General features: G+C 71.2%; 40 protein-coding genes and 1 riboswitch (1 of these 41 running past the window's edge). Of the genes, 25 read left to right on the top strand and 15 right to left on the bottom strand.

What is annotated here, in order from left to right:
* Positions 1-176: 176 nt before the first annotated feature.
* On the top strand, positions 177-422 hold the full coding sequence (locus tag AC067M_RS01255) for a (2Fe-2S)-binding protein (protein ID WP_478694880.1): 246 nt from the start codon (positions 177-179) through the stop codon (positions 420-422).
* 28 nt (positions 423-450) lie between these two features.
* Here the strand turns inward: AC067M_RS01255 and bfr are convergent, their stop codons facing one another.
* Complete coding sequence (bfr, locus tag AC067M_RS01250) at positions 451-930, bottom strand: bacterioferritin (RefSeq protein WP_133926893.1); 480 nt, start codon at positions 928-930, stop codon at positions 451-453.
* A gap of 180 nt (positions 931-1,110) precedes the next feature.
* On the opposite strand from bfr, the gene AC067M_RS01245 reads away from it, so the two are divergent.
* Positions 1,111-1,743: a sulfite oxidase-like oxidoreductase gene (locus tag AC067M_RS01245; RefSeq protein ID WP_478694879.1), complete on the top strand. Its 633-nt coding sequence runs from the start codon at positions 1,111-1,113 to the stop codon at positions 1,741-1,743.
* Between the two features lie 19 nt (positions 1,744-1,762).
* Here the strand turns inward: AC067M_RS01245 and AC067M_RS01240 are convergent, their stop codons facing one another.
* From AC067M_RS01240 to thiO, 6 genes are all read right to left on the bottom strand, one after another.
* Positions 1,763-2,272 (bottom strand): DUF4396 domain-containing protein, encoded by a 510-nt coding sequence (locus AC067M_RS01240; RefSeq protein ID WP_478694878.1) that lies wholly within the window; start codon positions 2,270-2,272, stop codon positions 1,763-1,765.
* Between the two features lie 76 nt (positions 2,273-2,348).
* Positions 2,349-3,227: a deoxyribonuclease IV gene (locus AC067M_RS01235; RefSeq protein WP_478694877.1), complete on the bottom strand. Its 879-nt coding sequence runs from the start codon at positions 3,225-3,227 to the stop codon at positions 2,349-2,351.
* 56 nt (positions 3,228-3,283) lie between these two features.
* Positions 3,284-5,224, bottom strand: a complete 1,941-nt coding sequence (pknB, locus tag AC067M_RS01230) for a Stk1 family PASTA domain-containing Ser/Thr kinase (RefSeq protein ID WP_478694876.1) — start codon at positions 5,222-5,224, stop codon at positions 3,284-3,286.
* A gap of 190 nt (positions 5,225-5,414) precedes the next feature.
* Positions 5,415-6,209 (bottom strand): thiazole synthase, encoded by a 795-nt coding sequence (locus tag AC067M_RS01225; RefSeq protein WP_478694875.1) that lies wholly within the window; start codon positions 6,207-6,209, stop codon positions 5,415-5,417.
* A 3-nt stretch (positions 6,210-6,212) separates the two neighbouring features.
* Positions 6,213-6,437 carry a sulfur carrier protein ThiS gene (gene thiS, locus AC067M_RS01220; RefSeq protein ID WP_478694874.1) on the bottom strand — a complete coding sequence of 75 codons (225 nt, stop codon included), beginning with the start codon at positions 6,435-6,437 and terminating at the stop codon, positions 6,213-6,215.
* Complete coding sequence (gene thiO / locus AC067M_RS01215) at positions 6,434-7,603, bottom strand: glycine oxidase ThiO (RefSeq protein ID WP_478694873.1); 1,170 nt, start codon at positions 7,601-7,603, stop codon at positions 6,434-6,436. Before thiO ends, thiS begins: the two co-directional genes overlap by 4 nt.
* A riboswitch (TPP riboswitch) is annotated at positions 7,601-7,711 on the bottom strand. Its footprint overlaps the gene before it by 3 nt.
* A 51-nt stretch (positions 7,712-7,762) precedes the next feature.
* Between thiO and AC067M_RS01210 the strand changes: the two genes are divergently transcribed.
* From AC067M_RS01210 to AC067M_RS01185, 6 genes are all read left to right on the top strand, one after another.
* On the top strand, positions 7,763-8,113 hold the full coding sequence (locus tag AC067M_RS01210; protein WP_478694872.1) for an avidin-fold protein: 351 nt from the start codon (positions 7,763-7,765) through the stop codon (positions 8,111-8,113).
* Between the two features lie 44 nt (positions 8,114-8,157).
* Positions 8,158-9,399 (top strand): NAD(P)/FAD-dependent oxidoreductase, encoded by a 1,242-nt coding sequence (locus AC067M_RS01205; protein WP_478694871.1) that lies wholly within the window; start codon positions 8,158-8,160, stop codon positions 9,397-9,399.
* A gap of 74 nt (positions 9,400-9,473) precedes the next feature.
* Positions 9,474-9,839 (top strand): Rv2175c family DNA-binding protein, encoded by a 366-nt coding sequence (locus tag AC067M_RS01200; protein ID WP_478694870.1) that lies wholly within the window; start codon positions 9,474-9,476, stop codon positions 9,837-9,839.
* Between the two features lie 71 nt (positions 9,840-9,910).
* Positions 9,911-10,558, top strand: coding sequence for a thiamine phosphate synthase (gene thiE / locus AC067M_RS01195; protein WP_478694869.1), 648 nt, complete (start codon positions 9,911-9,913; stop codon positions 10,556-10,558).
* A gap of 141 nt (positions 10,559-10,699) precedes the next feature.
* Positions 10,700-11,623: a methylenetetrahydrofolate reductase [NAD(P)H] gene (metF, locus tag AC067M_RS01190; protein WP_478694868.1), complete on the top strand. Its 924-nt coding sequence runs from the start codon at positions 10,700-10,702 to the stop codon at positions 11,621-11,623.
* Between the two features lie 55 nt (positions 11,624-11,678).
* The gene (locus tag AC067M_RS01185; RefSeq protein ID WP_478694867.1) at positions 11,679-12,641 is read left to right on the top strand and encodes an SCO2102 family sporulation regulator; all 963 of its coding nucleotides are present in this window, start codon (positions 11,679-11,681) and stop codon (positions 12,639-12,641) included.
* A gap of 66 nt (positions 12,642-12,707) precedes the next feature.
* On the opposite strand, the gene AC067M_RS01180 is transcribed toward AC067M_RS01185, so the two are convergent.
* From AC067M_RS01180 to AC067M_RS01165, 4 genes are all read right to left on the bottom strand, one after another.
* Positions 12,708-14,198 carry a phytoene desaturase family protein gene (locus AC067M_RS01180; RefSeq protein ID WP_478694866.1) on the bottom strand — a complete coding sequence of 497 codons (1,491 nt, stop codon included), beginning with the start codon at positions 14,196-14,198 and terminating at the stop codon, positions 12,708-12,710.
* A 460-nt stretch (positions 14,199-14,658) separates the two neighbouring features.
* Positions 14,659-15,288 carry a TetR/AcrR family transcriptional regulator gene (locus tag AC067M_RS01175; protein ID WP_478694865.1) on the bottom strand — a complete coding sequence of 210 codons (630 nt, stop codon included), beginning with the start codon at positions 15,286-15,288 and terminating at the stop codon, positions 14,659-14,661.
* A gap of 44 nt (positions 15,289-15,332) precedes the next feature.
* Positions 15,333-17,417, bottom strand: coding sequence for a YhgE/Pip family protein (locus AC067M_RS01170; protein ID WP_478694864.1), 2,085 nt, complete (start codon positions 17,415-17,417; stop codon positions 15,333-15,335).
* Positions 17,389-18,198, bottom strand: a complete 810-nt coding sequence (locus AC067M_RS01165; RefSeq protein WP_478694863.1) for an ATP-binding cassette domain-containing protein — start codon at positions 18,196-18,198, stop codon at positions 17,389-17,391. Before AC067M_RS01165 ends, AC067M_RS01170 begins: the two co-directional genes overlap by 29 nt.
* A 172-nt stretch (positions 18,199-18,370) precedes the next feature.
* Here AC067M_RS01165 and AC067M_RS01160 point away from each other — a divergent pair, with 172 nt between their 5' ends.
* From AC067M_RS01160 to AC067M_RS01150, 3 genes are all read left to right on the top strand, one after another.
* Positions 18,371-18,934 (top strand): SAV_6107 family HEPN domain-containing protein, encoded by a 564-nt coding sequence (locus AC067M_RS01160; protein ID WP_478694862.1) that lies wholly within the window; start codon positions 18,371-18,373, stop codon positions 18,932-18,934.
* Between the two features lie 280 nt (positions 18,935-19,214).
* Positions 19,215-19,985, top strand: coding sequence for a methyltransferase (locus tag AC067M_RS01155; protein WP_478694861.1), 771 nt, complete (start codon positions 19,215-19,217; stop codon positions 19,983-19,985).
* A 277-nt stretch (positions 19,986-20,262) separates the two neighbouring features.
* Entirely contained in the window at positions 20,263-20,652 is a 390-nt protein-coding gene (locus tag AC067M_RS01150; protein WP_478694860.1) for a DUF3040 domain-containing protein, read from the top strand.
* A 209-nt stretch (positions 20,653-20,861) separates the two neighbouring features.
* On the opposite strand, the gene AC067M_RS01145 is transcribed toward AC067M_RS01150, so the two are convergent.
* The 4 genes from AC067M_RS01145 to AC067M_RS01130 all read right to left on the bottom strand — a co-directional run bounded on the left by AC067M_RS01145 (position 20,862) and on the right by AC067M_RS01130 (position 26,616).
* Positions 20,862-23,363, bottom strand: coding sequence for a transglutaminase TgpA family protein (locus AC067M_RS01145; protein WP_478694859.1), 2,502 nt, complete (start codon positions 23,361-23,363; stop codon positions 20,862-20,864).
* Positions 23,360-24,733, bottom strand: a complete 1,374-nt coding sequence (locus AC067M_RS01140) for a DUF58 domain-containing protein (RefSeq protein WP_478694858.1) — start codon at positions 24,731-24,733, stop codon at positions 23,360-23,362. The genes AC067M_RS01145 and AC067M_RS01140 overlap by 4 nt, the downstream gene beginning before the upstream one ends.
* Positions 24,733-25,770 (bottom strand): AAA family ATPase, encoded by a 1,038-nt coding sequence (locus AC067M_RS01135; RefSeq protein WP_478694857.1) that lies wholly within the window; start codon positions 25,768-25,770, stop codon positions 24,733-24,735. The genes AC067M_RS01140 and AC067M_RS01135 overlap by 1 nt, the downstream gene beginning before the upstream one ends.
* A gap of 237 nt (positions 25,771-26,007) precedes the next feature.
* Positions 26,008-26,616 carry a beta-class carbonic anhydrase gene (locus AC067M_RS01130; protein WP_478694856.1) on the bottom strand — a complete coding sequence of 203 codons (609 nt, stop codon included), beginning with the start codon at positions 26,614-26,616 and terminating at the stop codon, positions 26,008-26,010.
* 284 nt (positions 26,617-26,900) lie between these two features.
* On the opposite strand from AC067M_RS01130, the gene rsmH reads away from it, so the two are divergent.
* The 14 genes from rsmH to AC067M_RS01060 all read left to right on the top strand — a co-directional run.
* The gene (gene rsmH, locus AC067M_RS01125; protein ID WP_478694855.1) at positions 26,901-27,857 is read left to right on the top strand and encodes a 16S rRNA (cytosine(1402)-N(4))-methyltransferase RsmH; all 957 of its coding nucleotides are present in this window, start codon (positions 26,901-26,903) and stop codon (positions 27,855-27,857) included.
* Between the two features lie 54 nt (positions 27,858-27,911).
* Complete coding sequence (gene ftsL, locus AC067M_RS01120) at positions 27,912-28,385, top strand: cell division protein FtsL (RefSeq protein WP_478694854.1); 474 nt, start codon at positions 27,912-27,914, stop codon at positions 28,383-28,385.
* 193 nt (positions 28,386-28,578) lie between these two features.
* On the top strand, positions 28,579-30,546 hold the full coding sequence (locus tag AC067M_RS01115; RefSeq protein ID WP_478694853.1) for a peptidoglycan D,D-transpeptidase FtsI family protein: 1,968 nt from the start codon (positions 28,579-28,581) through the stop codon (positions 30,544-30,546).
* Positions 30,547-30,572: 26 nt separating this feature from the next.
* Positions 30,573-32,264: a UDP-N-acetylmuramoyl-L-alanyl-D-glutamate--2,6-diaminopimelate ligase gene (locus AC067M_RS01110; RefSeq protein ID WP_478694852.1), complete on the top strand. Its 1,692-nt coding sequence runs from the start codon at positions 30,573-30,575 to the stop codon at positions 32,262-32,264.
* Between the two features lie 4 nt (positions 32,265-32,268).
* Positions 32,269-33,684, top strand: coding sequence for a UDP-N-acetylmuramoyl-tripeptide--D-alanyl-D-alanine ligase (locus AC067M_RS01105; protein ID WP_478694851.1), 1,416 nt, complete (start codon positions 32,269-32,271; stop codon positions 33,682-33,684).
* Positions 33,681-34,754: a phospho-N-acetylmuramoyl-pentapeptide-transferase gene (gene mraY, locus AC067M_RS01100; RefSeq protein WP_478694850.1), complete on the top strand. Its 1,074-nt coding sequence runs from the start codon at positions 33,681-33,683 to the stop codon at positions 34,752-34,754. The genes AC067M_RS01105 and mraY overlap by 4 nt, the downstream gene beginning before the upstream one ends.
* Complete coding sequence (gene murD, locus AC067M_RS01095) at positions 34,736-36,160, top strand: UDP-N-acetylmuramoyl-L-alanine--D-glutamate ligase (RefSeq protein ID WP_478694849.1); 1,425 nt, start codon at positions 34,736-34,738, stop codon at positions 36,158-36,160. Before mraY ends, murD begins: the two co-directional genes overlap by 19 nt.
* Positions 36,161-36,311: 151 nt before the next feature.
* Positions 36,312-37,685, top strand: coding sequence for a putative lipid II flippase FtsW (gene ftsW / locus AC067M_RS01090; protein WP_478694848.1), 1,374 nt, complete (start codon positions 36,312-36,314; stop codon positions 37,683-37,685).
* Between the two features lie 6 nt (positions 37,686-37,691).
* Positions 37,692-38,780 carry an undecaprenyldiphospho-muramoylpentapeptide beta-N-acetylglucosaminyltransferase gene (murG, locus tag AC067M_RS01085; RefSeq protein ID WP_478694847.1) on the top strand — a complete coding sequence of 363 codons (1,089 nt, stop codon included), beginning with the start codon at positions 37,692-37,694 and terminating at the stop codon, positions 38,778-38,780.
* Positions 38,781-38,806: 26 nt separating this feature from the next.
* Positions 38,807-39,601, top strand: coding sequence for a cell division protein FtsQ/DivIB (locus AC067M_RS01080; protein WP_478694846.1), 795 nt, complete (start codon positions 38,807-38,809; stop codon positions 39,599-39,601).
* Positions 39,602-39,889: 288 nt separating this feature from the next.
* A complete protein-coding gene (gene ftsZ / locus AC067M_RS01075; RefSeq protein ID WP_478694845.1) occupies positions 39,890-41,083 on the top strand; it encodes a cell division protein FtsZ in 1,194 nt (397 codons plus the stop codon).
* Entirely contained in the window at positions 41,080-41,811 is a 732-nt protein-coding gene (pgeF, locus tag AC067M_RS01070) for a peptidoglycan editing factor PgeF (protein WP_478694844.1), read from the top strand. Before ftsZ ends, pgeF begins: the two co-directional genes overlap by 4 nt.
* Before the next feature lie 6 nt (positions 41,812-41,817).
* Positions 41,818-42,537: a YggS family pyridoxal phosphate-dependent enzyme gene (locus AC067M_RS01065; protein ID WP_478694843.1), complete on the top strand. Its 720-nt coding sequence runs from the start codon at positions 41,818-41,820 to the stop codon at positions 42,535-42,537.
* A 128-nt stretch (positions 42,538-42,665) separates the two neighbouring features.
* Positions 42,666-42,828, top strand: the 5' portion of a protein-coding gene (locus AC067M_RS01060; protein ID WP_133926930.1) for a cell division protein SepF. 479 nt of this gene lie beyond the right edge of the window; only the first 163 of its 642 coding nucleotides appear in the window; the start codon lies at positions 42,666-42,668; the stop codon falls past the right edge of the window.

The raw sequence follows: 42,828 nt of genomic DNA, 5'->3' as shown, positions 1-42,828 counted from the left end.
TCTCTCCTCACGAGGGGAGAAGACAACCACAACCCCCCCCCCCACCCCCCCCCCCCCCCCCCCCCCCCCCCCCCCCCCCCCCCCCCCCCCCCCCCCCCCCCACTCCACTTTTGCGGTCTCTGAGCGCCGGGTAAGGTTAGGTTAGCCTTATCGATCTCGGTGGGAGGTGAGTCCGCGTGTACGTCTGCAGCTGCTTCGGAGTGACTGAAGCGCAGGTCCTCAAGCACGTGGACGACGGCGCCTGCACGCCCCGCCAGATCGCGTCCGCCTGCAAGGCCGGGACGGACTGCGGCTCCTGCGTCCGCCGCATCCAGGCGATCCTCGGCCGAGGCACGTGCCCGCGCCGTGAGCCGGCCGACGAGGGCAAGCGGGTGTTCGCGGAGATCTCCGGTCGGGAATCCGGCCTGGAAGAGGCCGCCTAGCTCTCCGGCCGGCCCCTCTCAGCCGTACCTAGCTCTCCGGCTGCTCGATCAGCTGTGCGATGTACAGGGCCTCGCCAAGCTTCTCCAGCAGTTCCAGCTGGGTGTCGAGGTAGTCGATGTGGTGCTCCTCGTCCGCGAGGATCGACTCGAAGATGTTCGCAGAGGTGACGTCGCCCTTCTCGCGCATCACCCTGATCCCCCGCCTGAGCCGGTCGATCGCCTCCACCTCGATCTGCCGGTCGGCCTCGAACATCTCCCGGACCGTCTGCCCGACGCGCACGTGGAACAGCCGCTGGTAGTTCGGCAGCCCCTCGAGGAACAGGATCCGGTCGGTGAGCACCTCGGCGTGCTTCATCTCGTCGAACGACTCGTGCCGCGTGTACTTCGCGAGCTTCGTCCAGCCGAAGTTCTCCTGCATCTTCGCGTGCAGGAAGTACTGGTTGATCGCGGTGAGCTCGGCGGTGAGCTGCTCGTTGAGAAACTCGATGACCTCGGGGTCGCCCTGCATCGCATGGGCTCCTTCCACGTGGGAAACAGCTGGGGGAGGCTTCGGGGCGCATGATTCCACCGGCGTGGAAGATCGTCCAGTAAGTGGATACTTAGTAAGTAAGTCCTGGCTTAGTAGCTGTTGCCCGTTTCCGGACATGGCCGGTCATGTGCACCGTCCGGGGTCTGTCAGGATGGAGACATGGGTCATCCGGTGGAGCGCGAATCTGGAGAAGCGGCACGGTCCGAGCTTCCGCCGGGGCAGCGACTGCAGCGGGGCTGGCCGGTCACGCACTACGGGCCGGTGCCCAAGTTCCGGCCCGAGCGCTGGGAGTTCAGGGTCTTCGGTGCCACCGCCGACGGTGAGAAGCGCTGCTGGAACCACGAGGAGTTCACGGCCCTGCCGTACACCACCGTCGTGGCCGATCTGCACTGCGTCACGAAGTTCAGCATGCTCGGCGCCGAGTGGGGCGGAATCCCCGCCCACACGATCCTGGAGATCGCCCCACCCGCCCCCGATGTCACCCATGTGATGGTGTGGGCGGAGTACGGATTCAGCTCCAACCTCCGCCTGTCGGACTTCGCCTCCGAGCGCACCATCTTCGCCACTCACAAGGACGGCGAACTGCTCACCGCCGAGCACGGCTTCCCGCTCCGCCTGGTCGTTCCCCATCTCTACGCCTGGAAGGGCCCCAAGTGGGTCCGCGGCGTCGAGTACATGACCGCCGACCGCCGGGGCTTCTGGGAGGAGCGCGGCTACCACAACGTCGGCGACCCCTGGAAGGAGCAGCGCTACTCCTACCAGGAGGAGCCCGGGGACGGCCCCGAGCTCTGAGCCCCGACGTCCTCGCTGCTCAGTGATGGTATTGATGCACCACCGCGTGGCCCTTGCCACGGCCGATCATCCACTTGTTGACCGGGGTGGTGGCCACGAAGGCGATGGCCAGGGAGATCGCGAGTGCACCCCAGAACAGGGCGTCGCCCAGTCCCGCGTCCATGGCGCCCGGCCACAGCACGATCACGCCGTTGTCGACCAGTTCCATCACGGCGATGGACAGCGTGTCCGCGGCCAGCGCCACCCGGACGGCCGCCCGCAGATCGACACCCGCCTTCAGGACGCCGCGCAGGGTGAGCGCGTAACCGAAGAAGAACGCCAGGACGATCGCCAGGATCAGGGTGGGCACGTTGCCCCAGCCGAACGCGGTGCCGATGACCATGCCGAGCACCTCGCCGATGGCGCAGCCGGTGAGGCAGTGCAGGGTCGCCTGGACGGCCGTGGTCCAGGTGCCGGCCGTGGCCTGGGCCCCGTGGTGGTGACCGTGTGCCGCGTGCGCTTCGTGTGCCGCGTGCGCTTCGTGTTCCATGGTGCCCCCTGGGTCAGGTGTCGGTTCCTGCGTCAGGCAACAACCGGATACCCCCATGGGGTATTCCTGTACCGCGCTATCCGTCCCTGAGTTTCTTCAGCCGCTCCACATCCGCCGCGTGCCCTTCCTTGCCGCCGGGCGTCTCGATGATCAGCGGCACGCCCTCGGTGGCCGGGTGAGTCATCAGCGCGCGGAACGGATCCTCGCCTATGTGCCCCGAGCCGATGTTCTCGTGGCGGTCCTTGTGGGCGCCCACCACGTCCTTGGAGTCGTTGGCGTGGATCAGTTTCAGCCGTCCCTCGCCGACGGTTTCCACCAGCAGATCGAGCGTCCGGTGCATGCCGTCCGGCCCGGTCAGGTCGTGGCCGGCCGCGAAGATGTGGCAGGTGTCCAGGCAGACGCCCAGCTTCGGGTGCGCGTCCAGCGCCTCGAAGTACGGCCCGAAGTCCCAGGTCCGCGAACAGAGCGAGGAGCCCTGCCCGGCGGTGGACTCCAGCAGCAGGAACGGGTCGTCGTCGTGGGTGAGTTCGTCGAGCAGCGGCAGCAGGTACTCCCTGACCTGCTTCAGTGCCACCGAGCGCTCCCGGCCCCCGGTGGCGCTCCCGGTGTGCACGACCACGCCGAGCGCGCCGATCTCCCGCCCGCGGCGCAGGGAGTGCCGCAGCGACTCCACGGACTTCTCCACGGTCGCCTCGGTGTGCGAGCCGAAGTTGATCAGGTACGGGGCGTGCACGTACGCCGGGACCGACTCGGCCGCGCAGGTCTCCCGGAACGCCTCGTCCTGTCGGGGATCACCGGTGGGCGTGGCCCAGCCGCGCGGGTTGGCGACGAAGACCTGCACGGTCTCCGCCTTGAGGTCGTGGGCGTACGTCAGCCCCACCGAGTGCAGTCCGCCGGCCACGGGGACATGGCCGCCGACGGGGTTGCGGGAGGGGCTGTGCTGCTGGTCTGTCACCCGTTCAGGGTGTCATGCCGTGCAGCCCGCCCCGTCGCCGCTGAACGTGATCGCCCTCACCTGATGGTGATCGTGATCGTCGATCCCTTGGGCGCGGTGTCGCCGCCGTCCACGGACTGCTTCTTGACGGTGTCGCCGAACAGGCCGAGCAGCCCGCGGTCCTCCTTGACCTGGAAGCCGGCGGACTCCAGTTGCTGCTTGGCGTCGTCGACGCTGTCGCCGACCACGTCCGGTACCTCGATCATCTGCGGGCCCTTGGAGACCGTCAGCGTCACCGTGTCGCCCTCGGCCACCCGGCTGTCGACGTCCGGGGACTGCGCGGCGACCTGGCCCTTGTCGAACTCGTCCGACGTGACCGTCTCGGACGAGACCTTCACCTTCAGGCCGGCCTCCTCCAGCTCCGCCCTGGCGTCCGCCACGTCCTGGCCGGTGACGTCCGGGACGTCGACGGGAGCGCCCTTGCTGACGACGATCGCGATCGCGGAGCCCGCTCGCCGCTCGGTGCCGGAGGCGGGGTTCGTGCGGATCACGAGGCCCTTGTCGATGTCCTCGCTGAACGCCTCCGTGACCATGCCGGGCTCCAGCCCGTCCGACCTCAGCAGGGCCTTGGCCTTGGCCAGACGGGCGCCCTTCACATCGGGCACGTTCACCGTCTCCGGGCCGTCGGAGACGGTGAGCGCCACGGAGTCGTTGTCGCGGATGCGGGTGCCGGGCGCCGGGTCGGTGCTGATGATCGTGCCGCGCTTGACGGTGTCGCTGTAGGAGTGGCTGACCTTGCCGACGTTCAGCCCGGCCCCCTCCAGCCGGTCCCGCGCCTGTGCCTCGGTCTTCGTCAGCAGCGGCGGGACCTTGGTGAACTGCCCGGAGTTGATGTACCAGACGCCCGCGCCGACGCCGAGGGCCAGCAGGAGGGCGGCGACGAGCGAAACGACACCGCGCCGGGGCAGCCGTCGCCGAGGCGCCGGCGGAGGAGGCGGCGGGGACTCCAGCCGGCTGGTGCGGTGCACCTCGGGCTCGGCGTCCTCGTTGACGGGGTTGACGGGCAGCAGCCGCGGCACCGTCAGCGAGCGCGGGATCACGCTCGTACGGTCGTCCGCGTTGTCATGGTCCGCGGCGAGGGCCTGCGGCGGCAGCGCGTCCAGCTGGTCCGCGCTCAGCGCCTCGCGCGCCTGACGGGTCTGCGCGAGGAGCGCCACGGCGTCGTACGGGCGCACGTCCGGATTGCGGGCGGTCGCCGAGGCGACCAGCTCGTCCAGCTCGTACGGCAGGCCCGGCACCGTCGTCGACGGCGGCGGGACGTCCTCGTGGAGGTGCTTGTAGAGCACCACGGCGGCGGAGTCCGCCTCGTGTGGCTTCTCGCCGGTCAGCATCTCGTAGAAGACGACACCGCACGCGTACACGTCGACGCGGGGGTCGGCGGTGCCCTGGTTCTCGATCTGCTCGGGCGCGAGGTACGAGACGGTGCCGAGTACGGCGCCGGTGGTGCTGGTGACCGTGTCCACGGACCGTACGAGACCGAAGTCGGCGACCTTGACCCGGCCGTCGTCCCCGATCAGCACGTTCTCCGGCTTCATGTCCCGGTGCACGAACCCGGCGCGGTGCGCGGCGCCGAGCGCGGCCAGCACCGGCTCCAGGATGTCCAGCGCGGCACGCGGCTGCAGCGCCCCGCGCTCGCGCAGCACGTCGCGCAGGGTGCAGCCGGCGACGTACTCCATGGCGAGATAGACGTACGACCCGTCGGCGCCCTGGTCGAAGACCTGCACGACGTTGGGGTGGGCGAGCCGGGCCACCGACTTCGCCTCCCGGATGAACCGCTCGACGAACGTGCCGTCGGCCGCGAGGGTCGGGTGCATCACCTTCAACGCCAGGACGCGGTCGAGGCGGGTGTCCAGGGCCCGGTAGACCGTGGCCATCCCACCGACCGCGATCCGCGCGTCGACGCGATAACGGCCGTCGAGCACCTGCCCGACGAGAGGGTCCTGAAGGGTCGTATCCACGCAGGCGAGTGTACGAGCCACAACTGACACCCCTACGGCTCCACCCGTATCGCACCATGACTGCAGCCGACCTGTGACGCAACCCACGCGCTCTACGCACGAGAGACGAGGGGGTGGGAGCCCACCTCTTGGCCGACTGGAAACAGATGTGCGTGGGTGGGAGACGCAACGGGAGTGCGGCACCGGGCGACTAGAAGGCGGGCCGCTCGGGATCCAACGCCGCCAGCCCCTCCGTCGGAGACGACGCCTCCGCGAAGTGCCGGCGAGGAATCCGGCCCGCCAACCGGGCCAGCCTCCCCGCCTCCACGGCGTGCTTCATCGCCGATGCCATCAGCTCCGGCTCCTGTGCCCGTGTCACCGCCGACGCCAGCATCACGCCCGCGCAGCCCAGCTCCATCGCCAACGCCGCGTCCGAGGCGGTACCGGCGCCCGCGTCCAGAATCACCGGCACACGCGCGTGCTCCACGATCAACTGGAAGTTGTGCGGGTTGCGGATCCCGAGCCCGGAGCCGATCGGCGAGCCGAGCGGCATGATCGCCGCGCAGCCCACGTCCTCCAGCTTCCGCGCCAGCACCGGATCGTCGTTCGTGTACGGCAACACGGTGAACCCGTCGTCGACCAGCGTCTCCGCCGCGTCCAGCAGCTCGATCGGATCGGGCAGCAACGTCCGCTCGTCGGCGATGACCTCCAGCTTGACCAGATCGGTGCCCAGCGCCTCCCGCGCCAGCCGCGCGGTCAGTACGGCCTCTCCTGCGGTGAAGCACCCCGCGGTGTTCGGCAGCACCCGGATCCCGAGCTTCTCCAGCACCGACAGCACCGAACCGTGCACCGAGGGATTCACCCGCCGCATCGCGACGGTCGTCAGCTCGGTCCCGGACGCGACCAGCGCGCGCTCCAGCACCTCCAGGCTGGGCGCGCCGCCCGTGCCCATGATCAGGCGGGACGTGAAGGACGTACCACCGAGGACAAAGGGATCGTCGGCCATGGTTCAGCCTCCTTGGACGGCGGTGAGGACTTCGACGCGGTCTCCCTCGGAGAGGGGCGTGGCGGACCACTGCGCGCGCGGGACGACGGTTTCGTTGAGGGCCGCGGCCACCCCGGAGGGCGCGGCGGTGAGGGACTTCACGAGCGTGTCGAGGGCCGTGCCCGGCGCGACCTCGCGACGCTCGCCGTTGACCGAGATGGTGACCGGGACGGTGAGGGGGGTGTTCATGCGGGCTGCTCCGTGAGTGCGGCGGTGGCGAAGCGGCGGGCGGTGAAGGGGCGGGCCTCGTCGGGGAGGTCACCGGTGACCAGGGCATGCGCCAGGGCGTCACCGGTGACCGGTGTGAGCAGCACGCCGTTGCGGTAGTGCCCGGTGGCCAGCAGCAGTCCCGCCAGCCCCGTCGGACCGAGCAGCGGCGCGTTGTCGGGCGAGCCGGGACGCAGCCCCGCGCGGGTCTCCGTCAACGGCAGCTCCGTGATGCCCGGCACCAGCTCGTGGGCGTCGCGCAGCAGCTCGTACACCCCGCCGGCGGTCACCGTCGTGTCCCAGCCGAGCTCCTCACTGGTCGCGCCGACGACCAGCTCGCCGTTCTCGCGCGGCACCAGGTAGACCTGGCTGCCGCGGACCATCGCGCGCACGGTCCGGCTCAGGAACGGCGCGTACCGCTTCGGCACGGTCAGCCTCAGCACCTGCCCCTTCACGGGCCGTACCGGCGGCAGGACCTCGTCCGGGACGCCCGCGAGCCGCCCGCTGAGGCTGCCGCCCGCGAGCACCACCTGCTCCGCGCCCAGGGCGACACCCGCGCGCGTGACGACGCCGGCCGCCCGCTCCCGTACGACGGTGAGCCGGTCGGCCCAGCCGCGGTGGAAGACCACGCCGGCCCGCTCGCACGCGGCCACCAGCGCCCCGGCGAGCCGCCGCGGGTCGATCTGGTGGTCGCCGTCCACCCGCAGCCCGCCGCGCACCCCTGGCGCGAGCATCGGTTCCAGGCGCCGGCAGTCCCGCCCGGACAGCCACTCCGACTCCAGCCCCGACTGTCGTTGCAGGGCGTGCAGTTCGCGCAGGTGGGCGCGGTCGTCGGCGTCCAGCGCGACGGCGAGGGTGCCGTTGCGGCGATAGCCGAGGTCGTGCCCGGTGAGTGCGGTGAGCTCGGCCGCGAAGTCGGGGTAGCGGCGGGCCGACTCCAGGTTCAGGCCGAGCAGGGTCTGCTCGCCGTAGTGCAGTTCCGTGACCGCGGCCAGCATCCCGGCCGCCACCTGCGCGGCACCGCCGCCCGGCTCCGGGTCCACGACGGCCGTGGCGAAACCGCGTTGCGCCGCCCGCCACGCGGTGACGAGACCGATGATTCCGCCCCCGACGACCAGGACGTCTGAGGTGTCGGACGTACGCGACATGGGCGTCCAGCCCCTCCCTTCGCCGGCATGACCCGGATCAGGTTCGTACGGTCGGAGGCCGCCAGCCTCCCTCTCAGCCCGGTGCGCCGGGCTCCCGCGTGTGCTTTAACGTGGCCACCCTAGCCGTCGGAGCAACGCACTTGTAGGGAGCCTCACGTCATGCCTCGCTCGCTGGACGGCCTCGTCCTCGCCCCTGTCGCCGACCAGGCCCCAGGTCAGGTGGGTACGCGCACCAGGTTCACGTACCACGAGAAGGACGGCGAGATCTGGGCCGAGTACGCGGGCGGCGATGTCGTGCGCGGGCATCTGGTGGGTACGCGTGAGGGTGACGGGCTGGACTTCCGGTACGTGCAGTTGAAGCGCGACGGGACGACGTCGTCGGGGCACTGTGTGTCCACCGTCGTGGAGCTGCCCGACGGCCGGGTGCGCCTGGAGGAGACCTGGGCGTGGGAGTCGCAGACCGGTCGGGGCACGAGCGTGGTGGAGCAGGTCACGGAAGCCGACCGCTGACCCGACGGCTGACTGACGAATGGTCAGTTGTCTATGGTGATCAGGTGAGCGAGCAGACGCAGGAGCGGGGTACGGCGGGGCGACGGCGCGTGGTCGTCGTCGGCGCGGGCATGGCCGGGGTGCAGACCGCGGTCGCCCTGCGGGAGCAGGGCTTCACCGGCACGGTGACGCTGATCGGCGCGGAGCCCCACCAGCCCTACGACCGGCCGCCGCTGTCCAAGGCCGTCCTGCTCGGCAAGGCCGAGGGCTCCGCCTTCGACGTCGACTTCGAGGCGCTCGGCATCGAGCTGCACCTGGGGCGCGAGGTGCTCGGCGTGCGCCCAGACGACCACGAACTGGACACCACCACCGGGCCGGTGCCGTACGACGTCCTCGTCCTCGCGAGCGGAGCCGAGCCCATCCGGCTGCCGGGCACGGAGGGTGTGCCCGGTGTGCATCTGCTGCGCACCCTGGACGACGCCGAGCGACTGCGGCCCGTCCTCGCGCGCCGGCACGACGTCGTGGTGGTCGGCGCGGGCTGGATCGGCGCGGAGTTCGCCACGGCCGCGCTGGAGGCCGGCTGCGCGGTGACCGTCGTCGAGGCCGCGGACCGGCCGCTCACGGGCGCGCTGCCCGCCGAGGTCGCCGCGCCCATGGCCGCCTGGTACGCCGACAGCGGCGCGGTGCTGCGTACGCACGCACGCGTGGAGCGCGCCGAACCCGGCGCGGTGGTGCTCGACGACGGTACGCGGCTGCCCGCTGGTGCCGTCGTCGTCGGCATCGGCGCCCGGCCCGCCACGGCCTGGCTGGCCGGCTCCGGCATCGCGCTCGGCGCGCACGGCGAGGTCGTGGCCGACGAGGGGCTCCACGCCTCCGCGCCGGACGTGTACGCGGTCGGCGACTGCGCCTCGTTCCCCTCGAGGCGCTACGGCGAGCGGCTGCTGGTCCACCACTGGGACAACGCCCTCCAGGGCCCGCGCACGGTCGCCGCGAACATCGTCGGCGGCCCCTCCGGCGAGCCCCCGGCGGTCTACGACCCGGTGCCCTACTTCTGGTCCGAGCAGTTCGGCCGCTTCGTCCAGTACGCCGGTCACCACCCGTCCGCCGACACCACCCTGTGGCGCGGTGATTCCTCCGGCCCGGCCTGGACGGTCTGCTGGCTTCGCGAGACGCGCCTGGTCGCCCTGCTGGCGGTGGGCCGGCCGAGGGACCTGGCCCAGGGCAGGCGGCTGATCGAGTCGGGCACGCCGATGAACCCCGAGCTGCTGACGGACCCGGCGCGCCCGCTGAAGGCCGCGACGGCGTAGCGGTGAGGGGGCTCATGCCCCGGAGGGCGGTGCCCGGCTACCCACTGTCAGTCCGGGATGGCAGTCTTGATGACGTGACCGAGATTGACGCAAAGATCGATGCTCTCGTCCCCGCCTGGCTCACCCTCCCCGACATCGCCGAAAAGCTCGGCGTCGAGGTGACGCGTGTGCGGCAGCTGGTCAAGGAGGGCCAGCTGATCGCCGTGCGCCGTGGCGAGAACCGCGCACTGCAAGTCCCCGCCGCCTTCATCGACGAGGACAAGGTCGTCAAGGGCCTCTCCGGCACCCTGACGCTCCTGCGGGACGACGGCTTCACGGACGAAGAGATGCTGGAGTGGCTCTTCACCCCCGACCCGACCCTGCCAGGCACCCCGGCGCAGGCCCTGAGCGAGAATCGCGGCACGGAGGTGAAGCGCCGCGCCCAGGCGCTCGCCGTCTGACCTGCTGATCCGAACAACCACCCGGCGTACGGGCCCGCGGGCCCGTACGCCACACCACGGGGGACACACGCATGCCCGACACCACCCGCGCCCGGCTCGCCGACGCCCGTCTCTACCTGTGCACGGACGCCCGGAAGCGCCAGGGCGACCTGCCGGAGTTCCTGGACGCGGTCCTGGCCGGCGGTGTCGACATCGTGCAGCTGCGCGACAAGGGCATGGAGGCCGGCGAGGAGCTGGAGCACCTTGAGGTCTTCGCCGAGGCCTGCGCCCGGCACGGCAAGCTGCTCGCGGTCAACGACCGCGCGGACCTCGCCCACGCCGCCACCGCGGACGTACTGCACCTCGGCCAGGGCGACCTCCCGGTGCCCGCCGCCCGCGCCATCCTCGGCGCCGACGTGCTCATAGGCCGCTCCACGCACGCCGAGTCGGAGGCCGCCGAGGCCGCCGTGCAGGAGGGCGTGGACTACTTCTGCACCGGCCCGTGCTGGCCGACCCCCACCAAGCCCGGCCGTCCCGCCCCCGGCCTCGGCCTGGTCCGCCACACGGCCGCCCTGGGCACCGACCGCCCCTGGTTCGCCATCGGTGGCATCGACCTGGGCAACCTCGACGAGGTGCTGGAGGCGGGCGCCCGGCGCGTGGTCGTCGTCCGCGCGCTCACGGAGGCTGACGACCCGGGGGCCGCCGCGAGCGAGTTCGCCAAGCGGCTCCGGCAGCCGTGAGCCTTCGGCAGCCGTGAGCCTTCGGCAGTCCTGGCTGTTCGGACCCGGCTGTTTGTCCGAGGGGTGGACAACAAGCCGACAAAGCGGGCAAATTCCCAACATCCGGTTGGGGGACCGCCGCCCCCTGACTAACCTGCCGGTATGGCCCTCGGAACCGCATCCACCAGGACGGACCACGCGCGCACGGTTCGTGACATGCTCGCGACCGGAAAAACGACGTTGTCCTTCGAGTTCTACGCCCCGAAGACCGCGAAGGGCGAGCGGAACCTGTGGAACGCGCTGCGCCGCGTCGAGGCCGTGGCGCCCGACTTCGTCTCCGTGACCTACGGCGCGGGCGGCTCCACCCGTGCGGGCACCGTCAAGGCGACCGAGGCCATCGCCTCGGACACCACCCTCACGCCGATCGCCCACCTCACCGCGGTCGACCACTCCGTCGCCGACCTGCGCAACATCATCGGCCAGTACGCCGACGCGGGGATCCGCAACATGCTGGCCCTGCGCGGCGACCCGCCGGGCGACCCCATGGGCGAGTGGGTGCCCCACCCGCAGGGCCTGAAGTACGCCGCCGAGCTCGTCGAACTCATCAAGACCTCCGGTGACTTCTGCGTGGGGGTCGCGGCCTTCCCCGCGATGCACCCCCGCTCCACCGAGTGGGACACCGATGTCAGTCACTTCGTCGACAAGTGCCGCGCGGGCGCGGACTACGCCATCACGCAGATGTTCTTCCAGCCCGAGGACTACCTGCGACTGCGGGACCGGGTGGCGGCGGCCGGCTGCGACACCCCGATCATTCCCGAGGTCATGCCGATCGCCAGCGTGAAGACGCTGCAGCGTGTGCCGTCGCTCACCAACGCCGCCTTCCCGCCGGCGCTGAAAGAGCGGATCCTCACAGCAAAAGACGATCCGTCCGCTGTACGCTCCATTGGCATCGAATTCGCGACGGAGTTCTGCGCTCGGCTGTTGGCCGAGGGAGTGCCCGGACTGCACTTCATCACGCTCAACAACTCCACGGCGACGTTGGAAATTCACGAAAACCTGGGTCTGCACCACCCGCCGCAGGCCTAGACCGGTCGCACCGCATACGACACACTGCGTAGCGGCCACTCTGAGAGGGGCGTACATGGGCTGGACGGTCCTCTACATCGCGTTCGGCATCGTCGCACTGTGGCTGCTCGGTGAGGTCCTGCTGCAGTACAAGGCACGGCTTCGCTGGCGGCTGCTCGCCTTCGTCGGCTTCGTCGGCGTCGTGCTCGGCGTGCTGATCCCGTCGGTCATCGTCATCGGGCTGGGCGCGATCGCCTTCGCGGTCGGCCAGACCTACGTCACGCTGTCGTTCCGCCGCGGCTTCGCGGCCGGCTGGGCCGTCAGCCGTCCCGGCGCCGACGGCACCAAGCGCCGCCGAGGCAAGGCGGAGCGCCAGGAACCGACCCTCGAGGTCTCCGGCCTGGAGGCCGCAGGCACCGGCTACGGCTCCGAAGGCGACGGTGCCTACGGCGCCGACAGCGGGTCGTACGGCCGGGACAAGGCCTCCTACGACGACGACTACGACCGCGACGACGTGTTCACGCCCGCCCGCCCCGCCGCGGCCGCCGAGGCCACCACCGTCTACGAGCCGCAGCCGATGCCGGACGACACCAGTGCGTACGGCATATACAGCGACTCCGCCGGCTACGGCACGGACTCGTCGTCCGCGACCGCGAACCAGCCCCAGGACCAGTACGCGACGGCCGACCAGTCCTATTCGTACGACGGCTACTCTCCCTACGGCCAGCAGTACGGCTACGACACGAACGGCCAGCAGCAGTACGCCGCCTACTCCGACCCGTACATCGGCGGCCAGTCCTACGGCGGCTCGTACGACACCGGCTACGGCCAGCAGCAGTACGGCCAGCAGGGCTACGGGCAGGAGCAGGACCAGTACGCCACCGGCGGCTACGGCGAGACCGCGCCCGGCGGAGTCTGGGTCCCGCAGCAGCGCAACACCGACGACCCGCTCGGCGGTGAACTCCCGCCGGAGCAGCAGTACTACCAGGGCGACGGGCAGCAGCAGGGGAACGGGTTCGGCGAGCAGTATCGGTTCTGAAGCCGTCGGCGGTGAGAGCCGCCGGGCTTGCTCTGGCCGTGTTTCACGCCGGGCTCGGCCGGGGCCTCACTGAGAGCCCCGGAAGTCCGGCCCCTCCACGATCAGCCCGGACACCAGCGCGCCCGACATGCCCGCGTGGGGGAGACCCCCGCCGGGGTGCGACCAGCCGCCTACGGCGAACAGGCCCGACAGGCCAGTGCTGTTGGACGGGTGCAGCAGGCGGCCGTCAGCCGCGGCCAGCGCGGGCGCCGGGACCGCGCCGCCCTCCGCTCCGGTCGTCTCCGCGATGTCGGCCGGGGTGCGGACCTCGTGCCAGAGGAGGCGGGCGCGGAGGCCGGGTATCGCGCGCTCGGCGGTGGTGATCACACGCCCGACCTGATCGTCGTAGCTCTGGCCCGACTGCTCGGCGGGTACCGGCGCGGTGAGGGTGATCGCCTCGTGGTCGGGGTCCGGGGCCGCCCCCGCGTCGTCCGGCCGCAGGATCGTGACCGTCGGGTGCGCCGGCGGTCCCGGACGGGTGCCGAACAGGCTCTCCAGCTCGCCCTCCCGGTCCTCCGCGTGCACCACCGTCCGGTGGGCCACCCCCTCCGGGCGCCCGCCGCGCAGCGCCAGCAGCACCGTCAGACGACTCGGCAGCCCCCGCTGCGGCGGAACCTCGCCGTCGCGCGGGGCGGCCGGCTCTGTCCTCAGCGCGCCGGGGGCCACGCCGGCGACCACGAAGTCCGCCTCGGCCACGCTCCCGTCGGCGAGCTCCACGCCCGCCGCCCGGCCGTCCTTCTCCAGGACCCGCGTGACCTCAGCGCCGAACACGAACTCCACCCTGCGTGCCACGCACCGCTCGTACACCGCGCGCGCCAGCTCCCGAAGGCCTCCGCGGACGTACCAGACGCCGAAGGCGTACTCCATGTACGGCAGCACGGCCGCGCTCGCCGGGGCGACACGGGGGTCCAGGCCGTACGCGAGCGCGTGGCTCTCGAGCAGGGCGGTGAGCCGGGAGTCGCGCAGTTCCCAGGCGCCGATCTCGGCCAGGGTGCCGGCGCGGCGGGTGCGCAGCAGCTTCTTGTGCGGGACCGACGGGTAGGGCTCGCGCTCGGCCAGCACCGACCAGTTCGGCCACAATGGCTCCTCCAGGAGCGGCCGGCGCGTGCGGTCCCAGGTCTCGCGGGCCCGGACCAGGAAGTCGCCCCAGCGCTGCCCGGTGCCCGCCCCGAGTGCCTCGTCCAGGGCGGAGACGGCACCCGCGCGGGAGGCGTTCGGCAGGGACACCTGTGTGCCGTCGGCGAAGACGTGGTGAGACGACGGGTCGACCTGGGTCAGCTCGACGCACGCCTCCAGCGGCTCCTTGCCCGTCTTCACGAACAGGTCGCGGTAGACCGCGGGCAGCGGGAGCAGCCCGGGACCGGTGTCGAAGGAGAAGCCGTCCCGCTCGAAGCGGCGCACCGCACCGCCGTACGTCTCCGTCCGCTCGTACACCGCCACCCGGTGGCCCGCGACGGCCAGCCGGGCGGCGGCCGCCATCGCGCCCATCCCGGCGCCGATCACCGCAATCCGTGCCATGCCTGCGACTTTATCGGCCGCCACTGACACCCCGGCCGTCGGTGGCCGGTCGGAGCCGGAGGCCGGGCGGGGGAGTAGTGGCGCGGACGTGCTCGTGACCATACAGCGAGGGAGCGTCGTGGGCCCGCGTGCGCAGGTCTGAGTATCCGTACCTAGGCATGGAGATGAGTACGCGCGCGGATGGGTCCCGACCTGCGTGAACGAGAGAGTGGAGACACGGAAAGGGGCACGGCTCCGGCACCGCCGACACGGGGCGGCGGAACGGTGCCGGCCCTCGACCGCTCCTTCCGCCGACACGTTCGGCGGGAGCGAGGCACGGGGGGAACGCGGGGGAACGACCGAACGGGGGATCGGGGGAACAGGGGAAACGGGGGGAGCACGCGGAAGCGCCGGTTCGGCGGTGGCACACGGGGGACGTGGCCACGGCGGACCGGCGCTTTCGCATGTCCGGGCCCCGACTTCAGTGCCTGCCGCTCACCCGCCCCTGCAACAGCCGGGACAGCGCCGAGTGGACGTCGTCGAGGGAGCGCTCCGGCTGGAACGCCTGCCAGTCCAGGGCGGCCACCAGGACCATGCCGACCAGCGCGGCCGCGGTCAGCTGGACGTCGATCTCGTCGCTGAACTCACCGCCTTCGATCCCCTCGCGCAGGACGCCCTCGACGACCGCCACCGCCTCCTGCCGGACCACCATGAGGGTGGACTGCCAGGCCCGGTTGGTGCGCCACAGCTCGGCCACGTACAGCTGCGTGAAGGCCGGGTAGCGGTCGATGAAGACGAGACCCGCGCGGATCATCGCGTCCAGGGCGTCCACCTTGGTGCCGCCCTCGCGGGCCGTCCGCTCGGCCGCCTCCCGCAGGGACGCGGTGAGGAGGCCCACGCCGTGCCGCAGCAGCTCCTCGAAGAGCACTGACTTGCTGGCGAAGTTGTAGTAGACGGTGCCCTTCGCGACGCCGGCCCGCTCGGCGATCTCGTCCACCGTGGTGGCGGAGAAGCCCTGTTCGGCGATGAGGGTGACGGCCGCCTCGTAGAGCTTCTGCCGGGTGGCCTCACGGCGCGACCTGCCGCCCGACGTGGTGCTGCTGCTTTCCATGGCCCTGATTGTCACAGCAACCGTCTCCCCGGAGATCCGCGTGGTCACAGGCTCAGCTCCGGGTGCAGCCGGTCGAGCGTCCACACCTGACGGCGGCGCGCCGACAGCGCGGTCAGCGCGAGGGCGCCCGCGGTGAACGCGGTCAGCACCGCGCACGCTGTCCACACCGGGCCGAGACCGCCGCCGGTGATCAGCCTGCGCAGGGCGTCGACGACGTAACTCATCGGCAGGAAGGGGTGCAGCGCGTTGAAGAACCCCGGGCTGGTCTGCACGGGGTAGGTGCCGCCCGCGGATGTCAGCTGGAGCATCAGCAGGGCGAGGACCAGGATCCGGCCCGCCGCCCCGAACCGGGCGTTGAGCCACTGCACGAGCGCCGCGAAGCACGCCGTCACCAGGAACAGGAAGCCCACCGTCCCGGCCGCCCGCACCATCTCCAGGCCGACCGCCCAGTGCAGCACCGCCATCAGCGCCGTCGTCTGGAGCACCCCGACCGCCACCACCGGCAACCAGCCCGCCAGGGCGATCCGCCACGCCGAGGCGCCCGTCGCGAGCGCCCGCCGGTTCATCGGCGCGATCAGCATGTACGCCACCATCGCGCCCACCCACAGGGACAGCGGGATGAAGTACGGGGCGAAACCGGTGCCGTAGTTGGGCGCCTTGTGCAGGTCCCTGGAGGCGAGCTGAACGGGGTCGGCCATGACGGAGGTGCGCCGGTCGCGGTCCTTCTTGTCGTAGTCCGGGATCTGCTCGGCTCCGTCGTGCAGGCCCCCGGCGAGCTTGCCGGAGCCGTCGACCAGCTTGAACATGCCGCCGTTGAGGTCGTCGGCGCCGGTCTTGAGCTTGCCCACGCCCTCGTCCAGGTCGACCGCTCCGGTCTTGGCGGTGCCCAGACCGGTGTGCAGCTTCTTCGCGCCCGCGGCGACCTTCTTGGCGCCGTCGTTCAGGTCGTTGACCTTGGTGACGGCGTCGTCGAGGTCTGAGGAGAGGTGGGGCGCGTCGTCGGCGAGCGCCTGGGCCTGCTTCTGGAGCGTCTCGAGGTGGGTGTCGAGCTTCTTCAGGTCCTCGTCATGGTCGGTGACCAGCGTGTCGAGGTCCTCGGCGACGGTGGCCACGTCGGCCGCCGCGTCCTTCGCCTTCTTCAGGTCGGAGCAGGCGGCGTCGGGGAGCACGGGGGTGGAGCATCGCACCTTGTAGACGTCGTTCAGGTCGTCGGAGTCCGCGCGGGCGTTGTCGGCGGCGACCGGAGCCTGCTTCACCAGGGTGTCGAGGTCGTCGCGGATCGTTCCGGCCGAGTCGGCGACGAACTGGGCGGTGTCCCCGATCGTCTTCTCGTTGTCCTTCAGGAAAGGCCCCGCCTTCCCGGCGATCCCGTTGACCTTGTCGGCGAGGGCCTGGGTGCCCTCCGCGACCTTCTTCGAACCGTCCTCCAGGCCGCCCGCGCCCTTGTTGAGCTTCTTCAGGCCCTTGGAGAGCTTGCCGCTGCCGTCCTCGGCGTCCTTCAGGCCGTCCGCGAGGTCCTTGGAGCCCTCCTCGGCCTTCCCGATGCCGCCCTTGAGCTTGTCGGCCCCGTCCGCCGCCTTCACCGTCTCGCCGTGGATGTCGGAGAACGAGACGAAGATCCTGTCCAGGAAGGACCGCGACGCCTTCGTGGACGCCGCCGTGCGCACCTCGCTGAAGACCGTCCGGGAGATCTGCCCGACGATGTAGTTGTTGGCGTCGTTCGTCCGCACCTGCAGCGCGCCCGCCTCGGGGGAGTCGCCCGAGCTGGAGGCGATGCGCCGACTGAAGTCGGCAGGCATGGTCAGCGACAGGTAGTACGTGCCGTCCTCCACGCCCGCGCGTGCCTGAGCCGCACTCACCTCGTGCCAGTCGAACGTCTCGCTGTCGCGCAGGCCGTGGGTGATGTCGTCGCCCGCGCGGATCTTCTTTCCGTCTGCCGTCGCGCCCTTGTCGTCGTTCACCAGCGCCACGGGGATGCGGTCCAGCCGGCCGTACGGGTCCCAGAAGGACCACAGGTACAGGGCGCCGTACAGCAGTGGCAGCAGCAGGAGCGCGACCAGGGCGGCACGCGGGAGTTTGCCGCGGCCGAAGCGGCGGAGCTCAAGCGCCGCGAGTTTCGGCGAGCGCATCGGCGTTCTCCTCCTTGTCGTCCTCGTCCTCGTCCTCGACCTCGCCGTTGTCGTCCTTGTCGTCCTTGTAGGGCGTCACCGGCGCTTCCCGGGTCGATACGGTGGCCACGCCTTCCGGGGCCTCGCTGCACACCGCCACGACCGTCGTCCCGGCCTCCGTGAGGGACCTCAACAGAGCCCAGACCTCGGCCCGTTCGGCGTCGGAGAGCTTGAGGTCCGTGTCGTCGACGCCGAGCAGCCGTGGGCGGCCGACGAGAGCGAGGGCGATGGACAGGCGCAGGGCCTCCACGCGTTCCAGGTCGCGTACGGCGGTCCGGGACCCCTTCGGCAGCGCCTCCCGGTCGAGACCGGCGGCGGCCAGCGCGGTGTCGACGCGCAGCACCGCCTCCGACTCGCGCTCGGCGCGCGACCGCAGCAGCCCCCGTACGGTGCCGCCGAAACGCCGCTCCAGCAGGGCCCGTTCGCGCAGGTGCTCGCCGACGGTCAGCGCCGGGTCGAGGTCGGTGACGCCGGGGACGTGGGCGAGCGCGCTCGCGCGGCGCAGGGCCGCCATCCGCTTGGGCAGCTCGAAGCCGCCGACGGTCGCGGTCCCCTCCGTGGGCTTCATCCGCCCGGTCAGGGCGAGCAGCAGGCTCGTACGCCCCGAGCCCGAGGGCCCCTCGATCGCGATCAGCGATCCGGGTTCCGTTTCGACGGTGACCCCGCGGAACGCCCAGCCGCGGGGCCCTTTCAGCCCGAGGTCGCGGGCCGTGACGGCGAGGCCGTCCTGGGATTCCCCCATGGTCATCCCCTGCCTGAGTTTTTGAACTGACTGGTCAGTGCAAAAACTAACCCGAACTGTCGATCGAAGCAAAGGCCCAGGTCAGAACGGATTGTCAGTGCCATACCTCACGATGGGCACATACGGCACCTCGTAGTAGGCGTGCCGTCACCCAGACGACAGGAGGTTCGTCATGGCCAGCTACAACGCAGCCGCCGCCCGCCGGCGCCGCGCCACCGGCCCTGCCCCCTCACTGACCGGACCGGCGAGCGACGTGCACCCCGTGCTCCGCCGGTCCTCGGCCCCGCCCGCCGCCCTGGAACTGCTCGCCCAGGCCCGGGCCGGACTCGACGAGGCAGCCGTCCTCGAAACATCCAACGAGCGCTACGCGACGGCACACCTGGCCGCCCTGCGGACCGCGGCCGCCGTGCTCGCCGCCCGCGGGCGCCCCGAACCCACGTCCCGACGCCGGGCCCGCATCAGGAGCGCCTGGGAAGTGCTCCCCGAGATCGCGCCCGAACTCGCCGAGTGGAGCGCGCTGTTCGCCTCCGGGGCCCGGCGCCGCGCCCGGGCCGAGGCGGGCATCCAAGGCGCGGCGAGCCGACGGGACGCCGACGACCTGATACGTGACGTGGCGATGTTCCTGCGCCTGGTCGAGCGGATGCTGGTCCTCCAGCCGGTCCTCCCACAGCCACGCCGCGACCCGGGAGAGGGCGACGACCCGCACGAAGAGGCGGCGATGCCGGACGCGGGGTGAGCGCGAACGGCTGGTCCGGGCTGCGCGCACCCGGCCGGTCCGGGCTGAGTGCGCCCGGGTGGCTCGGGCTGGGCGCACCCGGATGGTTCACGCGCTCGTGACGCGGCGTCCGGCGTGCGAGACGGTCGGTGGTGTGCGGTGCCGGAGTGACCGGGGCCGGTGTCGGAGGCAATAGGGTGGAGGGCGCCTGAAGCCTCCCCTCGTCGGTGTCCCGGGAGGGGCGGGCAGCCCGTTCGCTCCGCCGCGCAAGAGGCGGTGCCGCGCCGAGGAGTCAACTGCCGTGTCGGAACCGCTGCGACCCCGCGCCTCTCTGCGTACCGCCGTGGTCTGGGAGGTCCTCCAGGACGCCCTCGACCGCCGCGTCAAGGCCACAGGGCGAGAGTCGCTGGACGTCCTCGACACCGGAGGCGGCAGCGGCAAGTTCGCCGTGCCCGTCGCCCGCCTCGGCCACCGGGTCACCGTCGTCGACCCCAGCCCCAACGCGCTGTTCGCCCTGGAGCGCCGCGCCGCCGAGGCCGGCGTCGCCGACCGCGTCCAGGGCGTCCAGGGCGACGCCCACGGCCTCTTCGAGGTGGTCGAGCGCGGCGGGTACGACGTCGTGCTGTGCCATGGCGTCCTGGAGTACGTCGACGACCCGGCCGAGGGCATCAGCAACGCCGTGGCCGCCCTGCGCTCCGAGGGCGTCCTCAGCCTGCTCGCCGCCGGTCTCGGCGGTGCCGTGCTCGCCCGAGCCCTCGCCGGGCACTTCAAGGAGGCCAGGCAGGCACTCGGCGACCCGAACGGCCGCTGGGGCGAGGGCGACCCCGTGCCGCGCCGCTTCACCGCCGACCAGCTCACCGCGCTGGTCGAGGGCGCCGGCCTGACCGTCGGCGCCGTGCACGGCGTGCGGGTCTTCGCCGACCTCGTCCCCGGGGTGCTCGTCGACACCGAGCCCGGAGCGCTGGAGGCCCTGCTGAAGCTGGAGGAGGCGGCGGCCGAAATCCCGGCCTTCCACTCAGTCGCCACGCAGCTCCATGTGCTCGGTGAGACTTCGGGGGCCACCGAGGCGTGAGCCGCCTCCCGTGGCATCCCGCTGATCAGGGCCTCGGCTGCGCATGGAGTACGCCACAGGCCCCCCGTTCGGGCGCTGTGCGCCGTATGATCGAGGGAGACCACCCGGCATGACGGGTCGGCTGCTGGGGAATGGAATCTTCAGTGAGCCGGGACGTGCATGACGGATTCCGGTTGGCCAATTGGCGTAGAGGGGCGGGTTTCACGGGGGCGATTCCCTGCCTATCCTGAAGGGACCCCCCGGGTCGCCCCGGCGACTGCACGATGAGGAGGACTCCGTGCCGCTCTCGGAGCACGAGCAGCGCATGCTCGAGCAGATGGAGCGAGCGCTGTACGCCGAAGATCCCAAGTTCGCGACAGCGCTCGAGGGAAGTGGGCTGCGTACGTACACCCGGCGACGGGTCTACCAGGCGGTCGCGGGCTTCCTCGTAGGTATCGCGCTCCTCATGGCCGGAATGGTCGCCAAGCAGGTGTGGCTCAGCGTGGTGGGCTTCCTGGTCATGCTCGGTTGTGCCGTGCTCGCCGTGACCGGCTGGCGCAAGGCTCCCAAGCCGGGCGAACAGCCCGCCGGGGCCCCGCACGCGCGCGGGCAGAGCCGCCAGAAGCGCTCCATGATGGACCGTATCGAGCAGCGCTGGCAGCGCCGCCGCGACGAGCAGGGCCACTGACAGCCGCGAGCTTCACTCATGGCTCCCTGCATACAGACGCAGTGAGGGGGTGACCACCACCGGGTGGTCACCCCCTCGAGCATGTGCGCACCCCGACAAGCAGGACATGCCCCTTGGCAGCGGCCTCCTTCCATGACAAGCGGCCCCCGCCCGGAGAACCCCGGGCGAGGGCCGCTCACCGTCTCTGCTGTCGCCGCGCTGCTGCGCCGTCAGCCGCTCTGCTGGCCCGACGGGCGGCGCAGCAGTTCCGCCCAGCGGGCGGCCGAGCGGGCCTTCACGGACGTCCAGCGGTCGGAGAGGTCCCACACCGCGCGGACTGCCGAGCGGGGCGCCACGACGGCACGCAGCCTGGTGGTCCAGCCGGCCTTGGAGCGCAATGCCATCCGCAGCCGACGCACGTCGTCGGCCAGCCCGGTCTCCGCCCGCGGCTGAGGCGCGAACAGCACCTGCTCCACGGCGCCGGCCACCCGGTGCACCGAAGTGGCCGTCGGCTCGTCGAGCTCCCCGAGCCGCACGATGCGCGCCGCCGCCTTGCGCGGCGTCAGGGCGTCGTCCGGCGCGATGCCGTAGTCCCAGGCCGTGTCGGTGAGCTCACGCCAGACCGCCAGGACATGTCCGACGGCCACCTCGTTGGCCTGCTGGGACGTCACCTCGCCGGGCAGCGCCTCCACGGAGATGTCCCCCGTGTACTGCTCGCCCCCACGCTCCTTGCCACGTTCTCGGGCAAGTCCGGTGGCGGACGCCGTGTGCTGGGCCGAGGCCAGCCGCACCGAGCGCCTTCTGAACCGCCACAGCATCGGCAGCAACGGCAGGACCACCGCCGCGACGCCCAGCAGCGTCCACCAGAGGATCTTGTACCAGGGCGGGCCCGCGTCGTCCGTCTGCCCCGGGTCCAGCGGCAGCGCACCACTGCACCCCTCGATCTTCTTCTGCTCCGCCGAGCAGCTCGCGCTCGCCGACGGCGCCGTCGACGGCGCCGCGTCCGCGGAACGGGAGGCCTGCGGCAGGTCGGGAAGGCTGCTGCCCGGGGTGTCCGGCAGCGTGTACGCAGGAGTCGTACCGCGGTTGGGGGTGGGCTCGAAGCGAGTCCAGCCCACGCCCTCGAAGTAGAGCTCGGGCCAGGCGTGGGCGTCCTTCAGGCCCACCGACACCGAACCGTCGGCCTGCGGGGAACCGGGAGCGAAGCCCACGGCGACCCGCGCGGGTATGCCCAGCGTGCGGGCCATCGCCGCCATCGCGAAGGAGAAGTGGACGCAGAAGCCCTGCTTGTCCCGCAGGAAGCGGGCGATCGCGTCCGGTCCGGTGCCGACCTCCACCTCGGTGTCGTAGCTGAAGCCGCCGGTCACGGCGAAGTAGTCCTGGAGCTTGACCGCTCGCTCGTACTCGCTCGTCGAGCCCTTGGTCACCTCGCGGGCGGTCCGGGACACCACCGAGGGCAGCGAGTCCGGCACGTTGGTGTACTGGTTCCTCAGCGACTCCGGTGGCGCCGGCGCGTCCTCGAGCTGCTCCGCCGTCGGCTGCACGTCGAGGCTGGTCACCTCGTACGTCGCCCCGCGCGTCTTCTGACCGTGGTCGCCGACGAGGGTCATGCCGACGGGTTCGTAGCGCCAGTTGCCCTTGATCTTCACGCCGCTCGGCGGGTACGGCATCGGGAGCCAGTCCTGGGCGTACCAGTCGGCGGCCGAGACCTGGGTGCGGACCTGCGAGCGCCGGACGTCGGGGCCGAGGCCCGGCGGCGTGGGCAGCTCGTCCGGCACTTCGACGATGTGTCGCTTGGACGGCTTCCAGGTGGTGCCGTCGAAGTCGTCCAGGGAGACGATCCGCAGATACAGGTCGGAGATGTCGCTCGTACTCGTCCGGAGGGAGAGCACCTGGCGGTCCTCGTCCATGTTCAGACTGTCGCGCAGCGACACCAGGGGGTTCACCGCGGAGATCGTGCCCCCGCCGCCGGTCCCCACCCCGGCCCCGGTCCGGGCGCTGTCCAGCAGGCCGCCCTCTATCGCGGGCAGCGGCAGCAGCGGCACCACGAGGGCGACGCCCAGCGCGACCGCGCCGATACGGCGCCCGGTGCGAATCGGCGCGACCGGACCCGGCTCGCCGCCCCCGGAGCGCGCCGAGCCACCGAAGACCCGGCCCCACTGGGAGAGCCGCTCCCGGCCCTCGGCGAGCAGCAGCATCAGATAGCCGGCCGCCGCGGCCAGGAACCACAACCAGTCGGCCGCGCCGTCCGCCAGCCCCGCGGCGACGGAGTACAGCGCGAGCAGCGGCAGACCGGCCGGGGCCGCACTGCGGAAGGTCACCGCGAGGGTGTCCACCATCAGCCCGATGATCAGCACACCGCCGATGAGCATCAGCCGGATGCCGTCGGACAGCGGCGCCGGGATCGCGTACCGCGCCACGTCGTCGGTGCCCTGCTGGAGCAGGTCGGCGAAGTGCCCGAAGGCCTCAGGGCCGGGGATGATCCCGGCGATCGCCTGCCCGTGGGCGAAGGTCAGGGTCAGCAGCATCAGCGTGACCACGGTCTGCGCCGCCACCGTCAGCGCCCGGGCCAGCGGCACCCGCCGGGTGAGCGCGCCCACCCCGGACTGGATGCCGAGCAGGGCGGCGGCCTGCAGGATCCACGTGGCCGGGTCGACCAGGGGCAGCAGGGCACACGACGCCAGCAGTGTGGCCGCCCAGGCGCACAGCGTCAGTCGTGCCCGCCCGCTCATGAACCCGCCTTTCCACTCGCCGTCACGACGCCCGTGCGCTCACGGTCCGCCTGCCGCCACAGGTCGTCCAGAGGAGCGCCCCGGGGCACGCTCAGGGCCGTCCAGCCCGCCTCGCGCAGCATCCGCAGCCGCTCCTGCGTCCTGTTCATCGGAGCGGCCACGTCGTTCGGTTCACGCACCCAGGTCTCGCTGTCCAGCACGAAGGCGAGGGCGCCGCCGCTGCGCTGGCGCATCTTGGCCGCCACCGTGGCCTGCTCTTCGTCGAGGTCGCCGAAGAAGGCCACCAGCAGCCCCTCGTTGCCGCCGCGCAGCACGTCGTACGCCCGGGACAGGCCCGTGCCGTCCGAGTGGTCGATCACGGCGAGGGTGTCCATCATCAGCCCGGCCGCGTCCGCCGACTCCTGGTTCGCTCCGGCGAACCCGTCGGCGCCCTCGCCGGGCACCGAGTTCCCGGTGTCGGTGAGCAGCCGCACGGAGAAGCCCCGCTCCAGCATGTGCACCAGCACGGACGCGGTGCCCGCGACCGCCCACTCGAAGGCCGAGTCGGGGCCGGCGCCCTGGAAGGCGAGGCCCCGGGTGTCGAGCAGCACCGTGCAGCGGGAACGCTGCGGCTGCTCCTCGCGGCGCACCATCAACTCGCCGTAGCGCGCGGTGGAGCGCCAGTGCACCCGGCGCAGGTCGTCGCCGTAGCGGTACTCGCGCGGGAGTACGTCGTCCTCGCCGGCCAGGGCGAGCGAGCGCTGCCGTCCTTCGCCGTAGCCCCTGGCCTCACCGCTGAAGCGCACCGGCGACAGCGCCTCCACGCGCGGGATCACCGTGAGGGTGTCGTACGTGGAGAACGACCGGGTCAGCTCGCACAGGCCGAACGGGTCGTTCAGGCGCAGTTGCAGCGGGCCCAGCGGGTAGCGGCCGCGCAGGTCGGAGCGGACCCGGTAGGACACCTCGCGTCGGCCGCCCGCCTCGACCCGGTCGAGGACGAAGCGGGGGCGCGGGCCGAGGACGTAGGGCACCCGGTCCTGGAGCATCAGCAGGCCGGTGGGCAGGCGGGAGACGTTGTCCATCCGCAGATGGACACGGGCCTCGCTGCCCGCGGGCACCCGCGCGGGGGAGAGCCGGCGGCTGCCGGCGACCCGGTAGCGGGTGCGGTAGAGGACGGCCGCGCAGACCAGGGGCAGCACCGCGAGCAGCATGCCGACGCGGAGCAGGTCGGCCTGGCCGAGGACGTACGCGCAGATCGCGGCGGCGATCCCGGCGGCCAGGAAGGAGCGTCCTCGGGTGGTCAGGCCGGCCAGGGCCGTGCGGAACCCGCTCTTTTCTCCCTGGCTGTCTCCCCGGCCCGGCCCTGCGTGCCCCGTACTGCCGGAGGTCATCACAGCCTCCGCGGCGGCTGCTGGCCGTAGGCCTGCGTGCCGGTGCCCAGACCGCCGTAGCCCTGCTGTTGGGGGGCCGCGGGGACGGGGGTCTGCTGGAGGATCTCCTGGACGACCTGTTCCGCCGTACGTCGGTTGAGCTGGGCCTGCGCGGTGGGCAGCAGGCGGTGAGCCAGGACGGCGACAGCAAGCGCTTGCACGTCGTCCGGGAGCGCGTACTCCCGGCCGTTGAGGGCCGCGGACGCCTTCGCCGCGCGCAGCAGATGCAGCGTGGCGCGCGGCGAGGCGCCGAGTCTGAGGTCCGGATGGGTGCGGGTGGCCGCGACCAGGTCCACCGCGTACCGCCGGACCGTGTCGGCTACGTGGACGCCGCGGACGGCGTCGATCAGCTTCACGATCTCGTGCGCGTGCGCCACCGGCTGGAGGTCGTCCAGGGGGCTGACCCCGCCGTGGACGTCGAGCATCTGCAGCTCGGCCTCCACGCTCGGGTAGCCGATGGAGACACGGGCCATGAAGCGGTCGCGCTGGGCCTCAGGCAGCGGGTATGTGCCCTCCATCTCGACCGGGTTCTGCGTGGCCACCACCATGAAGGGGCTGGGCAGCTCGTAGGTCTGCCCGTCGATGGTGACCTGGCGCTCCTCCAGTGACTCCAGGAGCGCCGACTGCGTCTTCGGCGAGGCCCGGTTGATCTCGTCGCCGATCACGATCTGCGCGAAGATCGCGCCCGGCTTGAACTCGAAGTCCCGGCGCTGCTGGTCCCAGATGGACACGCCCGTGATGTCCGACGGCAGCAGGTCGGGAGTGAACTGGATACGGCGCACCGAGCAGTCGATCGAGCGCGCCAGCGCCTTCGCGAGCATGGTCTTGCCCACGCCGGGGACATCCTCGATCAGAAGATGCCCCTCGGCGAGCAGCACGGTCAGCGATAGCCGTACGACCTCGGGCTTGCCCTCGATCACTTGCTCCACCGAACTGCGGACCCGCTCCACGGTGGCAGTCAGATCTGTAAGGCTCGCACGCTCGTCATAGGTCGTCACCCGGCCCTCCTCGGCCCGTACTTTCTCCGGGCCGACGCTTCCTGCGCTGCGGACCGGCCCACCCCGAATCACGGACGCCACCCGCGAAAAGCTCAGTGGCGTCACACCCGCATTCTTGCTGCCGTTACCGATTCGTGTCACTCGCCTGTGGACAACTGCCCGCGATATGTCGGCCTTAACGCCTTATGCGGGTTGAGGGGCGGGAGGTTTCCGAGAAACGAACGTGACGTGGGACGGTTACGCCGGGTCGATCTCGCGCAACAGACCCGTCTTCACGTCGAAGACGAAGCCGCGCACGTCATCGGTGTGCAGCATGAACGGCGAGGTGCGCACCCGCTGCATCGACTGCCGCACGTCCTGATCGACGTCCCGGAATGCCTCTACCGCCCAGGCGGGGCGCTGGCCGACCTCCATCTCCAGCTCTGTGCGGAAGTCCTCGGTGATCGCCTCCAGTCCGCAGCCGGTGTGGTGGATCAGGACCACGCTGCGCGTGCCGAGCTTGCGCTGGCTGATGGTGAGCGAGCGGATCACGTCGTCGGTGACCACACCGCCCGCGTTGCGGATGGTGTGACAGTCGCCGAGCTCCAGGCCGAGCGCGGCGTGCAGGTCGAGGCGGGCGTCCATGCAGGCCACGACCGCGACGCGCAGCACGGGGCGCGCGTCCATCCCGGGGTCGGTGAACGCGGAGGCGTACCGCTCGTTCGCCTCGACGAGGCGGTCGGTGACGGTGCCGCCGTGTATGGCGCCTTCGGACGTGGTGGGAACGGATGCGGAGGTCGTCATATTCATGACGGTACTGGTCACGGCGGTTCCGGGCCCGTCGTGAGATGGGAAAAAGACCGTCATGACGGCCTGTGTGAGGTAATCCACACGGAGGGTGAGAGCGCGCCCACACGGGTGCTTTCAGTCGGTTTGTCGCGTATTGCTCGGGTCTGTCCGCGACGCGCAGGCCGGTTGATTGACCGCGTGACACGGTGCACTAAAGTGACGCGAGGCGGGAGGCGAGGCTCTCCCTGCTGGACTGAATCCCCCCGGGACCCGGCGAGCCAGCCGGAGATCTCCCCTACGTGCGCGGCGCGTACGGACGGCTCGGCCTCGCGTACGGCCCGCGCCGGACCTGAGAGGGCCCCTTGAGCCAGAGTCGACACGTCCCGGTGATGCTCCAGCGGTGCCTGGACCTGCTGGCACCCGCGCTGGAGGGACCGGGAGCGGTCGTCGTCGACTGCACCCTGGGCCTCGGCGGCCACAGCGAGGCCCTGCTGGAGAGGTTCCCCGAGGCCCGGCTCGTCGCCCTCGACCGCGACAAGGAGGCCCTGCGCCTGTCCGGCGAGCGCCTGGCGTCGTACGGGGAGCGCGCCACTCTCGTGCACGCGGTCTACGACGAGCTGCCCGACGTACTCGACCGGCTCGGCATCGCGCGCGTGCAGGGCGTCCTGTTCGACCTCGGCGTCTCCTCCATGCAGCTCGACGAGGCCGACCGTGGCTTCGCCTACGCGCAGGACGCCCCCCTCGACATGCGCATGGACCAGACGACCGGCGTCAGCGCGGCCGAGGTCCTCAACACCTACCCGCCCGGGGAACTCGTACGGATCCTGCGCGCCTACGGCGAGGAGAAGCAGGCCAAGCGGATCGTGGGCGCCATCGTGCGCGAGCGCGAGAAGGAGCCGTTCAGCAACAGCGCGCGGCTCGTCGAGCTGATCCGGGACGCGCTCCCGCAGGCCGCCAAGCGCACCGGCGGCAACCCCGCCAAGCGCACCTTCCAGGCGCTGCGCATCGAGGTCAACGGCGAGCTGACCGTCCTGGAGGACGCGATCCCGGCCGCCGTGAAGGCGCTGGACGTCGGCGGGCGGATCGCGGTGCTGTCGTACCACTCGCTGGAGGACCGGCTGGTCAAGCAGGTCTTCGCGGCCGGTGCCGCCTCCACCGCCCCGCCCGGCCTGCCGGTGGTCCCCGAGCGCTACCAGCCCCGGCTCAAGCTGCTCACGCGCGGTGCCGAACTTCCCACCGAGGAAGAGGTCGCCGAGAACCGGCGAGCGGCCCCGGCGCGACTGCGCGGGGCCCAGCGCATCAGGGAGGACGTGGAGTGACGCAGGCCAAGGGGCGGGCTGCCGGGTTGGAAACTCGAACTCAGGGGAGGGCGGGTGAGTAGGAAACCCGAACTGAGAGGGAGGGCTGCCCGGCTCGCACGGCTCTTCCCCAGTGCGACGGGCTCCGGTCAGGCGGCCCGCACGCCCTTCGTCCTCCTCGTCGTCCTGCTCCTCGGCGGCGGCCTCATCGGGCTGCTGGTGCTGAACTCCGCGCTCAGCGAAGGCGCGTTCAAGATGGACGACCTCCAGCGGGACACCAAGAACCTCACCGACGAGGAACAGGCCCTCCAGCGGGACATCGACGCCTACTCCGCCCCCGACGCCCTCCAGCGGCGCGCCCGTGAACTCGGCATGGTGCCCGGCGGCGACCCCGCCTTCCTCGACCCCGACGGCACCGTCAAGGGCGCCCCCAGCCCCGCCCCGGCCGCCGGGGGCGCGCAAACCTCCATGAGCGCCCCGCTGGTCCTCGCCCCCGAGGCCCTGACCGCCCCCGCCGCCCCCCAGCCCACCACGACCCCTGGCAGGTGACGGAAGTGTCCGACAGGGAACGGCCGCGCGGCCACGTGTCCTGTGCCGCGGTGGCCTTTGCCGGCCGGCCCGCGTACAGGGGCATGCCCTCTGGTGAGGCCCCGGCTGTGGCCGCGGCCTCTCGGCCGGGCACGGCGGCCCCCGTGGCGGCCGCCCCCTCCACGCCCACCACGACCCCTGGCAGGTGACGGAAGTGTCCGACAGGGAACCGCTGCGCCGCCGCGTGCCCGGCCCCGCCCGGCCCGCCCGGCCCGCCCGGCCCGCCCGCCCCGGCAACCAGCGGCGCCCGGGCCCCGGCGCCCGCCCGGCCCGGCGCCCGGCCCAGTCCCGGCCTTCGGCCCCGCGCGTCATCCGGCTCGGCAGCCCTCGCCCCCGGCTGCGCATGGTCGGCCTGGCGCTGACCCTGGTGATGATCGCCTTCGTCGTACGGCTGCTCCAGGTCCAGGCGGTCGACGCGAGCACATACGCGGCCAAGGCCGAGCGCAACCGCTACGTCGGCTACGTCCTGGCCGCCGAGCGGGGCGGGATCACCGACCGCTCCGGCGTCGCCCTCGCCACCAGCGTCGACGCCTACGACATCACGGCCGACCCCACGATGTTCACGAGCAAGCAGCTGAAGGTCAGCGACGGCCCCGAGCAGGCGGCCGCACTGCTGGCCCCCATCCTCGGCCAGGACCAGGAGACGCTGACCAAGAAGCTGAAGGCGAAGGGGCAGTACGTCATGCTCGCCCGCCGACAGACCCCGCAGGTCTGGAAGCAGATCAAGGACCTGCGGACCGCGCTCGTCGCCAAGGGCGAGGCCGACCCCTCCACCGTCAACGTCCTCGCGGGCGTCTTCGCGGTGTCCAGCAGCAAACGCGTCTACCCGAACGGCGACCTCGCCGCCGGGATACTGGGCTGGGTCAACGACGAGGGCAAGGGCGGCGGCGGTGTCGAGCAGCAGCTGAACGGACTCCTCGCCGGCAAGGACGGCAAGATCCGCTATGCCCAGTCCGGCGGCCGCCAGGTCCCCACCGCGGGCTCCACCGAGACGCCCGCAGTGCCCGGGGCCGACGTGGAACTGACCATCGACCGTGACATCCAGTGGGCCGCGCAGAACGCCATCACCGAGCAGGTGAAGGAGTCCAAGGCGGACCGCGGCTATGTGATCGTCCAGGACACCCGGACCGGCGAGGTCCTGGCCATGGCCAACTCACCCGGCTTCGACCCCAACGACCTCTCCCAGGCCAACTCTGCCGCCATGGGCAACGCGGCCCTCCAGGACGCCTACGAGCCCGGCTCCACCGCCAAGGTCATGTCGATGGCCGCCGTACTGCAGGAGGACGCCGCCACGCCCCTGACGCACGTCGTCGTGCCCAACCGGCTGCACCGCGGTGACCGGCTCTTCAAGGACGACATCGACCACCCGACCTGGTACCTCACGCTCAACGGCGTGCTCGCCAAGTCCAGCAACATCGGCACCATCCTGGCGACCGGCCAGCTCGGCAAGACCCAGGCCCAGGCCAACCAGGTCCTGTACTCATACCTCCGCAAGTTCGGCATCGGCGACTACACCGGACTCGACTTCCCCGGCGAGACCAAGGGCATCCTCGCGCCGGCCGACAAGTGGTCGACCTCGCAGCAGTACACGATTCCTTTCGGCCAGGGTGTGTCCATCAACGCGATGCAGGCGGCGTCGGTCTACTCGACGATCGCGAACGGCGGTGTACGCGTCGAACCGACCCTCGTACGCGGCACCAAGGGACCCGACGGACGCTTCGAACCCGCCGCCAAGCCCAAGAAGACAAGGGTGGTCAGCACGAAGACGGCGAAAACGCTCGCCCGGATGCTGGAGTCGGTGGTGGACGACGAGGAAGGCACCGGAACCAAGGCGCGTATCCCCGGCTACCGGGTGGCGGGCAAGACCGGTACGGCCAACCGCGTGGATCCGGCCACCGGCAAGTACCACGGCTACACCTCTTCTTTCGCCGGATTCGCCCCCGCCGACAAGCCCCGCATCACCGTCTACTGCGCCATCCAGAACGCGACCCAGGGCAGCTACTTCGGTGGCCAGATCTGCGGCCCCGTCTACAAACAGGTGATGGAGTTCGCGCTCAAGTCGCTCCAGATCCCACCCACGGGAGCGAAGGCCGCCAAGCTGCCCGTCACCTACCGACCCTGATCAGCGCAACCAGCCAGGAACGCTCCGTGACCATGATCACTCCCGATCCCGGGGACCGCACCTCGTCCCCACCCCTGCCCGTGCCCTCGCCCACGCCCTCGCTTCGCTCCGGAGCGGGTGCGCCCGGTACGCTCACCGCCGTGCCACACGCTGATCAGTCCCAAACCACCCAGAAGGGCCACCCCGTGACATACCCGGGACCGCCCAGGCCGGCCCAGACCTCCGCCGTACCCCTCGCGGAGCTCGCCGATCAGCTGGGTGCCGCGCAGCCGGAAACCTCGGCGGACACCGCGGAGGTCACGGGCATCACCCATGACTCGCGCGCCGTCCGCCCCGGCGACCTGTACGCCGCCCTGCCCGGCGCCCGCCTGCACGGCGCCGACTTCGTCACCCAGGCCGCCGGCCTGGGCGCCGTCGCGGTGCTGACCGATCCGACGGGCGCCGAGCGCGCCGCGGCCACCGGACTGCCGGTCCTGGTCGTCGACGACCCGCGCGCGCGGATGGGCGAGCTGGCCGCCACGATCTACGGCCACCCCGGCCGCGATCTGCTCCAGATCGGCATCACCGGAACCTCCGGCAAGACCACCACCGCCTACCTCGTCGAGGGCGGCCTGCGAGCGGGCGAGCGTGCCACCGGGCTCATCGGCACGGTCGAGATGCGCGTCGGCGACGAACGCATCAAGTCCGAGCGCACCACCCCCGAAGCCACCGACCTGCAGGCCCTGTTCGCGGTCATGCGGGAGCGCGGCGTCGAGGCGGTCGCCATGGAGGTCTCCAGCCACGCCCTGGTCCTCGGCCGGGTCGACGGCTGCGTCTTCGACATCGGCGTCTTCACCAACCTCAGCCCGGAACACATGGAGTTCCACTCCGACATGGAGGACTACTTCCGGGCCAAGGCACAGCTGTTCACGCCGAAACGCAGCAAACTCGGCGTGGTCAACCTCGACGACGAGTACGGCCGCCGGCTCGCCCAGGAGGCCACCGTCCCGGTCGTCACCTTCTCCGCCGAGGGCCACCCGGACGCCGACTGGCGCGCCGAGGACGTCGAGGTCGGCCCCCTGGACTCGACGTTCACGATCGTCGCCCCCGACGGCCGGCGCATCGCCGCCAAGTCGCCGCTGGCCGGCCCCTTCAACGTCGCCAACAGCCTGGCCGCCGTCGTCGCCCTCGCCTGCGCCGGCCTCGACCCGCAGACCGCCGCGGACGGCGTCGCCGCCGTGCCGGGCGTACCGGGGCGCCTGGAGCGCGTCGACGTCGGGCAGCCGTATCTCGCGGTCGTCGACTACGCCCACAAGACGGACGCCGTCGAGTCGGTGCTGCGCGCCCTGCGCAAGGTCACCAAGGGCCGCGTGCACATCGTGGTCGGCTGCGGCGGCGACCGCGACCGGACCAAGCGCGGCCCGATGGGCGCCGCCGCGGCGCGCCTCGCCGACACCGCCGTACTGACCTCCGACAACCCCCGCTCCGAGGACCCCCTGGCGATCCTCGCCACCATGCTCGCGGGAGCGGCGTCCGTGCCCTCCCACGAGCGCGGCGAGGTGCTGCTGTTCGAGGAGCGGGCCGCGGCGATCGAAGCCGTCGTCGCCCGCGCGCAGCCCGGGGACACCGTGCTGGTCGCGGGCAAGGGCCACGAGCAGGGCCAGGACATCGCCGGGGTGGTGCGTCCCTTCGACGACCGCCAGGTGCTTCGCGAAGCTATCCAGAAGACCCAGGGATGAACTTGTGATCGCCCTCTCTCTCGCCGAGATCGCAGCAGTCGTCGGCGGGCAGACGCACGACATACCGGATTCGTCGGTGCAGGTCACCGGGCCGGTGGTCCGGGACTCCCGTGAGGTGGTGCCCGGCAGCCTGTTCGCCGCCTTCGTCGGCGAGCGGGTCGACGGCCACGACTACGCACCGGCAGTGGTCCAGGCGGGCGCGGCAGCCGTACTGGCGTCGCGCCCCGTCGGCGTGCCCGCGATCGTCGTCGAGGACGTGCAGACGGCCCTCGGCGCCCTCGCCCGGCACGTCGTCGCACGGCTCGGCACGACCCTCGTGGCCCTCACCGGCTCGGCGGGCAAGACCAGCACCAAGGACCTCATCGCGCAGGTGCTCCAGCGCAAGGGGCCGACCGTGTGGACGCCCGGCTCGTTCAACAACGAGATCGGGCTGCCGCTGACCGCGCTCAGCGCCACCGAGGAGACCCGGTTCCTCGTCCTGGAGATGGGCGCGCGCGGCATCGGCCACATCCGCTACCTCACCGGTCTGACGCCCCCGAAAGTCGGCCTCGTCCTCAACGTCGGGACCGCCCACATCGGCGAGTTCGGCGGCCGCGAGCAGATCGCACAGGCGAAGGGCGAACTCGTGGAGGCCCTTCCCCCGGCGGAGGAGGGCGGTGCCGCGATCCTCAACGCCGACGACCCGTTGGTACGGGCCATGGCCTCCCGAACGAAGGCGAAGGTGGTCCTTTTCGGAGAGTCCGACGAAGCGGACGTACGCGCCGAGAACGTGCGACTCACGGACAGCGGACAGCCCGCCTTCAGCCTTCACACACCCTCCGGGTGCAGTGACGTGACCATGCGCCTGTACGGTGAGCATCACGTGTCGAACGCGCTCGCCGCGGCCGCCGTCGCCCATGAGCTGGGCATGTCCGCGGAAGAGATCGCCACCGCGCTCTCCGAGGCGGGCTCCCTCTCCCGCTGGCGGATGGAGGTCACCGAGCGCCCGGACGGCGTGACCATCGTCAACGACGCCTACAACGCCAACCCCGAGTCCATGCGGGCCGCCCTGCGCGCGCTGGCAGCCATGGGCAAGGGACGTCGTACGTGGGCGGTGCTCGGCAAGATGGCCGAGCTCGGGGACGAGGCGCTCGCCGAGCACGACGCGGTCGGACGGCTCGCCGTCCGACTCAACGTCAGCAAGCTCGTCGCGGTCGGGGGGATCGAAGCCTCCTGGCTGCAACTGGGCGCATATAACGAGGGTTCGTGGGGTGAGGAGTCGGTGCACGTGTCCGACGCACAGGCGGCGGTCGACCTGTTGCGCAGCGAGTTGCGCCCGGGAGACGTCGTACTCGTGAAGGCGTCCCGGTCGGTCGGACTCGAGAGCGTGGCGCAGGCGCTCATCGAGACCGGTGCCGAGGGTGAGGTTGCTGCCCGATGATGAAGCAGATCCTGTTCGCGGGAGTCATTGGCCTGTTTCTGACCCTGGTCGGCACCCCGCTGCTGATCAAGCTCCTGGCCCGCAAGGGCTACGGCCAGTACATCCGCGACGACGGCCCGCGCGAGCACGCCAGCAAGCGCGGTACGCCGACGATGGGCGGTATCGCCTTCATCCTGGCGACGGTCGCCGCGTACTTCCTGTCCAAGGTGATCACGGGCAAGCCGCCGACCTACTCGGGTGTGCTGGTGCTGGGCCTGATGGTCGGCATGGGCCTGGTCGGCTTCCTGGACGACTACATCAAGATCGTCAAGAGGCGTTCGCTGGGGCTGCGGGCCAAGGCGAAGATGGCGGGACAGCTGCTCGGCGGCATCGCCTTCGCCGTGCTGTCGCTGCAGTTCGCGGACGTCCGCGGCAACACCCCGGCCTCCACGAAGCTGTCGTTCATCACGGACTTCGGCTGGACCATCGGCCCGGTGCTGTTCGTGGTCTGGGCGCTGTTCATGATCCTCGCGATGTCGAACGGCGTGAACCTCACGGACGGTCTCGACGGCCTCGCCACCGGTGCGTCCGTCCTGGTCTTCGGCGCGTACACCTTCATCGGCGTCTGGCAGTACCAGGAGTCCTGCGCCAACGGCGAGACCCTGACCAACCCGAGCGCCTGCTACGAGGTCCGCGACCCGCTCGACCTCGCGGTCGTCTCCGCCGCACTGATGGGCGCCTGCCTGGGCTTCCTGTGGTGGAACACCTCGCCCGCCAAGATCTTCATGGGTGACACCGGTTCGCTGGCGCTCGGCGGTGTGCTCGCCGGCCTCGCGATCTGCTCCCGCACCGAGCTGCTCCTCGCGCTGCTCGGCGGTCTGTTCGTGCTCATCACCATGTCGGTGGTCATCCAGGTCGGCTCCTTCCGGCTGACCGGCAAGCGTGTCTTCCGTATGGCGCCACTTCAGCATCACTTCGAACTCAAGGGCTGGTCCGAAGTCCTTGTGGTGGTCCGCTTCTGGATCATCCAGGGCATCTGTGTGATTGTCGGACTGGGCCTCTTCTATGCGGGATGGGCAGCGGACAAGTGACCGACTGGCAGGGAAAGCACGTCACCGTCGCCGGGCTCGGCGTCTCCGGCATCCCGGCGGCCAAGGTGTTGCACGGGCTCGGCGCGACGGTCACCGTCGTCAACGACGGCGACGACGCACGCGCGCGTGAGCAGGCCGCCGAACTGGAGGCGCTCGGAATCACCGTGCGTCTCGGCGACGGGGCGACCCTGCCCGAGGGCACCGAGCTGATCGTCACCGCGCCCGGCTGGAAGCCGGACAAGCCGCTGTTCACGGCGGCGCGCGACGTCGGCGTGCCGGTCTGGGGCGATGTCGAACTGGCCTGGCGGCTGCGGGGTCCGGACGCCGCGCCCTGGCTGGCCGTCACGGGCACCAACGGCAAGACCACGACCGTCCAGATGCTCGCCTCCATCCTGAAGGCGGCAGGCCTGCGCACGGCCGCCGTCGGCAACATCGGCGTCTCACTGCTGGACGCGGTCCTCGGCGAGGAGCAGTACGACGTCCTCGCGGTGGAGCTGTCCAGTTACCAGCTCCACTGGGCGCCCTCCCTGCGCGCCCACTCGGCCGCCGTCCTCAACCTCGCCCCCGACCACCTCGACTGGCACGGCTCCATGGAGGCGTACGCCGCAGACAAGGGCCGTATCTACGAGGGCAATCGCATCGCCTGCGTCTACAACGCCGCGGACAAGGCCACCGAGGACCTCGTGCGCGAGGCGGACGTCGAGGAGGGCTGCCGGGCGATCGGCTTCACCCTCGGCACCCCGGGGCCCTCCCAACTCGGTGTGGTGGAGGGCATCCTGGTCGACCGGGCCTTCGTCGAGAACCGGCAGCAGAACGCCCAGGAGCTGGCGGAGGTCTCCGACGTCAACCCGCCCGCCCCGCACAACATCGCCAACGCCCTTGCCGCGGCGGCCCTCGCCCGTGCCTTCGGGGTGCCCGCCAGGGCCGTACGGGACGGCCTGCGGGCCTTCACCCCGGACGCCCACCGCATCGCGCACGTAGCCGACGTGGACGGTGTGGCCTACGTCGACGACTCCAAGGCCACCAACACCCATGCGGCGGAAGCCTCGTTGGCGGCGTACGAGTCGATCGTGTGGATCGCGGGCGGCCTCGCCAAGGGCGCGACCTTCGACGAACTGGTCGCCAAGTCGGCGAAGCGGCTGCGCGGGGTCGTCCTCATCGGCGCCGACCGTGCGCTCATCCGTGAAGCCCTCGCGCGACACGCCCCCGAAGTACCCGTCGTCGACCTCGACCGGACCGACACTGGGGCGATGCTCCAGGCCGTCCAGGAGGCGAAGCGGCTCGCAGCCGCGGGCGACACGGTGCTCCTCGCCCCCGCCTGCGCCTCCATGGACATGTTCACCAACTACAACAAGCGCGGTGACGCGTTCGCGGAGGCCGTCCGCGAACTCGGCACGGGCACCTGACGGCGGGTCTTCGCCACGACGGGTGCATCGGGACCCTTGGAGGGACGCGTGACTCGGATGTGGCCCGGGTGTGACGGGCGAGTGTCCGCCGGTGACGCGGGGACGTGCAGGCCTCTCCCCGCCCCAGTGCACAGCTGCGCGGGAGTCGCTGATGCCCGATAGTCGTACCGGGCGGCCGCCCGCGCAACGGCGGGTCAGCAGGCCGCCCGCCCCCCGCGCACCCCGTGAGAACCCGCTGCGCACGCTGTACACACGTGCGCGGAAGGCCTGGGACCGGCCGCTGACCGCGTACTACCTGATCCTCGGCGGCAGTCTGCTGATCACCGGGCTCGGTCTGGTGATGGTCTACTCGGCCTCCCAGATCACGGCGCTGCAGATGTCGCTGCCGGGTTCGTTCTTCTTCCGCAAGCAGTTCCTGGCCGCCGCCATCGGCACGGTCCTGCTGCTGCTCGCCTCCCGGATGCCCGTGAAGCTGCACCGGGCGCTGGCCTACCCGATTCTCGCCGGAGCCGTCTTCCTGATGGCCCTGGTCCAGGTGCCGGGGATAGGAATGGCCGTCAACGGCAACCAGAACTGGATCTCGCTCGGCGGCTCCTTCCAGATCCAGCCCAGCGAGTTCGGCAAGCTGGCGCTCGTGCTGTGGGGCGCCGACCTGCTCGCCCGCAAGCAGGACAAGAAGCTGCTGACCCAGTGGAAGCACATGCTGGTGCCGCTCGTGCCGGTCTCCTTCCTGCTGCTCGGGCTGATCATGCTCGGCGGCGACATGGGCACGGCGATCATCCTGACGGCGATCCTGTTCGGCCTGCTCTGGCTGGCCGGCGCCCCGACCAGGCTGTTCGCCGGCGTGCTGTCCATCGCCGCCGTGATCGGCGTGATCCTCATCAAGACCAGCGAGAACCGCATGGCCCGGCTCGCCTGCATCGGCGCCACCGAGCCCCGCTCCGGCGCCGCCGACTGCTGGCAGGCCGTGCACGGCATCTACGCTCTGGCCTCCGGCGGAATCTTCGGTTCGGGGCTCGGCGCGAGTGTGGAAAAATGGGGTCAACTCCCGGAAGCGCACACCGACTTCATCTTCGCCGTCACCGGTGAGGAACTGGGCCTGGCGGGGACGCTGTCGGTGCTCGCCCTCTTCGCGGCTCTAGGCTATGCGGGTATCCGCGTGGCCGGACGCACGGAGGACCCCTTCGTGAGGTATGCCGCGGGAGGTGTGACCACCTGGATCACGGCTCAGGCCGTGATCAACATCGGTGCGGTGCTCGGCCTGCTGCCGATCGCAGGTGTCCCCCTCCCGCTGTTCTCCTACGGGGGATCCGCCCTGCTGCCGACCATGTTCGCCATCGGGTTGCTGATCGCCTTCGCGCGCGACGAGCCCGCTGCGCGGGCGGCGCTTGCGATGCGGCAACCTCGCTTTGGTAGAAAGCGGGCGGGAGACTCGGCGCCTGTCAAAGGACCGGCCGGGGCTCCTCGGAGATGGAACACGATGCGACGGCGTGCCTCGGTGGCGCGTTCGTCCGGAGAGCGGTGAATTTCGGTGCATGTCGTACTCGCTGGTGGGGGGACCGCCGGCCACATCGAGCCCGCGCTCGCCCTCGCGGACGCCCTGCGCAGGCGGGATCCGACCGTGGGGATCACGGCCCTGGGCACGGAGCGCGGCCTGGAGACCCGGCTCGTTCCCGAGCGGGGCTACGAGCTCGCGCTGATCCCCGCGGTACCGCTGCCACGCAAACCCACCCCCGAGCTCATCACCGTTCCGGGCCGGCTGCGCGGCACGATCAAGGCGGCCGAGCAGATCCTGGAGCGCACCAAGGCGGACGCCGTCGTGGGCTTCGGCGGGTACGTGGCCCTGCCGGGCTACCTCGCCGCCAAGCGCCTCGGTGTGCCGATCGTGATCCATGAGGCCAACGCCCGCCCCGGCCTGGCCAACAAGATCGGCTCGCGGTACGCGGCCCGGGTCGCCGTCTCCACCCCCGACAGCAAGCTGCGCGACGCCCGCTACATCGGCATCCCGCTGCGCCGCTCCATCGCCACGCTCGACCGGGCCGCCGCCCGCCCCGAGGCCCGGCACATGTTCGGCCTCGACCCCAACCTGCCGACGCTGCTCGTCTCCGGCGGCTCCCAGGGCGCCCGCCGCCTCAACGAGGTGGTCCAGCAGGTCGCCCCCTGGCTCCAGCAGGCCGGGATCCAGATCCTGCACGCGGTCGGCCCGAAGAACGAACTGCCGCACGTCCAGCAGATGCCGGGAATGCCCCCCTACATCCCGGTACCGTACCTGGACCGGATGGATCTCGCGTACGCCGCGGCCGACATGATGCTCTGCCGCGCGGGTGCGATGACCGTCGCCGAACTCTCCGCCGTCGGGCTCCCGGCCGCCTACGTTCCGCTGCCCATCGGCAACGGCGAGCAGCGGCTCAACGCCCAGCCGGTGGTGAAGGCCGGTGGCGGCCTCCTCGTCGACGACGCGGAACTGACGCCCGACTGGGTGCGGGAGAACGTCCTGCCCGTGCTCGCCGACCCGCACCGGCTGTACGAGATGTCCCGCGCCGCCGGTGAGTTCGGCCGCCGGGACGCCGACGACCTGCTTGTCGGCATGGTGTACGAGGCGATCGCCTCGCGCCGTTAGGAACGTATGACGAAAGGACAGGGAGCGTGGCCGGACCGGTTGCCGCGGAGCGCGGTGAGCGTCATCAGGAGTCGTCCGGCCCGCCCCTCGTCCGCCGGTTCCGGCCGCGACGACTTCGTACGATCATCATCCTCTCGCTGGCGATCGTCCTCCTGGGTGCGGGCAGCGTCTGGGTGTTGTACGGCTCGCAGTGGCTGCGCGTGGAGCGGGTGTCCGTCTCCGGTACGCGCGTCCTGACCCCGGGGGAGGTGCGCGAGGCTGCCGACGTCCCGGTCGGAGAACCGTTGATTTCCGTCGACCTCGAGGCGATTGAGTCCCGGTTGCGCCGGAAATTGCCCCGAATTGACACTATTGACGTGACCCGTTCCTGGCCTCATGGAATCGGACTGAAAGTGGTCGAGCGCACTCCGGTTCTGATTGTTCGCAAGGGCGGAAAATTCGTCGAAGTGGACGAGGAAGGTGTCCGTTTCGCCACGGTTTCCGAGGCCCCTCGCGGCGCACCCACGCTGGAATTGGCCGTCCCCTCGTCGGGATCGGCCACCGCGAGCCTGCGGCGCTTCGGCGAGGACCGGCTGGTGCGCGAGGCCGTCCGCGTCGCCGACGCCCTTCCGGCCGCCGTCGCACGTCAGGCCGGGGTCGTGAAGGTGCGTTCCTACGACGACATCTCGCTGGAGCTGAGCGGCGGGCGGACCGTCGACTGGGGAAGCGGCGAGAACGGTGCCGCCAAGGCCCGTACGCTCGGCGCTCTCATGAAAGCGACCCCGGATGCGCGGCACTTCGACGTCAGCGTTCCCACCGCCCCGGCGTCATCAGGGAGTTGACGCACATCCGCGCAGGCCAGCACCCTGGTTGGGCAGTGACATGGCTGATCACATAGGGTGAAAAGAAAAACGGGAGGTTCGGCGTGTTCGTTGAACGGGCGCCACTTGTCGACTTAGTGTCCTGTTCAGAAGACTCCAGGGAACAGACACACTGGTAACCCTAAACTTCAGCGTTAGGGTTCGGGTCGGCGCTACGGACCGTCCCATTCGGCATCAGTCGTCGCATCACGAAGCGCAGCGCGTGCTTGTGATCCGACGACCCGTAACTCGAGGCGAGAGGCCTTCGACGTGGCAGCACCGCAGAACTACCTCGCAGTCATCAAAGTCATCGGTGTCGGCGGCGGTGGTGTCAATGCCATCAACCGGATGATCGAGGTCGGTCTCAAGGGCGTCGAGTTCATCGCCATCAACACCGACGCGCAGGCGCTGTTGATGAGCGACGCCGACGTCAAGCTCGACGTCGGTCGTGAACTCACCCGCGGACTCGGCGCCGGAGCCAACCCGGCCGTCGGCCGCAAGGCCGCCGAGGACCACCGCGAGGAGATCGAGGAGGTCCTCAAGGGGGCCGACATGGTCTTCGTGACGGCCGGTGAAGGCGGCGGCACCGGCACCGGCGGCGCGCCCGTCGTGGCCAACATCGCCCGCTCCCTCGGCGCTCTCACCATCGGCGTGGTCACGCGCCCGTTCACCTTCGAGGGGCGGCGGCGCGCGAACCAGGCCGAGGACGGCATCGCCGAGCTCCGCGAAGAGGTCGACACCCTCATCGTGATCCCGAACGACCGGCTGCTGTCGATCTCGGACCGCCAGGTCTCCGTGCTCGACGCCTTCAAGTCGGCCGACCAGGTCCTGCTCTCCGGTGTCCAGGGCATCACCGACCTGATCACCACCCCCGGTCTGATCAACCTCGACTTCGCCGACGTCAAGTCGGTCATGTCCGAGGCGGGTTCGGCCCTCATGGGTATCGGCTCGGCCCGCGGCGACGACCGCGCGGTGGCCGCGGCCGAGATGGCGATCTCCTCGCCGCTGCTCGAGGCGTCCATCGACGGCGCCCGGGGCGTGCTGCTCTCCATCTCCGGCGGCTCCGACCTCGGCCTGTTCGAGATCAACGAGGCCGCCCAGCTGGTCAGCGAGGCCGCCCACCCCGAGGCCAACATCATCTTCGGCGCGGTCATCGACGACGCCCTCGGCGACGAGGTCCGGGTCACCGTGATCGCGGCCGGCTTCGACGGCGGCCAGCCGCCCGCCAAGCGCGACACCGTCCTCGGCTCGTCCTCCGCCTCGGCCCGCCGCGAGGAGCCCACTCCGGTACGGCAGCCCGAGAGCCGCCCGTCCTTCGGCTCGCTCGGCAGCGTGACCCCGAAGGAGGAGCCGGAGCCCGCGCCGGAGCCGGTGGCGGACATCCCGTCCGGCCCGCCGGTCCCGCCGTCGCGGACCTACGACAGCGCGGCCGAGGAACTGGACGTACCGGACTTCTTGAAGTGATAGGACAGCGCGAGAGCGCGAGCGGCGCGCACTTCGCCTTCACCGACCGGTGGGGCGGGGTAAGCGCCGTTCCGTATGAGGAGCTCAACCTCGGCGGCGCGGTCGGCGACGACCCCGAGGCCGTACGGACCAACCGGGAGCTGGCCGCCAAGTCGCTCGACCTCCCCCCCGGCCTGGTCGTCTGGATGAACCAGGTCCACGGCGACGACGTCGCCGAGGTCGACGGGCCGTGGCAGCACGGCGAGGCCGTTCCCCAGGTCGACGCACTGGTGACGGCCAGGCGCGGACTCGCCCTCGCCGTGCTCACCGCCGACTGCGTGCCGGTCCTGCTGGCCGACCCGGTGGCCGAAGTGGTCTCCGCGGCCCACGCCGGCCGGCCCGGCATGGTCGCCGGGGTAGTCCCCGCCGCCGTACGGGCCATGGTGAAGCTCGGCGCCGACCCTGCCCGGATCGTCGCCCGCACCGGACCCACCGTCTGCGGCCGGTGCTACGAGGTGCCGGAGGCGATGCGCGCCGAGGTCGCCGCCGTCGAGCCGGCGGCGTACGCCGAGACGAGTTGGGGCACGCCCGCCGTGGACGTCGCCGCCGGAGTGCACGCGCAGCTCGACCGGCTCGGGGTGCGCGATCGGGAGCAGTCGCCGGTGTGCACACTGGAGTCGGATGATCACTTCTCGTACCGCCGCGACCGCGCCACGGGGCGACTCGCGGGATATGTCTGGCTGGGCTGATGGGGCATGACGGACCGTAAGGGCGAACTCGCCGGAAACCTGGCGCATGTCGAGCGACGTATCGCCGCCGCGTGCGCCGCCGCCGGACGCAAGCGTGAAGAAGTGACCCTCATCGTGGTCACCAAGACCTACCCGGCGAGCGATGTCCGGCTCCTCTCCGAGCTCGGTGTGCGGCACGTCGCGGAGAACCGCGACCAGGACGCGGCGCCGAAGGCCGCCGAATGTTCGGATCTGCCGCTTACTTGGCATTTCGTCGGCCAGTTGCAGACCAACAAGGTGCGATCCGTGGTCGGTTACGCGGGTCTTGTGCAGTCCGTCGACCGTTCCAAGCTGGTCACGGCCCTGTCGAAGGAGGCCGTGCGGGTCGGGCGCGAGGTCGGCTGCCTCCTCCAGGTCGCGCTCGACGCCGGCGAGAGCGCGCGGGGTGAGCGGGGTGGCGTGGCGCCCGGCGGCATCGCGGAGTTGGCCGACCTGGTGGCCGGGGCCCCGGGGCTGCGGCTCGACGGGCTGATGACGGTCGCGCCGCTGACCGGTGAGTACGCGGGACGCCAACAGGCGGCGTTCGAGCGGTTGATGGATTTGTCGACCGACCTGCGCCGGACTCATCCGGCTGCGAACATGGTGTCCGCAGGGATGAGTGCGGACCTCGAGCAGGCCGTGGCGGCCGGAGCGACACATGTGCGCATCGGCACCGCGGTACTCGGAGTCCGACCCAGGCTCGGGTAACGTCGCCAAGAAGTCGGACCACAGCAGAAAATATGGTCATTACCGTCGAAAGGCGGACGTAAGGGCCACGTGGATCGCGGGACTTGGCAGTCGTCAGCCGATCCACCACAGAGCGGAGGACCAAGAGCATGGCCGGCGCGATGCGCAAGATGGCGGTCTACCTCGGCCTCGTGGAGGACGATGGGTACGACGGCCGAGGATTCGACCCCGACGACGACTTCGAACCCGAACTGGACCCGGAGCCCGAGCGGGACCACCGACGGCACGAGCCGTCCCACCAGTCGCACGGTG

The organism is Streptomyces sp. NPDC043427 (genome assembly GCF_056436655.1).
The sequence above is the reverse complement of the archived record's forward strand: the minus strand, read 5'-3'. Positions and strand labels throughout refer to the sequence as shown.

Excerpts from the sequence above, each read along its gene's own strand:
- bfr (WP_133926893.1), bottom strand. The coding sequence starts at position 930 with ATGCAGGGCGACCCCGAGGTCATCGAGTTTCTCAACGAGCAGCTCACC.
- AC067M_RS01245 (WP_478694879.1), top strand. The coding sequence starts at position 1,111 with ATGGGTCATCCGGTGGAGCGCGAATCTGGAGAAGCGGCACGGTCCGAG.
- AC067M_RS01240 (WP_478694878.1), bottom strand. The coding sequence starts at position 2,272 with ATGGAACACGAAGCGCACGCGGCACACGAAGCGCACGCGGCACACGGT.
- AC067M_RS01225 (WP_478694875.1), bottom strand. The coding sequence starts at position 6,209 with ATGGCCGACGATCCCTTTGTCCTCGGTGGTACGTCCTTCACGTCCCGC.
- thiS (WP_478694874.1), bottom strand. The coding sequence starts at position 6,437 with ATGAACACCCCCCTCACCGTCCCGGTCACCATCTCGGTCAACGGCGAG.
- thiO (WP_478694873.1), bottom strand. The coding sequence starts at position 7,603 with ATGTCGCGTACGTCCGACACCTCAGACGTCCTGGTCGTCGGGGGCGGA.
- AC067M_RS01210 (WP_478694872.1), top strand. The coding sequence starts at position 7,763 with ATGCCTCGCTCGCTGGACGGCCTCGTCCTCGCCCCTGTCGCCGACCAG.
- thiE (WP_478694869.1), top strand. The coding sequence starts at position 9,911 with ATGCCCGACACCACCCGCGCCCGGCTCGCCGACGCCCGTCTCTACCTG.
- metF (WP_478694868.1), top strand. The coding sequence starts at position 10,700 with ATGGCCCTCGGAACCGCATCCACCAGGACGGACCACGCGCGCACGGTT.
- AC067M_RS01185 (WP_478694867.1), top strand. The coding sequence starts at position 11,679 with ATGGGCTGGACGGTCCTCTACATCGCGTTCGGCATCGTCGCACTGTGG.
- AC067M_RS01180 (WP_478694866.1), bottom strand. The coding sequence starts at position 14,198 with ATGGCACGGATTGCGGTGATCGGCGCCGGGATGGGCGCGATGGCGGCC.
- AC067M_RS01175 (WP_478694865.1), bottom strand. The coding sequence starts at position 15,288 with ATGGAAAGCAGCAGCACCACGTCGGGCGGCAGGTCGCGCCGTGAGGCC.
- AC067M_RS01170 (WP_478694864.1), bottom strand. The coding sequence starts at position 17,417 with ATGCGCTCGCCGAAACTCGCGGCGCTTGAGCTCCGCCGCTTCGGCCGC.
- AC067M_RS01165 (WP_478694863.1), bottom strand. The coding sequence starts at position 18,198 with ATGGGGGAATCCCAGGACGGCCTCGCCGTCACGGCCCGCGACCTCGGG.
- AC067M_RS01160 (WP_478694862.1), top strand. The coding sequence starts at position 18,371 with ATGGCCAGCTACAACGCAGCCGCCGCCCGCCGGCGCCGCGCCACCGGC.
- AC067M_RS01145 (WP_478694859.1), bottom strand. The coding sequence starts at position 23,363 with ATGAGCGGGCGGGCACGACTGACGCTGTGCGCCTGGGCGGCCACACTG.
- AC067M_RS01140 (WP_478694858.1), bottom strand. The coding sequence starts at position 24,733 with ATGACCTCCGGCAGTACGGGGCACGCAGGGCCGGGCCGGGGAGACAGC.
- AC067M_RS01130 (WP_478694856.1), bottom strand. The coding sequence starts at position 26,616 with ATGACGGTCTTTTTCCCATCTCACGACGGGCCCGGAACCGCCGTGACC.
- mraY (WP_478694850.1), top strand. The coding sequence starts at position 33,681 with ATGATGAAGCAGATCCTGTTCGCGGGAGTCATTGGCCTGTTTCTGACC.
- murD (WP_478694849.1), top strand. The coding sequence starts at position 34,736 with ATGGGCAGCGGACAAGTGACCGACTGGCAGGGAAAGCACGTCACCGTC.
- ftsW (WP_478694848.1), top strand. The coding sequence starts at position 36,312 with ATGCCCGATAGTCGTACCGGGCGGCCGCCCGCGCAACGGCGGGTCAGC.
- AC067M_RS01065 (WP_478694843.1), top strand. The coding sequence starts at position 41,818 with ATGACGGACCGTAAGGGCGAACTCGCCGGAAACCTGGCGCATGTCGAG.